The organism is Methylophilus sp. Leaf408 (assembly GCF_916856905.1).
Lineage (GTDB): Bacteria > Pseudomonadota > Gammaproteobacteria > Burkholderiales > Methylophilaceae > Methylophilus.
The window spans coordinates 632,347-690,017 of the sequence record NZ_CAKASK010000001.1; the positions used below are offsets into that span (position 1 = coordinate 632,347).

The following is a 57,671-nucleotide window of genomic DNA, read 5'->3' on the forward strand; positions in this document are numbered from 1 at the left end:
GTGAAGCTGTATAAAGGCAATGTGATTGTGGTAGGCCGTGACAGTAAAACAGATTCGCTGTTTGACTCTACTATTGCTACCTTTGAGGATGACAAAGGCGCCTACGACCAGAAAGATGCCGGCGGCTTTATCAAGCTGAATGCTTTGCGTATGCGTATTGCAGCGAATTTGCATAACCGCAAAAAATGACCGCAAACAAATAATCCTTATGTCCAGGCAACGTGTGATTGCTTATGATTCAACCCTGCGCGATGGAGCACAAGCGCAGGGTGTTTCATTTTCAGTCGAGGATAAACTCAAAATCGTGCAACGCCTGGACAAGTTAGGCATAGGCTACATCGAAGCCGGCAACCCCGGTTCCAACCCAAAAGATTTAGAGTTTTTCGCACGCGTCGGCGAGCTGAATTTACAACACGCCAAGATCATTGCATTTGGCAGCACGCGCCGAATTGGGATTGCAGCTGCCGAAGATAAAAACCTGCAGTCCCTGTTATCCGCCAATACCCAAGCGGTCGCTATTTTTGGCAAGAGTTGGGATTACCAGGTGACCGATATCTTGCGTACCACGCTGGAGGAAAACCTGGCGATGATAGGCGACACGATTGCCTTTCTCAAAGCGCAAAATAAAGAGATTGTGTTCGATGCCGAGCACTTCTACGATGGCTACAAAGCAAATCCCGAGTATGCATTGAATACCTTGCAGGCAGCGGCTGATGCCGGTGCGAATGTGTTGGCATTGTGCGATACCAATGGCGGGACATTTCCCAACGAGATTTTTGAAATCACCCAAACAGTTGTTACGCGTTTCCCCACTTTAGAAATCGGTATTCATTGCCATAATGATTGCGAGATGGCAGTGGCAAATTCTGTCGCTGCGGTGCAAGCAGGTGCGGTGCAGGTACAAGGCACCATCAATGGCATCGGTGAGCGTTGTGGCAATGCCAATCTGGTGTCTATCATTCCAAACGTGCAGCTGAAACTAGGGCTGGAATGCATTTCTTCAGCCCAGTTGGCTGAACTCACGACCGCTGCGCGCTTTGTAAGCGAAGTCGCAAACGTCACTTTTAATGATAAAGCACCCTATGTCGGCCATGATGCTTTTTCTCACAAAGGCGGTATGCACATTGATGCTGTGAATAAAAACCCCAAGTCTTATGAGCATGTCAGCCCGAACATGGTCGGCAATGAACGCCATATTCTGGTATCCGAGGTGGCAGGGCGCGGGGCGATTCTGAATAAACTGCAACAGATAGATCCGACCCTGACCAAGGAGTCTGATGAGGCTATCCAGATACTTGAACACCTGAAAGCACTGGAGCATGAAGGCTACCAGTTTGAGAGTGCAGAAAGCTCATTTGATTTGCTGATGCAAAAGCTGCTGGGCAAGTTTCAACCATTTTTCAGGTTGAAACAATATAGTGTGTACATTCATGAACCATCGATAAATGGCATCAACTCTTCAGCTACCGTGCATATTTATGTAGATAACCAGGAAGCGGAAGTGACCGCTTATGGCGATGGCCCTGTGTATGCACTGGATAAGGCAATGCGAAAAGCACTGGAGCCTTTTTACCCCGTCATCAAAGACATCAAACTGATAGACTATAAAGTACGTGTGCTGGATTCGAACCTGGCCACGGCGGCTAAAGTGCGGGTCATGATCGAGTCTACTGACCAGCAGACCAACTGGACCACGATAGGCGTCTCATCAGACATTCTCGAAGCTTCGTGGCTGGCATTAAAAGATGCGATCGAATACAAGCTTTTCAAGACGAAAAAGGCGTAATTGCATTCATTGTCAGGTAGGTTGCAGTAACACCAGTTTAAGTTGCTCCTGTTCAACCAGTCTCAATGTCACTTGCTGAAACTGGATCAATCCTAAATCAGGATGCTGAAATTCACGTTTTCCGCCTTGTCTTTCAAGCACATCATGTTGTTTCCAGAAGCGGTCAAATTCAGCGCTACTGGTACTGAGTTCATCCACCAGCTGTTTCACTTCCGGTTCTTCCAACCGCGAACGGCAATCGGCCCTGAATTCGGCGACAAGGCGACGACTACGCATTTCCCAGTTAACGACAAATTGCCTGGCGGCAGGATTGGCGAACACAAACCGGAGCAGGTTAGGGTGCTGACCTTCGGGCCCTTGGATATCCAGCAATCCGCTAAACAGGTTGGTCGCGGCCTGATTCCAGGCCAGGATATCCCACGTGCGACCCATTATGTAAGCCGGGACCTGTATCTGGCTTAAGATACCCACTAATGTTTCAGGGGCGGTATCGACTTCACTCTGATGCGCCTGCGGATCGCGCCGGTCGGCCATATCAAATAAATAACTGCGCTCGGTTTTGCTGAGTTTTAAAGCAGTCGCTAGTCTATCCAAGGCTTCTGACGACACATTGATTTCGCGTGCCTGTTCAATCCAGGTATACCAGGTGGCACTGATGCCGGCCAATTGCGCGACTTCTTCACGGCGCAGGCCTTGTGTGCGGCGGCGAGATCCTGAGGGAAAACCGAATTCTTCAGGGCTACCGCGCTGGCGCATCGCTTGCAGAAATTCAGCCAGTTCCTGGCGTCTTGTATCCATTTGATTTTATTATCCTATTAGTGTCAATACTAGTATAAATCATCTTCTTGTAAGGGTATTAAAATTTAGGTATTCTGCGCGTGTTTTATCAATTTATTAAGATTTGATAGCTTGGATTTGAAAGGAACAGTCATGGCAGGCAAAACGCTATACGACAAATTATGGGATTCACATGTGGTGCGTGAGGAACCAGACGGCACCTGTCTGATTTATATTGATCGCCATCTGGTGCATGAAGTCACCAGCCCGCAAGCCTATGAAGGGTTACGCATCGCTGGCCGTAAGCCATGGCGCAATTCATCCATCGTGGCTAACCCTGATCACAACACGCCGACCAAAGATTGGGATAAAGGGATTGAAGACCCAATCTCGCGCCTGCAGGTGGAAACACTGGATAGCAATATCAAGGAATTTGGTGCCTTGGTGTATTTTCCTTTCAAAAACAAGGATCAAGGCATTATCCATGTGATCGGGCCCGAGAACGGTACGACCCTGCCTGGTATGACAGTGGTTTGTGGCGATAGCCATACTTCAACCCATGGTGCATTTGGTGCGCTGGCACATGGTATCGGCACTTCTGAAGTTGAGCATGTGATGGCAACGCAAACACTGGTGGCTAAAAAGTCCAAACGCATGCTGGTGAAAGTGGATGGTCAGCTTGGTAAAGGCGTGACTGCTAAAGATGTCGCGCTGGCGATTATCGGCAAGATAGGTACCGCTGGCGGCACTGGTTATGCGATTGAGTTTGGGGGCGAAGTCATCCGTGGTTTATCCATGGAAGGCCGTATGACGCTGTGTAATATGGCGATCGAAGCAGGTGCACGTGCCGGTATTGTGGCGCCTGATGAGAAAACCGCTGCTTATCTTGAAGGCCGTCTGCATGCGCCAAAAGGTGAAAACTGGACCACGGCGGTTGCCTACTGGAAAACCCTGCAATCAGACGCAGATGCACAATATGATGCGGTGGTTGAACTGAAAGGCGCCGAAATCGCGCCACAAGTGACCTGGGGTACTTCGCCCGAGCAAGTGTTGCCGATCGGATCGAATGTGCCTGATCCGCAGCAGGAAGGCGATGCCACCAAGCGTACCAGTATCGAAAATGCGCTGAAATACATGGGGCTGGATGCCAATACGCCACTTGATCAAATCAAGCTGGACAAGATATTTATTGGTTCCTGTACCAATTCACGTATTGAAGATCTGCGTGCAGCAGCAGGTGTTGCCAAAGGCAAAAAAGTCGCCGGCAATATCAAACTGGCAATGGTCGTGCCTGGTTCCGGCCAGGTGAAACGCCAGGCCGAGGCTGAAGGCCTGGATAAAGTATTTATTGATGCAGGTTTTGAATGGCGTGAGCCAGGCTGTTCCATGTGCCTGGCGATGAATGCCGATCGCCTGGAGCCGGGTGAGCGTTGTGCTTCAACCTCTAACCGTAACTTTGAAGGCCGTCAGGGCCCTGGTGGACGTACGCATCTGGTCAGCCCGGAAATGGCAGCGGCAGCTGCGATTGCCGGTCATTTCGTTGACGTGCGCAGCGTATAAAAGGAGAACACCGTATGAAAGCATTTACCACTATTAACGGTCTGGTTTGTCCTCTGGATCGCGCAAACGTCGATACCGATGCGATTATTCCCAAGCAATTCCTGAAATCCATCAAACGTTCAGGCTTTGGCCCGTACCTGTTCGATGAGTGGCGCTATACCAACTATGGCGAACCTGGCATGGATTGCAGCACACGTCCTTTGAATAAGGATTTCGTGCTGAACCAGCCACGCTATCAAGGCGCGCAGGTGTTGCTGGCGCGTGATAACTTCGGTTGTGGCTCCTCACGTGAGCATGCGCCATGGGCGATTGAAGACCAGGGTTTTCGCGTGATTATTGCGCCTAGTTTTGCTGATATCTTCTTTAATAACTGTTTCAAAAACGGTATCTTGCCGATTGTCGCTTCTGCTGAACAAGTGGATATCCTGTTCAAGGAGTGCCAGGCAAATGAAGGTTACTCGCTGAATGTCAATCTGGTTTCACAAACGGTGACTACGCCTTCAGGTCAGTCATTCAGCTTTGAGATCACCCCGACCCGCAAGCACAACCTGCTGAATGGCCTGGATGAAATCGGCCTGACCTTGCAGCATGCGGATGAGATCAAGGCATTTGAGATTAAACATAAAGCCGCCCAACCCTGGCTATTCGCTTAGAAACCATATAAACCTGCTGTGCAATTGATTGACTTCGTTACGCGGTGCTCGTAATCCTCATGTACTTTTGTACATTCCGGTTTCTGTGCTCCGGGTGCCTTGTCACTCAATTGCTCGCGACGGTTTCTGATGGCTTCTCACATCATAGAATAATTATTTAGGATAAACCTATGGCATTAAATATTGCAGTTTTACCCGGTGACGGCATCGGCCCTGAAATCGTTGCACAAGCCTTGCGCGTGCTGGAAGTATTGAAAAAAGATGGTCTGGATATGACCTTTACCGAAGCTCCGTTAGGCGGTCAGGCTTATGACCAGTACGGTCACCCATACCCTGAATTCACGCAGAAAATCTGTAGGGCCGCGGATGCCGTGTTGCTGGGCGCTGTAGGTGGCCCGCAGTATGACACTTTAGATCGCCCATTGCGTCCTGAGCGCGGATTACTGGCTATTCGTAAAGACTTGGGTTTGTTTGCCAATCTGCGTCCGGCAGTGCTATTCCCGGAACTGGCGAACGCGTCAACCTTGAAACCGGAAGTGGTTGCCGGCCTGGATATCATGATCGTGCGTGAATTGACCGGTGATGTCTATTTCGGCCAGCCACGTGGCATTCGCACTAATGAAGAAGGCGTGCGTGAAGGTTTCAACACCATGATCTACAGCGAGCCGGAAGTGCGTCGCATTGCGCATGTGGCGTTTGAAATCGCCATGAAGCGTGGCAAAAAACTGTGTTCAGTCGATAAAGCCAATGTATTGGAAACCACCGAATTCTGGAAAGAGATCGTGATTGATGTCGCTAAAGAATATCCGGAAGTGGAATTAAGCCATATGTATGTGGATAACGCAGCCATGCAGCTGATCCGTAACCCTAAACAGTTTGATGTGATGGTGACGGGCAATATCTTCGGCGATATCTTGTCAGATGAAGCTTCCATGCTGACTGGCTCGATTGGTATGCTGGCGTCTGCTTCGCTGAATGAGAGCAAGCAGGGCTTGTACGAGCCATCACACGGTTCTGCGCCGGATATCGCTTGTAAAAACCTGGCGAACCCGATTGCGACTATTTTGTCTGCGGCCATGATGTTGCGATACAGCTTTGATAACGAAGCTGCAGCGACCCGCATTGAAAATGCAGTGAAGAAAGTGTTGGCAGCAGGCTACCGTACCGGTGACATCTATGAAGAGGGCACCAAGCGTGTATTCTGTTCTGAAATGGGTGACCAGATCGTGGCTGCGATGTAAACGGGCAGCGCGCGCCTTGTATGGCATCGCGCTCGCTCAGTTTTCAGGTGTGATATAGTCGCGCTTTTATTGGCGACACATTGAAATTAATCAGGAATTTAAAATGGCACAATTTGATAATGTCAGCGTTAAAAAGAAAGCAAACGTTTATTTTGATGGCAAGTGTGTGAGTCATACTGTGCTGTTTCCGAACGGTACACGCTGTACCGTGGGTGTAATTTTCCCGAGTACCTTGACCTTCAATACCGGCTCGCCAGAATTGATGGAAATCAATGATGGTGTCTGTAAAGTGCGCTTGAAAGATGAAGAAAACTGGACCACTTATAAAGCAGGTGAGAAATTCACTGTGGCGGGTAATTCGTCTTTTGATATTGAAGTGTTAGAAACCGTAGACTACGTCTGCCATTTCGAATAATTGTGTGATTGCTCGGCAGAGCGGTGTTGTTAGCGCTTTTCGTACTTAATATTAATGTACTGCCTGCCCGCTAACGCCTTGCTCTGCCATCGCTTGAAAGGTTTTCAAAGATGCCCAGTTTTGATATTACTTCTGAAGTTGATATGGTCAACTTAAAAAACTCGATTGATGCTTCAATTAAACAGATCACCAATCGTTACGATTTCAAAGGTACATCTGCCAAAGTCGAATTTAACGAAAAAGACAAGGTCATTACCTTGTTTGGTGACAATGATTTTCAACTGGACCAGATAAAAGATATTTTGCTTCCAGCAATGGAAAAGAAAGAACCGGAGTCTTCCAAGCGACTTGAACACAAGGACGTACAAAAAGTCTCAGGTAACAAGGTGAAACAGGATCTGCGCGTGCAAGATGGTATTGATAGCGACTTAGCCAAGAAAATCACCAAGCTGATCAAAGACAGCGGAATGAAAGTGCAAGCCACTATTCAAGGCGATACAGTGCGGGTTAATGGTGCCAAGCGCGATTTATTGCAGGATGCCATTGCGTATGTTAAAAAGAGTGTGACGGATTTTCCGTTGAAGTTTGGTAATTTCAGAGATTGATTTTAAGGAGAAAATAAATGAAAAGGTTAATGATGCTATTGGTTGTGACGATGGTGTTGGCAGGTTGCAATACCATGAACGGTGTGGGCAAGGATATGGAAAAAGCTGGTGAAGCTGTGCAGAAAAAGGCCTCCGAATAATGTTTTGATGCCGGGATGACCGGCGAGAATAACGAGATCACATGTTAAAAGTAGGGTTTGTAGGTTGGCGCGGTATGGTAGGCTCTGTGCTCATGCAACGCATGATGCAAGAGAAGGATTTTGCAGATATTGATCCGCAGTTTTTCACTACATCACAAACGGGTGGAGCTGCACCCAAGGTTGGCAAGGATTCGCCTGCGCTAAAAGATGCCAAGGATATTGCTGAACTGAGCAAGATGGATGCGATTGTGTCTTGCCAGGGCGGTGATTACACCAGCGAGATTTTTCCGCAGTTGCGCAGCAGTGGCTGGAACGGTCACTGGATTGATGCCGCTTCAACTTTGCGTATGGAAAAAGATGCAGTAGTGATTCTTGACCCGGTCAATATGCGTGTGATCAAGGATGCATTGAGCCAGGGTGGCAAAAACTGGATTGGTGGTAACTGTACGGTTTCCCTGATGCTGATGGCTTTGAACGGTCTATTCAAGGCGGATCTGGTGGAATGGGCCACTTCGATGACTTACCAGGCAGCTTCAGGTGCTGGTGCGCAAAACATGCGTGAGTTGATTTCACAAATGGGCGTGATTCATGCATCAGCGGCGAATTTGTTGGGCGATCCTGCTTCTGCGATTCTTGAGATTGATAAAACTGTAGCCGATACTATTCGGAGCGCTGATTTACCTACTTCTAATTTTGGCGTGCCTTTGGCTGGTAGCCTGATCCCGTGGATTGATAAGGATCTGGGTAACGGCCAAAGCAAGGAGGAATGGAAGGGCGGTGTAGAAACCAACAAGATTCTGGGTCGTGAAGCCAACCCGATTGTGATTGATGGTCTGTGCGTGCGCATTGGTGCAATGCGTTGCCATTCACAAGCCTTAACCCTGAAGTTGCGCCAGGATGTGCCGCTGGATGAAATCAACCAGATGCTGGCAGAAGCCAACCAGTGGGCTAAAGTGATTCCTAATGAGCGCGAAGTCAGCATGCGTGAATTAACGCCTGCGGCCGTGACGGGTACGTTAACAACCCCGGTTGGCCGTTTGCGCAAGCTGGCCATGGGTGGCGAATACCTGTCAGCTTTTACCGTTGGCGACCAGTTACTCTGGGGTGCAGCAGAACCTCTGCGTCGTATGTTACGTATTCTGGTTGAAGCTTAAGTAATTAATTAAATTGCAGCCCGTAAAGCCATGATTTGTTAATAAAATCATGGTCTTTTCGGGCTTTTGTTTTGCATGCATTCAGGTTTAATGGATGATAGAGTCCAAGCAAGGTAAGTTTGTGGCAAGCAGGGTGGCAATTGGCGTGCTTGCGTGGCTTACTGATTGATGCTATGTTGACAATCGCCATGAATGACAAGGGTTAAACGGTGCCTAAATTTAAATTAAAAAAATTAGCCTTTACATTAAGTCTGGGGTTGAGCTTGAGCGCAGCAATTGTTGCGCACGCTGCAGGTCTGGGAACAATGACCTCCACTTCAAAACTGGGGGAGCCACTGAATGCAGAAATTGAATTGCTGGCGGTTGCGCCAGGCGAATTAAATAGTATCCAGGCCGCGCTAGCCGCTGATCAGGTGTACCAGGATCAGATGCTGGAAAAACCTGCTTCTTACCCATATATTCAGATTGAGGTTGGCAACAATAGCAAGGGTCAGCCCATCCTCAAGCTCACCAGTTCACAACCGATTACCGAAGCTTTCCTGGATATGCTGATCCAGGTAGATTGGCCGACCGGGCGACTGGTCAAAGAATACACCCTCTTACTGGACCCTCCTGGATTTAATTCTAACTACGTGTCTGAATCATCAGGGTTGCCCGTGACCGGACAACCGCAAGCCCCCGCTGAAACACCTAAAGTGGAAAGGGTGCCTGCAGCCGACATTGAGCAGCCTGTTACAAGCAAGCCTGCTTCGAAAAAGTCGCCAGCTAACCGCGCCGTGGCTCCCAAGCCAACGCCCAAACCTGAACCATCCGCTGCAAACGTTGATACGCCAGACCCACTCACCACTGACCGAGGTGATACGCTGTATGCCATCGCGCGGCAAATGAAACCGGATAACGTCAGTGTCGAGCAAATGCTTGCAGCGCTTTACCGCTCAAACCAGGATGCGTTTGATGGTAAAAATATGAACCGTTTAAAAGTGGGCAAGATCATCCGCATGCCGGATCAAGACACTTTAAATGCCATCAGTAACCAGCAGGCTAAAAATCTGGTGGCCGAACATAATACAAATTGGGTGGCGTATAAAAATGCCTTGTCCAATGTAGTGGAAAAGTCTGCTGCCAGTGAAACCGGCGGTAACACCCAGCAATCCGCTGGCAAAATTGGTAGTGCACAGGACAAACCGGTACCACAAGTACCAGCAGGCAAAGATACACTTAAGCTGTCTGCCGGCGATGAAAAGTCTGGCACCCAAACCGATAAAGCTGCTTCTAAAGCTTCGGAAAATGCTGCCAAAGAAGAAGCCATCGCTAAAGAAAACGCTATCAAGGAAGAGCAATCGCGTGCCGCAGCGCTTGAAAAACAAGTCGCCGACATGAAAAAACTGGTAGAGATGAAAAATAATGCCATGGCGCAGGCGGAGAAAAATGCTGCACAAGCTACGGCTCCTGGTACCAAAACACCTGAAGCCCAAGGCCCGGAATCCAAAACTGAAGTACCTGCCACTCAGGTTACTGAAACGCCTGCAGTACCCGCCGAAAGCAAACCGGCACCCGCTGTTCAGGATTCGCCTAAAGCGAGTACAGAACCTGTTCCTGCTGAGCCTGCTATTGAAGCAGAGCAGCCATCTTTCATGCGTGTGCTGCTGGCGCGCTTGAAAGGAATCAGTCCCATATTGCCATGGGCCTTGATTGCCTTACCTATATTGATTTGTGTCTGGGCACTGATCCGCATTCGCCGTAAAAAAGAAATTGATACCTTTGAAGATGCGATCCTGACTTCACCAGCGACTGAAATGCAGAATAACACTGTATTTGGTGATACCCAGGCTGCTTCTGGTGACACCTCTTTCTTGACCGACTTCTCGCAAAGTGGTGTAGGCGGGATGATCGACTCACACGATGTTGACCCGATTGCTGAAGCCGAAGTGTACATGGCTTACGGTCGTGATGCGCAGGCAGAAGAAATTCTCAAAGATGCGATTCAAAAAGATCCCGAACGTCAGGAGCTTAAGTTGAAGCTGCTTGAAATTTACCAAAGCACGGCTAACAAGGGAGCATTTGAATCATTGGCTGGGGAGATTTACGCCAATGTCGGCCCTAATGACCAGACCTGGTCTAAAGTAGTGGCGATGGGGCAGAAGCTGGATCCTGAAAATTCACTTTACCAGATGCCGGCGCTTGATAATACCGGCCTAGAAACACCCGTGGTTGAAGCAGATAGTGCAGATCAAGGCTACCACTTCAATTTTGAAGCGCCAGCGCTTGAATTCGAACCAGCTGATAATAGCAAAAAAAATAATACTGATAATGCGGGCAATGCAGGCGTAGAAGTTTCGACTGAAGATTCATCAAGCGTAAATACATTTACTGAACCCTCACTGACAGAAACTAAACCGGAAAAATTTGCAGAATTACAAACAGACTTTGATAATCCTGATAACAAACCTGCAGATAATTTGCCGGAATTGCTAGAAACGCCTTCAGACGATTTAATCATCGAGCCTGTTCAGCAAGAAAATATTCTGGCTAACGAAAAAGCACCTCAGTCCGAGGACTCAGAGAAACCAGACCTTAATACTGAACTTCGCTTTGAACAAAGCTCTGAAAAAGAAACAATTGAGCAGACATCGGCGCCAAATGCAGTGGTTGATGCAGAGCTAACACCAAAAGCGCTGGACTTACCCTCCCTGAATCTTGATGACGACTCTTCAAGTTCAGTCAGAGATAATCAGGCTGCTACACAGGTGACAGGTGAGCAGACGCTATCATCGGATGATGCTGTGTTTGAATCTCTACCTGAGCTTTCGCTGGAGCTGGGAGGGCCAAATGATACGACTATCAAGACTGCTGAAGAAGAGGATGCACTCGATATCGATGATATCCGCCTCGACAATGTGGATGACGAAGTGCTCAGTCGCGTACCTGCCGAAACCTTCAGTACCGAGACCGCTTTCCCTGAAATTTCACTGGATGTCACAGAAAAGCCTGAGGAAAGCCTGGTTGAGTTTGATGGTGAGCCAGAAGAGGTTAATACCAAGCTGGATTTGATCCAGGCCTACATCGATATGGAAGATATGATAGGCGCCAAGGAATTGATCGAAGAAGTGCTTACCGAGGGTGGTGAACGCCAGCGGCAACGAGCTAGTGAGTTGCTTGCAAAAGTTGCATAAAACAAGGCCGGGTTTTCCGGCCTTTTTATTTGAAGATGAAGTAGACGCATAGCAATGGTATGGATCAGCCAAAAGCCTGCACGAATAAGAAAATATTGATTCAAAGCTTTGCGCTATTAGGTGTTATACCTGACAGCCCTTATACTATGCGCCATGAAAATTGCGATTGGCATTGAATATCATGGTGCTTATTTTCAGGGATGGCAAAGCCAGCCTAATGGCCGAGGAGTACAGGATGCAATTGAGCATGCCATAGCAATGGTTGGTGGAGAGCCGGTAAGGCTGCATGCGGCTGGCCGGACTGATACCGGAGTCCATGCGTTAATGCAGGTTGCCCATTTTGAAACGACGGTAGTACGGCCGCAAAGTGCATGGGTTCGTGGTACCAATGCGCATTTGCCACCATGGATACGTATCTTGTGGGCGCGCGAAGTCGCTGATGATTTTCATGCCCGATTTAGCGCCAAGGCACGCAGTTACCAATATGTGCTCTATAACCACACGGTGGCACCAGCGACCCAGCACGGTCGTGTAGGCTGGTACCATAGACCGTTGGACATTGCACCGATGCAACTTGCCGCCGAATTCTTATTAGGCGAGCATGATTTCAGCGCGTTTCGCGCCAGTGAATGCCAGGCGAGTTCCCCGATACGGACCATGCACCGTGCCGAAGTAAGCCAGCAAGGCAAACATATAGTTTTCAGCTTTCAGGCAAATGCTTTTCTGCAACACCAGATACGTAATGTCCTCGGGGCATTAGTCTATGTTGGTCAAGGCAAACTGACGGTCGCCGAATTTGCTGAGTTGCTCCAGCGTAAAGATAGAACGCTTTCACCCCCCACGTTTATGCCGGATGGCTTGTACTTTACGGGCGTGACCTATGATACGCATTGGCAACTGCCACCCTGTGAAACAAAGTGGGACTAAATAAGGTCCATGAAGCATATGAAAAGAACCAGAGTTAAAATTTGTGGCATTACCAGGCAGGAAGATGCATGGGCGGCTATTGATGCCGGAGCTGATGCTCTCGGATTTGTGTTTTATGCGCCAAGTCCGCGTGCTGTAGGCGCAGCCCAAGTACAGGCTATCATTAAAAATTTACCACCTTATGTTGGTAAGGTTGGCCTTTTTGTGAATGCTTCTGCCAGCGAGGTGCAAGAGGTGATCGATACGACTTCTCTGGATTGCCTGCAGTTTCATGGCGACGAAGCGGCGGACTATTGCGAGAAATTTAATCTGCCATATTACAAAGCAATCCGCGTCAAACCGGATGTAAGTTTGGTACAATGCGAGCTTGATTTTGCGTCGGCTTCCGCCTTATTGCTGGATACTTTTTCAGAAAAAGCAGTTGGGGGGACAGGCCAGACATTTGATTGGGGATTGATCCCTTCCGGGTTAAAAAAACCACTGGTTTTGGCTGGTGGATTAAATCCTCTGAATGTCGCTGATGCATTGCAACAGGTTCAGCCTTATGCCGTGGATGTTAGCGGTGGTGTAGAGGCGCAAAAAGGGATTAAATCCCCAGAAAAAATAGCAGCATTTATGCAGCAGGTTACCCAATACGATGCAAGACGCAATGCAGGTTGAGAAGGTATGCACTGGGGCGGTTTGAATAACAGAACGATATACGGAGTAACGCATGCAAGTGTATGACATGCCAGATAAACATGGCCATTTTGGTCCATTTGGTGGAATTTTCGTCGCGGAAACTTTGGTAGAAGCACTGGAAGAGCTGCGGCTGATGTATGAAAAGTATCGCCATGATCCCGAGTTTTTAGCTGAATTTGCTTACGATCTCAAACATTTTGTTGGCCGTCCAAGCCCTATTTATCATGCCAAGCGCTTGTCCGATAAAATCGGCGGTGCCCAGATCTACCTTAAGCGCGAAGATTTAAACCATACTGGCGCGCACAAAATCAATAACACTATAGGCCAGGCTTTGTTGGCCAAGCGTATGGGTAAGCCGCGCGTGATTGCAGAAACAGGCGCAGGGCAGCATGGCGTGGCAACCGCAACCATCGCTGCTCGTTTGGGCCTAGAGTGCGTGGTTTACATGGGCGCCGAGGATGTGAAGCGTCAGGCGCCTAATGTGTTTCGCATGAAACTGCTGGGTGCGACAGTTATCCCGGTAGAAAGCGGCTCTAAAACCCTGAAAGACGCACTGAATGAAGCAATGCGTGACTGGGTTACAAATATCTCCAATACGTTTTACATTATCGGCACAGTTGCCGGTCCGCATCCTTATCCGATGATGGTGCGCGATTTCCAGGCGGTGATCGGTATTGAAGCCAAACAGCAAATGCAGGAAATGATGGGTCGCCAGCCTGATGCTGTGGTGGCCTGTGTGGGCGGTGGTTCCAATGCGATGGGGATTTTTTATCCCTACATTGATGTTGAAGGCGTGCGCCTGATTGGCGTAGAAGCAGCAGGGCATGGGCTTGAAACCGGAAGCCATGCTGCTCCCCTAACTGCGAACAGCCCGATTGGTGTATTGCATGGCAACCGTACTTACCTGATGCAGGATGAAGACGGCAATATCGTTGAAACACACTCTATCTCAGCGGGCCTCGACTATCCGGGAGTAGGCCCGGAGCATGCATGGTTAAAAGATATCAAACGCGCTGAATATGTGGCGATCACAGATGACGAAGCCATGCATGCATTTCACCAGCTCTGTCGTACAGAAGGCATTATTCCGGCAATGGAATCAAGTCATGCCTTAGCTTATGGAGAAAAACTGGCTAGAACAATGTCACCGGACCAAGTGGTGCTTGTGAATCTGTCAGGACGCGGTGATAAAGATATTAATACCGTTGCTAAGCTATCTAACATCACACTCTGATGCAGCCAATTAGCTAGTCCAGACTATAAATAGCCCATCCATTAGAAAAAAGAATTTTTTGCTATGTCACGCATTCAATCCGTTTTTGCTGAATTAAAAGCGCAAGGTAAAAAAGCGCTGATCCCTTACTTCACGGCTGGAGATCCACACCCAGACCAGACCGTACCTTTACTGCATGCTTTGGTTGACTCCGGTGCCGATGTAATTGAGTTGGGCGTGCCTTTTTCTGACCCGATGGCGGATGGCCCGGTGATTCAGCGTGCAAGTGAGCGTGCGTTAATGCATAAAATGGGCTTGCGCAAAGTGCTAGCGATGGTGAAAGATTTCCGCGAAACCAATCAGAGAACCCCCATTGTTCTGATGGGCTATGCTAACCCTATCGAGGCAATGGGTGTATTACAGTTTGTGAATCTAGCCAAAGAGGCCGGTGTCGATGGCGTATTGACTGTTGATTACCCGCCTGAAGAGTGTGAAGACTTTAATAAACAACTGGCGACAGCCGGCATTGATAGTATTTTTCTGCTGTCCCCGACTACCGAGCCATCGCGTACCGAATTAATTGTCAAGCAGGCAACAGGTTTCCTGTATTACGTATCGCTTAAAGGCGTTACCGGCGCAGGTAACCTTGACATCGTTGAAGTAAAAAAACGTGTGGCTGAAATCCGTGGTAGTACTGATTTGCCTATTGGCGTGGGATTTGGCGTGAAAGATGCAGAGACTGCACGTGAGGTATCTGCGATTGCTGATGCGGTGGTGGTAGGTAGCCGTATGGTGCTGGCAATCGAGCAGTCAGATGAACACAACCTGATTCCGAATGTGCAGGCTTTGATGAAAGAATTACGTACTGCGATTGACTCCGTTTAGGGGCATCACATCATTTGAGCAGGAGAGACTATGAGCTGGTTAGACAAAATTCCTCAAAAAATCAAACGTGCGGTAAGCGGCGAGCGCCGCAATATGCCGGAAGGACTTTGGCATAAATGTGATGCCTGCCAGACCGTGCTGTATCGTACTGATCTGGATGCAAACCTGGAGGTATGTCCCCAGTGTGGCCATCATCACAGATTGGGCGCCCGCGCGCGTCTGAATGTGTTTCTGGATCCGGAAAGCCGCGTTGAAATTGGTGCCGATGTCACGCCAGTCGATGCCTTGAAATTCAAGGATAGCAAGACCTATACTGAACGTATGCGCAGCGCGCAACGCGACGTGAAAGAAAAAGATGCATTGATCGTCATGCGCGGTACGGTTGAGCGCGTACCGGTTGTCGTGGCTGCGTTCGAGTTTAAGTTTATGGGCGGCTCTATGGGTTCTGTAGTCGGCGAGCGCTTTGTTCGTGGCGTGCAGGCTGCTATTGAAAACAAATGCGCTTTTATCTGTGTTTCTGCCAGTGGCGGGGCGCGCATGCAGGAAGGTTTGCTGTCATTAATGCAAATGGCCAAGACCAGCGCAGCATTGACTAAACTTTCTGAAGCTGGCTTGCCTTATGTCTCAGTCCTGACTGACCCAACCATGGGTGGCGTTTCTGCGAGTTTTGCCATGCTGGGTGATGTGATTGTTGCCGAACCAAATGCGCTAATCGGATTTGCTGGGCCGCGCGTCATTGAGCAAACAGTACGCGAAACCCTTCCTGAAGGCTTCCAGCGTGCAGAGTTCCTGCTAACGCATGGCGCGATTGATATGATTATTGACCGCCGAGAAATGCGCGCAAAATTAAGTCAGTTGCTGGCCGGTTTTATGAATATTGCTAAAGTTGCCTGATGTCGTCACATGTGCCCGAGCTTCCTGTCACAGTCGAGGCTTGGCTTAGCTTCATAGAGTCATTACATCCCAAATCGATAGAAATGGGATTGTCACGGGTACAAGCGGTAGCCGCACGCTTACATCTGAAATTTCCTTTTACCGTGATCACCGTTGGTGGTACCAATGGTAAAGGCTCTACATGTGCCATGCTCGAAGGCATTTATGCTGCAGCTGGCTACCGTGTCGGCTGTTACACTTCACCGCATTTGGTGCAATATCAAGAGCGCGTCCGCTTAAATGGCGAGTTGATTGCCGATGACGTTTTATGCGCAGCATTCACCGCCGTAGAAAAAGCGCGCGAAGATATATCTTTGACTTATTTTGAGATGGGTACACTGGCGGCATTGTGGGCGTTTGAGCAGCAGCCTCTGGATGTCGTCATTCTCGAAGTAGGGCTCGGCGGCAGGCTGGATGCCGTCAATATTGTCGATGCCGATTGCGCTATTGTGACTAATGTTGACCTTGATCATATGGAGTTTTTGGGTGATACCCGCGAATTGATCGGCCATGAAAAAGCAGGTATTTACCGTAAACACCAGATTGCCATTTGTGGCGATGTACAACCTCCAATTTCTCTCCTGAATTATGCTGAATCACTTGGCGTACCATTAAAACGCTATGGTGTTGATTACCGCATGGACTTAGCGGATACGCAGTATAGTGACGCTCATGGCTCACTGGCCATTGGTTCGCTACCATTGTTTGGTGATTATCAGTGGCAAAATGCCGCCAACGTGATTTATGCAGTGCGCGCCCTGCAATCTAAATTACCAGTGACAGACGACGATTTACGACAAGGGTTGACCTCAACAAAAGTGGTCGGTCGTTTTCAATATTGGCATCGCTCGCCGGATGTGATTCTGGATGTTGCACATAACCCGCATGCTGCTCGTGCCTTGCGTAGTAATTTGCAACAACTGAGTGCCGATGGTTGTAAGATTGTTGCCGTATTTTCCATGTTGTCAGACAAGGATATCGCCGGCGTAGTAGATATTCTGCATGATGTCATCGATGAGTGGGAAATCGCGCCTATCCAGCATCCGCGTGCCGCCAGTGTTGATTATCTTAAGCAGTGCCTGAGCCACAAAGTTTCTGATCAGCAATTGAAAACACATCCTGACCTGCCAACGGCATTAAGAAGCTGTTATAAAAAAGCAGCAAAAAATGATAAAATTATTGTGTTCGGCTCATTTTTCACTGTGGCTGCCATCCTGGAAATAACACCTGACCAATGGATTTCATCAAGCTAGCTGTTGACTAGCAATATGTGAAATGATGTGAGTGAGAATTTAAGACAACATGGCAAGAGATAGTGTGACAGACAAAGAATTGACCCTTAAGAAAACAGCCCGCAGGCGGCTGGTGGGTGCCATCACCCTGGTTATTCTGATGTTGATCGTATTGCCTTTCGTCCTGAAAGACAGAGTCGTCGAACCTGCGCATGACGATGTTGAGATTACCGTCGTCAATCAACAAGCGAACCGCGAACCTATACTTGAATTACCGGATGAGGATGTTGAACTTGAGGTAGAGGCTGCTGCACCTGCTGCAAATGCCGCCACTCAGACAACGCCTGCGGTAGAAACACCTGCAGCACATATCGAAGAAGTGCCTGTTACACCCTCAGCACCAAGCAAACCCGCCAAAGCAGTGCCTGCGCAAGTGGCGGTTGCTGAAACACTTACTGCTAAGCCTGCTCCATTAGTTGAACCCAAAGTTGAACCCAAAGTTGAACCCAAAGTTGAACCCAAAGTTGAACCCAAAGTTGCGGCGGCGAAATCTAAAGAAGAGCCTAATTCTTCCGATAAATCATCAGGTAAATTCTATGTGCAGTTTGGCGTGTTCTCTGACCCGAATAACCTCGAAAACCTGCAAGGCAAATTGAAACAGGCCGGTTTTGAAGCAGCGACGGATAAAGTCGATGCCGCTGGCAATAAGTTACGGTTGCGGTCGCGCACGTATGCGACACGAAATGAAGCGGCAGCAGCATTGAAAAAGCTGGAAGCTGCCGGTTTTAGCGGAATAGTTGCGAAATCCTGAATCAGGCAATGACCATTTTTGATTATTTTGTACTTGGTATTATTGGCTTTTCCATTCTGGTTGGATTAATGCGCGGCGCTATCCGCGAGTTCTTTTCGGTTATCGGCTGGGCACTCGCATTTTATCTAGCCAACAAATTTAACAGTGAGGTTATTAGCTATATCCCGGAGCAAGTGCCTGGTGAAGCGGTGAAAGCGATTGCTGCATTCTTGCTAGTATTTTTATCTGTGCTGTTTTTATGCACCTTGTTAGCTTTATTACTGACCACCCTGATCAAGGCAGTAGGTTTGGGTGGCCTAAATCGCGTGCTGGGTGGTCTTGCCGGTGCAGTTAAAGGTGTATTGATCGTCTGCATACTGGCGATGCTTGCTGCGATGACCGATATTCCCAAAGACCCACGCTGGACCAACGCCATGTTGAGTGCCCCCGTTGAAGTGCTGGTCTTGAATTTGCTGCCATGGATACCATCTAGTATTGCCGAGCATGTGCATTTGGAACATGACCAGGCAGATGAATCCCTCATTTAATTTGTAATCTAGTCTTGGAATAGGATGTCGCTATGTGTGGAATTATCGGTATTGTAGGTAAAAACCCGGTGAACCAGTTGTTGTATGACGGGTTGCTGGTGCTACAGCATCGCGGGCAAGACGCTGCAGGGATTGTGACTTGCGATGGTAATACTTTCCATATGCATAAAAATAACGGACTGGTTAAAGACGTATTTCATACCCGTCATATGCGCAACCTGGCCGGTAATGTCGGCATAGCGCATGTGCGTTATCCGACGGCTGGCTCTTCCAGTGCGGCTGAAGCGCAACCGTTTTATGTCAACTCACCTTTCGGTATTGTGCTTGGCCACAATGGCAACCTGACCAATTCAGAACAGCTTAAATCTGAAATGTTCAGGCAAGATCTGCGTCATATCAACACCAGCTCCGATTCGGAAGTGTTGTTGAATGTGTTGGCGCATGAGATTGAAGATACCTCCAAAAATGCCTTGTTGAACAGCGACATGGTATTTGATGCGGTTTCTGGCGTACACAGGCGCTGTAAAGGCGCTTATGCAGTGGTTGCCATGATCGCTAACTTTGGTTTGCTGGCATTTCGCGATCCGCATGGCATTCGCCCGTTGGTGATAGGCAAGCAGGAAACCAGCAAAGGTACTGAATATATCGTGGCTTCTGAAAGCGTTGCTCTGGATGTGTTGGGCTTTACCCTGTTACGTGATGTTGAGCCGGGCGAGGCAGTATTTATCGATATGGATGGCAATTTGTTCAGCCGTCAATGTGCGCAAAATCCTAAACTGACCTCCTGTATTTTTGAATATGTTTACCTGGCACGCCCTGACTCAGTGATTGATGGTGTTTCTGTTTACCAAACCCGCCTGGACATGGGTACTTTGCTAGGCGAAAAAATCAAGCGCGAATGGGCTGACAAACAGATTGATGTCGTGATTCCTATTCCTGATACCAGCCGCCCGAGCGCCTTGCAATTAGGGATTTCACTGGGCCTGGATTACCGCGAAGGGTTTATCAAAAACCGGTATATTGGCCGTACGTTTATCATGCCAGGCCAGGCATTACGTAAAAAATCGGTACGCCAGAAACTGAACCCGATCGGCATTGAGTTCAAAGGTAAAAACGTTTTGCTGGTCGATGATTCGATTGTGCGTGGCACTACATCACAGCAGATTGTGCAGATGGCGCGTGATGCCGGTGCTAACAAAGTGTATTTCGCTTCTGCCGCGCCGCCGGTACGTTACCCTAACGTGTATGGTATTGATATGCCTAGTCGTGACGAGTTGTTAGCAACTGATCGTACCGATGAAGAAATTTGTGCCGAGATTGGTGCCGATGCATTGATTTACCAGGACTTGGATGCATTAAAAGAGAGCATTACCAAGTCCAACCCACATCTGACAGAATTCGATTGTAGCTGTTTTGATGGCAAGTACGTGACTGGTGATATTGATGCGGCTTACCTGAATCGTATTGAGGCGGCGCGTAGCGATTTCAACAAAAAACAACCGCCACCAAACTCAACTACGCAACTGGATCTGAATTTGTTATCAACCGATCTGGTTGGGGTAGATTAGCCCTTGACAGGCGCCATTAGAAGGCGTCTAATGAAATTGCGCTGATTTGAGTGGCGAACTTTAAACGAAGCCGAACTCAGCTTGCGAGCGCATTATAAATCCTGCTAAAGCGAGAGCCCAAAAACCCGTTTTAGCGCAATGCTGAAGCGGGTTTTTTATTGGCTGCATACCTTATAAAGTTAAATGTGTCGTTAAAGATTAAGATAGTTGGAAGATTAACAAAATGAGTGATCAATACCATTTGGAAACGCTGGCAGTACGTGCTGGCACGCTGACAACCGAGTTTGGTGAAAATTCTGAAGCCCTGTTCCTGAACTCCAGTTTCCGTTTTAAAAATGCAGCCCAGGCAGCAGCAAGATTTGGCGGCACAGAGCCTGGCAATATTTACTCGCGCTTCACTAACCCGACCGTGACTATGTTTCAGGATAAGTTGGCCGCTTTGGAAGGTGCCGAACAATGCGTGGCCACCGCCAGCGGCATGGCGGCAATTTTAGCCTGCATCATGGGTATTTGTAGTGCGGGCGACCATGTGGTGGCTTCGCGCAGTGTGTTTGGTACCACCGTGCAGTTATTTTCGAATATCCTCAAACGTTGGGGGTTGGAGGTGACATTGGTATCACTTACCGATACTGACGCATGGAAAGCCGCTGCAAAACCCAATACCAAATTGTTTTTTGCCGAAACGCCTTCTAATCCGCTGACCGAAGTAGGCGATATTGCCAAGCTGGCTGAAATAGCCCATGCTGCAGGCGCTTACCTGGCAATTGATAATTGTTTCTGCACCCCAGCTTTGCAACAGCCATTGAAATTGGGTGCAGATATTGTGATTCACTCTGCGACTAAATATATTGACGGTCAGGGCAGGGTGTTGGGCGGCGCTGTGCTTGGCAATAAGACCTTGATGGAGCCGGTCTATGGATTTTTGCGTACCGCAGGCGTGACCATGAGTGCATTCAATGCCTGGGTATTCGTCAAAGGCATGGAAACACTACAGATCCGTATGGAAGCGCATGCGCAACGTGCCCTGGCGATAGCGCAGTGGCTGGAACAACAGCCTCGAGTAGCCCGTGTGTATTACCCTGGTTTACCATCGCATCCGCATTATGTGTTAGCACAACAACAGCAAAGATTAGGTGGTGGCATCGTCACTTTTGAGGTTAAACCACGCGCCGGACAAAGCGCGCAGGAGGCCGCCTGGGAAGTAATTGACGCCACTAAGCTGATTTCAATTACTGCTAATCTGGGTGATGCGAAATCGACCATCACACATCCGGCAACCACTACGCATAGCCGTGTGACAGCCGAGGCCAGGGCAGAAGCTGGCATCAAAGATAACCTGGTGCGTATTGCAGTAGGGCTGGAGCACGTGGAAGATTTAAAAACTGACTTGCAGTTGCTTTCGCAAGCTTAACACCAGCTTTAAAACAAACGGTTTATCGCTACCTCACGACGGGTAATGCGATAAACCGTTTTTTATTATCCCGAGTTTTATTGCTTCTCTACATGGGCAGGTAAAACGATAGATTTAATTCTGTATTTTGCACTTGTTTTTTACTGCTACAAGGCTGATCCAGGCCATTTTAGCCGCGTTTTAAGCAGCCAGAGTCCGCTAAATATGCTAAAATCGCGAGATAATTTTTAACTATAAAATGGGTCAAGAATGAGTCAGTCTCCCGATCAGTTTGCTAAAGAAACCCTGCCTATCAGTCTCGAAGACGAGATGCGCCGCAGTTATCTTGATTACGCGATGAGCGTAATTGTTGGTCGTGCTTTACCAGATGTGCGTGATGGCCTCAAACCAGTACACAGACGTGTATTGTTTGCCATGCACGAACTATCCAATGACTATAACAAGCCATACAAAAAGTCTGCCCGTATTGTCGGTGACGTGATCGGTAAATACCATCCGCACGGCGATACCGCGGTGTATGACACCATCGTTCGTATGGCGCAGCATTTCTCCTTGCGTTACATGCTGGTTGATGGTCAGGGTAACTTTGGTTCAGTGGATGGTGATAACGCGGCGGCAATGCGTTATACGGAAATCCGCATGTCCAAAATCGCCCATGAACTGCTGGCAGATATTGAGAAAGAAACCGTCGATTTTGGCCCTAACTATGACGGCAGCGAACAAGAACCGCTGATTATGCCAACGCGAATCCCTAATCTGCTGATTAACGGCAGCTCGGGGATTGCAGTAGGGATGGCGACCAATATTCCTCCACACAACCTGAATGAAGTGTTGAACGGCTGTTTCGCGCTGCTGAAAAATCCGGAAATTTCGATTGATGAGCTGATTGAGTATATCCCTGCACCTGATTTCCCGACTGCCGGTATTATTTACGGCACGGTAGGCGTAAAAGAGGGGTATCGCACCGGTCGTGGCCGTGTTGTAATGCGTGGCCGCACGCATTTTGAAGATCTGGATAAAGGTGGTCGCCAGTCCATTATTATTGATGAACTGCCTTATCAGGTGAATAAGAAAACCCTGATCGAGAAAATTGCCGAGCTGGTTAACGAGAAAAAAATAGAAGGCATTTCTGATCTGCGCGACGAGTCGGATAAATCCGGCATGCGCGTGGTGATCGAGCTTAAGCGTGGTGAAGTGCCAGAGGTAATTCTTAACAACCTCTACAAGCAAACGCAACTGCAAGATACCTTCGGCATGAATATGGTTGCCCTGATGGATGGTCAGCCACGACTGCTCAACCTGAAGCAGATGCTGGAAGCCTTCCTGCGCCATCGCCGTGAAGTCGTTACACGCCGCACTGTATTTGAACTGCGCAAAGCGCGTGACCGAGGTCATGTGCTCGAAGGTCTGGCGGTAGCCCTGGCTAATGTGGATGAGATGATTGCCATCATAAAGGCCGCACCAACGCCACCGGAAGCGAAAAAAGAATTGATGGCACGCAACTGGCATTCCACTGTGGTGGAAGATATGCTCAAGCGCGCAGCTATGGAAGCATCACGTCCAGAAGGACTATCCGTAGACTTTGGCTTGACGCCAAATGGCTATCGCTTGTCAGATGTGCAGGCGCAGGAAATCCTGCAGATGCGCTTGCAACGCCTGACCGGCCTGGAACAAGACAAGATAGTGACCGAATATAAAGAGGTGATGGATATCATTGCCGATTTGCTTGATATCCTGGCGAAACCTGAACGCGTGACGGCCATTATTGTTGAAGAATTGAATGAAATTCAGAAACAGTTTGGCGACAAACGTCGTTCCGAGATTGAGCACAATACGCAAGACCTGTCGCTGGAAGATTTGATCACACCGCAAGACGTGGTAGTGACCTTGTCACATACCGGTTATATCAAATCCCAGCCTTTGGATGAGTACCGTGCACAGCGCCGTGGTGGTCGTGGCAAACAAGCCGCAGCGACTAAGGAAGACGATTTTATCGACAAGATGTTTGTGGCAAACACGCATGATTACATTCTGTGTTTCAGCAGTCGTGGCCGTGTTTACTGGCTCAAAGTCTATGAAGTGCCGCAAGGTAGCCGCGTTAGCCGTGGCAAGCCGATTGTGAACCTGTTCCCATTGGAAGAAGGTGAGAAAATCAATGCTATCCTGCCGGTGAAAGAGTTTGACGAAAACCATTATGTATTCATGGCGACCGCCATGGGTACAGTTAAGAAAACTGCGTTGACTGAATTCTCCAACCCGCGCAAATCCGGCATTATCGCGATTAACCTCGATGACAATGACTACCTGATTGGTGCAGAAGTCACCAATGGCAAGAATGACATTGTGCTGGTTTCCAACGGCGGTAAAGCGGTTTGGTTTACTGAAGATGACGTTCGCCCAATGGGTCGTGCGACGCGAGGTGTGCGCGGTATGAAACTGGCTGCCAAACAGCAAGTGCTTTCATTACTGATTGCAGAAAATGATCAGCAATCAGTATTGGTTGCCACCGAAAATGGTTATGGTAAACGTACTGTGTTGTCTGAATTCCGTCACTCCGGTCGCGGTACACAGGGCGTGAAGGCGATTGCAATCAGCGAGCGTAACGGCTTGGCGGTTGCAGCAAGATTGGTGACAGCAGATGACGAAATCATGCTGATTACGACCGGTGGTGTATTGATTCGTACCCGTGTTAAAGAAATTCGTGATATGGGCCGCGCTGCACAAGGCGTGACACTGATTAACCTGGGTGAAGGCGAGAAGCTTTCCGGTCTTGAAAAAATCGTTGAAACTGATGAAGACGAGAACGATAGCGAAGAATAGTTGAATTCATGACACAGATTTTTAATTTTTCAGCGGGTCCGGCAGTATTACCGAAACCGGTTCTGGAGCGCGCGCAAGCTGAAATGCTTGATTGGCATGGTAGTGGAATGAGTGTGATGGAAATGTCACACCGCGGAAAAGAGTTCACCAGCATTCTGGAGAAAACCGAAGCCGACTTGCGTCAGTTATTAGCCATACCGGCCAATTACAAAGTGCTTTTTTTGCAAGGCGGCGCTATTGGTGAAAATGCCATCATTCCGATGAATTTGCTGAATGGAAAATCGGCGGATTACGTCGTTACCGGTTCCTGGAGCAAGCGCAGTGTGCAAGATGCCAAAGTCTACGGGCAGATCAATATTGCAGCTTCCGCAGAAGCAGATAATTTCACGCATGTGCCGTCATTTTCCAAATGGCAGCTGAACCCTGATGCTGCCTACGTCCATTACTGCACCAATGAGACGATTAATGGTGTTGAGTTTGTGGATGTGCCTGACACAAAGGGCGTACCTATTGTCGCTGATATGTCTTCGCATATTCTTTCTCGCCCGATTGATGTATCGAAATATGGCGTGATTTATGGCGGTGCACAAAAGAATATCGGCCCGGCAGGTTTGTGCCTGGTGATTGTGCGCGAGGACTTGCTGGAACAAGCCTCACCATTAACACCAGCCGTATTCCACTGGAAAACGCAGGCCGAAAACCAGAGCATGATCAATACGCCGCCTACTTATAGTATTTATATTGCAGGCCTGGTGTTTGAATGGTTGTTGGCACAAGGTGGCGTTGAAGCGATAGAAAAAGTAAATATTGCCAAAGCCAACCTGCTCTACGACTATGTGGATCAAACCGAGTTTTACTACAACCCGATTGAACCGGCTTACCGTTCACGTATGAATATCCCGTTCCGTTTGCGCGATGAGAGCCTGAATGAGGCATTTCTGAAAGCCGCAGATGCGCGTGGTCTACTACAGTTAAAAGGCCATCGTTCCGTAGGTGGTATGCGCGCCAGTATTTACAATGCGATGCCGATTGAAGGTGTGCAAGCGCTAGTCGGTTTTATGCAGGAATTCGAAAAAGGTAATTCTTAATTCACATTAAGTATGAATCTTAAATGTCTGATTTATTAAAAAAATTTAGAGATAAAATTGATGCTATCGATGCGCAGGTGTTGGCATTGGTGAATGAGCGCGCAGCTTTGGCGCGTGAAATCGGACATTTGAAAGATGACGGTGTTATCTACCGTCCGGAGCGAGAAGCGCAGGTCATACGCCGTTTACAGGCTGACAATCAGGGACCTTTGTCTCCGGAAGCCGTCAGCCATATTTTCCGTGCCGTGATGTCGAATTGCCGTGCGCTGGAAAAAGAGTTGTCTATCGCTTTTTTAGGCCCTTTAGGCACATACAGTGAAGAGGCAGCCCTGAAACAATTTGGGGAAGGGCGCCAGGCAGTCGTTTGCGCCAGCATAGATGAAGTTTTCCGCACGGTGGAAGCGGGCCAGGCAGATTACGGGATTGTGCCGGTTGAGAATTCAACCGAAGGTGCGGTAGGTATTACACTGGACTTACTTTTAGCCAGTGCATTACAAGTCGTTGGCGAAGTGACACTGCCGGTGCATCATTGCCTGCTGTCAGCCCAACAGGATATTTCGCAAATCTCGCATGTGTTCTCGCACGCGCAATCCTTATCGCAATGCCATGAATGGCTCAATAAGGTACTGCCTGGTGTAGAGCGGGAGGCGGTGACCAGCAATGCCCGTGCAGCGCAGATGATTCATGAACTGGTTGCGACCCAAGGCACATTTGCTGCTGCGATTGCCAGCAAGCGTGCGTCCGAGCTGTTTGATTTGCATATTCTGGCTGAAAATATTGAAGATGACCCAAAAAACACCACGCGTTTTTTGGTGTTGGGTAATCATAGCGTAGCGCCGTCAGGGCAAGACAAGACTTCCCTGGTGATGAGTGCCCATAATAAGCCGGGTGCTGTGTTACAGCTGCTGGAGCCATTATCACGCCATGGCGTCAGTATGACCAAGCTGGAGTCCAGGCCTTCACGCCAGAATTTATGGAACTATGTATTTTTTGTCGATATTGAAGGGCATCAGCAGGCGCCTTCTGTGCAAGCGGCATTGAAAGAATTAGCTGAACGCGCCACATTCCTCAAAGTGTTGGGTTCATATCCAACCGCCATTATTTAACTGTTAAAGATATGTCTCATTCATCAAAGCTTTCTCATTTGTCGGCATTGGCGCCAGCCAATATACGTGCGATTGCCCCTTATCAGGGTGGCAAGCCTATCAGCGAGCTGGCTCGCGAAATGGGATTAAACGAAATAGATATCGTAAAGCTGGCCTCAAATGAAAACCCGCTAGGCATGAGTCCTAAAGCGCAGATGGCGCTTGAAGAAGCCATTTACGAAATCGCGCGATATCCGGATGGTAATAGTTTTGCGCTACGTGATGCAGTCAGCCAGAAATACCAGGTAAAGCCAGACCAGATTGTATTTGGTAACGGATCCAATGACATACTGGAATTGGCGGCACGTGCATTTCTAACAGCCAGTGATGAGGTAATTTATTCGCAGCATGCCTTCGCTGTGTATCCACTGGTGACGCAAGCGGCAGGTGCAACTGGAATAATAGTCCCTGCTGTGGATTTTGGTCACGATTTGGATGGCTTTTCAAAAGCCATTACACCAAAAACCAAACTGATTTTTGTCGCCAACCCGAACAATCCGACCGGCACATTGATTTCCAAAGCAGTGCTAAAAGACTTTCTGCAAAAAGTGCCGAAAAATATTGTGGTGGTACTGGATGAAGCTTATGACGAGTACCTGTCTGTAGCTCATAAATCTGAGGCCATTAAGTGGCTGGCTGAATTTGAAAACCTGATTATTTCGCGCACGTTTTCCAAGGCTTATGGACTGGCAGGTTTGCGGGTTGGGTTTGGCCTCATGCATACTGCCTTGGCCGATTTGATGAACCGCGTGCGCCAGCCATTTAACGTCAATAGTTTGGCACAAGTGGCGGCAACAGTATCATTACAGGATGAAGACTTTGTGGAACGCAGCTATGCAGTCAATCAGGCCGGTATGTCACAAATAACGCAAGGTTTAACAAAGCTAGGGTTAAGTTTTATTCCGTCTTTTGGCAACTTTGTCAGCTTTAAAGTGACCAATGCGAGCGCTGTTAATCAGGCTTTGTTAAAACAAGGCGTGATTGTGCGTCCGGTAGCCAATTACGAAATGCCGGATTATTTACGCGTGAGTATTGGCTTATTTAGTGAAAATGCACGTTTCCTGGAAGTGCTGGAACAGATTTTGAAGTCATGAATACCTATGAAAAATTAGCCACCGACGATGTTCGGGTGCTCGAAGTGAAACCCTTGGTGAAACCGGCGGAGCTGTTGTCACGCCTGCAGGAAAGTAATACCACCACCCAGAATATCCTGCAAACGCGCACAGCAATTCACCATATTCTGCACCAAGGGGATGACCGCCTGGTGGTCATTGTCGGGCCGTGTTCGATTCATGATACGGATGCTGGCATGGAGTACGCAAAACGCCTGCTTGAAGTACGTAACCGCCTTGGCAATGAGCTGGTTATTGTGATGCGTGTATATTTTGAAAAACCGCGTACCACGGTCGGCTGGAAAGGGTTGATCAACGACCCTCACCTGGATGGCACGTATGACATTAACTTAGGGCTGGAAAAAGCACGCCGCTTTTTGCTGGAAGTAAATGAAATCGGCATGCCTGCAGCCACTGAATTCCTGGATGTAGTATCGCCACAATACACGGCAGATCTAGTTAGCTGGGGCGCAATTGGTGCGCGCACCACCGAATCCCAGATTCACCGCGAACTTGCATCAGGTTTATCCTGCCCGGTCGGTTTCAAAAATGGCACTGACGGTGGGGCTAAAGTAGCGATAGACGCGATTAAGACCGCTGCAAGCCCGCATCACTTTTTATCTGTGACCAAAGAGGGTGAATCGGGTATTTTTGCGACCAAAGGCAATGAGGATTGCCATGTTATTTTACGTGGTGGCAAATTACCAAACTTCGATGCGAAAAGTATTGGTGAGGTTTGTGACCAATTAGCAGATGCTGGCCTGGCACCTGTGTTAATGGTGGATTGCAGTCATGGCAACAGTCAAAAGCAGTACAAAAATCAGATTGCAGTCGTTGACGATATTTCCGGCCAAATTGCAGGTGGAGATAGCCGTATTATCGGTGTGATGCTGGAGTCGCATCTTAACGAAGGCCGGCAGGATCATTATCCGGGCTGTACATTGAATTATGGACAATCCATTACCGATGCCTGCCTGGGTTGGGAGGATTCGGTAGCTGTGCTGGAAAAATTGGCGATTGCAGTAAAATTCAGACGCGAAAAACTGGCCGAAGAAGATTAGTCCATTTAAACAGACGTAAATTAAAAGCCGCATTATTCAATGCGGCTTTTTCATTTTGTAACGCCATATGATTGTGCTCATGAAAATCATGAGCAGGGAATCATTGTCAGTAGCAGGGTGAACTTGCAACGCATGCGTATGATGCGAGTCATACTTTACAGGCAAGAGTGATTGGTCATTGCCGCACGAAGAGTTATCAACGATGATGAGTGAATTATTGTATGATGGCCTTCGTTACCTCAATAATTATTAAAACAGAAGCGATTTATGTATATACACGTGTTGGGTGCTGGTGCTGGCGGGGGCTTCCCGCAATGGAACTGTAACTGTGAAAACTGTGATGGCTTGCGCAAAGGCACGATTAAAGCCACGCGTCGTACACAGTCCTCTATTTGTGTGTCCAGCAATGGCATTGATTGGGTGTTGTTTAATACTTCACCGGATATTTTGCAGCAAATCCAGGAATTCCCACCTTTACAGCCAGGACGTGCAATCCGTGACAGCGGTATCCAGGCCATTATTTTGATCGACGCCCAGATTGATCATACCACTGGCCTGTTTATGTTGCGCGAAGGGCAGGTCAAACGTGAGATTTACTGTACCAAAATGGTCTATGAAGACTTGACCAGTGGTAACCAGATTCTGAATATTCTCGGCCATTACTGCGGTGTGAATCACCACGAAATTGCGATTGATGCGAATGACATCAGCCAAGCTAACAGCTTTGAGATACCAAATGTGCCGAACTTGCGTTTTACTGCAGTGGCATTAAAAAGCGCTGCACCGCCTTATTCACCGCATCGTAATGATCCTCACCCTGGCGATACCATAGGCGTTTTGATCGAAGAAATCACAACCGGCAAAAAATGCTGGTACTCGCCTGGTTTGGGTGAGATTGAGCCACATTTGCCTGCCTTGATGAACCAGGCTGATTGCATCATGGTAGATGGTACTTTCTGGACAAATACTGAAATGCTGGACATGGGGTTGATGACTAAAACCGCACGTAGTATAGGCCACAATCCGCAATCGGGTCCGGGTGGCATGATTGAAGAACTGGATAAGTTCGGGTCAGACAAACCAGTACGTAAAGTGCTGATTCATATCAATAATACCAACCCGATTTTAAGGGAAGATTCCGCCGAGCGCGCCATTCTTGATGATCACAAGATCGAAGTGGCGTATGACGGTATGGATATCATTCTTTAGGAGAACAATATGAATGCAGTGACACAGGCAGCATTACCATGGACACGTGAAGAGTTTGAAGCCAGATTGCGGGAAAAAGGGCAGGGCTATCATATTTATCATCCGTTCCATGTGATGATGTATGAAGGAAAACTGACCAAAGAACAGTTGCAGTGCTGGGTCGCCAATCGCTTTTACTACCAGATCGCAATTCCGATGAAGGATGCAGCGATTTTATCCAATTGCCCGGACAAAGAAGTGCGCAAGCAATGGATAGTGCGGATTACCGACCACGATGGCGTAGATGACCAAATCGGCGGTATTGAAGCATGGATCAAATTGGGTGAGGCAGTTGGGTTAACACGTGAGCAAGTGACCAGCCTGGAACTGGTTTCTCCCGGTGTACGTTTCGCGGTGGATGCCTATATTAATTTTGCCAAGCAGCGCTCATGGCAAGAGAGCGTTTGCTCCAGCCTGACCGAGTTGTTCGCTCCTCACATTCATCAGCAACGTATCAGTTCCTGGCCGAGTATGTACCCATGGGTGAAAGAAGAAGGCCTGATGTACTTTAAAAAGCGCCTGACCGAAGCCCGCCGCGATGTGGAACAGGGTTTGGGCGTGACTTTAGACTATTTCAGTACCTCGCGTGAAATGCAGTTGAAAGCGCTGGATATCTTGCAATTCAAGCTCAATGTATTGTGGGTGATAGCCGATTCGATCATGCTGGCTTCGACTGACATTAAAGTCGAAGGCCGCGATTATCTGCGGCAGCCGGTCATCAAGATTGAAAACTGATGACTGATTAGACTGAAGATTTGAGAGAAGACAGATGGAAAACAATATTCAATATTCAGATATTTATGCGATTGCTTTACACCACCGCTTTCAGTGGGAAGAGGCGCAGCAAAGCTATGTCATCCTGTTTCCGGAGGGTATGGTGAAATTGCATGGGGGTGCCGGTGAGATTTTGAAGCGCCTGGATGGTAAAGCAAGCGTAGGCGATATCGTTACCGAGTTAAAAGCTGCTTTTCCGGATGCAGAAGGTATTGAAGCCGATATTCTCGGCATGTTTGACCTGGCTGTCAGCAAAGCCTGGTTACGCAAGGTGAATTGATCCGTAAGGAGAACAGCATGGCACAATTGAATAATGGGGTTGCAGCAAATGTTACGCAGAAACAGCCGCTTTGGCTGTTGGCAGAGGTGACCTACCGCTGCCCGCTGCATTGTGCTTTTTGCTATAACCCGACGGATTATGACAAGCACACCAAAAATGAATTAAGCACCGAGCAATGGATAAATGCGTTACGCGATGCCCGTAAAATGGGTGCCATCCAGCTCGGTATTTCCGGTGGTGAGCCTTTGTTACGTGATGACATTGAAGAAATCGTCGCTGAAGCACATAAGCTGGGTTACTACAGCAACCTGATCACTTCCGGTGTGGGATTGACTGAAAAACGCATACAGGCATTTAAAGAAGGCGGGTTGGACCATATCCAGCTTTCCATGCATGATGTGACAGAAGATATTAGTAACTTTATTACCAATACCCGTACTTTTGAGTTGAAGAAAAAAGTAGCGGCCATGATTAAAGCGCATGGTTATCCTATGGTGCTGAATGTGGTGATTCACCGCTTCAACATTGACCAGGTTGGCAAAATTCTGGAAATGGCTGAAGCGCTGGGTGCTGATTACGTTGAGCTGGCCAATACGCAATATTATGGCTGGAGCCTGGTGAATCGCGACCAACTGATGCCAACGCGTGAACAATTGAATAGGGCCGAAGCGGCCACCAATGCTTTCCGCGAGCGTGTTGGTAATAAAATGAAGGTATTTTTTGTGGTGCCTGATTACTTTTCTGACCGTCCGAAAAAATGCATGAATGGCTGGGGTGAGGTATTCATGATCGTCACTGCCAATGGTGATGTGCTGCCATGTCATTCTGCCCGCGTTTTACCAGGTATGGAGTTCCCGAATGTACGGGAAAATGGACTGGAATGGGCCTGGAAAGAATCGCCAGCATTTACCAAGTATCGTGGTAAGGATTGGATGAAAGAGCCTTGCCGCAGCTGCGACGAGCAGGATAATGACCTGGGTGGTTGCCGTTGCCAGTCTTATATACTAAGTGGCGATGCTGAAATGGCCGATCCGGTATGCACCAAATCACCAAACCGTCATTTGATTGATGAAGCATTACTAAGCTCACAAAATCCTTTAGTGCGCGAGCAACCGATTATTTTCCGCACCGACAAAAACTCCAAGAAATATGTGGAAGGCGACAAGGAAAGAGTAGAGCAATTTCATGCCTTGCCCTGATCATGGCAATTACATGCTTTATAATCAACAGGCGCTTTGGGCGCCTGTTATTTTTTTATGATCTTTTATTTTTTGTGAAAGTGTCTTCGTGCGGCATTCTTCTTTGTTGGTTTATGTATTGGCAGCTTTAGCTGCGTTGGCACCTTTCGCTATCGACACCTACCTGCCAGCTTTTCATGTGATGGCGGCATCGTTGCAGGCGGATCCTGTGGCTATCCAACAGAGTTTGACCTTTTACCTGATGCCCTACGCTTTGATGACCCTGTTTCATGGTGCCATTTCTGATGCGATTGGCCGTATCAGAACCATTAAATGGGGATTGGCGATTTTTGTATTGGCCAGTCTCGGCTGTGCTTTCGCACCCAATGTACAAACCCTATGGTTATTCCGTGCCTTGCAAGGTGCCAGTGGCGGGGCAGGTAATACTGTTGCACGCGCGATGGTTCGCGACCTGTTTTCTGGCGCTCAGGCGCAAAAAGTGATGGCAACAGTACAATTGTTATTTGGCATTGCACCGGCTGTCGCGCCCATATTGGGTGGCCTGTTGCTAGGCATACACTGGCAGGCAATTTTCATTTTCCTGGCGCTGTATGCAGCCATTTCCTTGTGGGCAGCTATGCGTTATTTACCTGAAACAATGACGGCAGATAAACGGGTGCCACTGTCGCTCCCAGGTATTAAAGACACTTATCTCACCATGCTGAAAAATGGCATCTTTTTGGTATTGATTGCCAGCCTGGGGCTTAATTTTTCAGCGTTTTTTATTTATGTATTAGCCAGTCCGGTCTTTCTGGTCGAACACCTGCATTTAAGCAGCCAGCAATTTGGTTTCCTGTTCATTCCTACAGTAACCGGTATGATGATAGGCTCCTGGATTTCGCGTCATTCTGCGGGAAAAATATCGCCCGCAAATTTGCTGCGCTGGTCATTTGCGTGGATGGTCGTGATCGCGGCTGTCAATGTTGCTGTGCAACTATGGGTCATGCATGCAATTCATCATGTATGGTGGCTGGCCATTATTCCTATTGCTTTATTTAATATAGGCATGGCAGCGGCTATGCCAGTGCTTTCTATTGCCGCTCTCGACTGCTTTCCCAAAGTGCGAGGTACCGCCGCCTCAGCTCAGGCCTTTATGCAAATGCTTTGTTCCACCATCAGTTCGGCAGTGATTGTGCCGCTTATATGGGATTCGCCGCTAAAATTAGCCGGCACCATGCTCTGCATGACGTTGCTTAGTGCCGGATTATTATGGATGGTCAGGCGCCAATTTGTCGCTGTGAAGCCCGTCTAAAACAAGGTCGTAAAATCATAATCTATGAGGGGTTTCTGGATTTAATCGTGTATTTGAATCGCATGCCTCTACTCTATGATGACACTATAAATAGCTATACACATTCAGTGTTAATCATAAAAGCAGATGGGAGTCACAAATGGAAATGTCCAGAGAAGAAGATGCACAACGTGCGTATGTCAAACTGCTTACTGGCCAAGGTGTGAGTCAGCGAGTACTCATACAACGTGAGTTCACCATTATCCGCTTAGGCGCATTCCTCAAAGATATTCCCTGTAGCGGTACTGCTTACCGTCATGCTGTAGACCGCTTCATCGCCAGTATTGATACTGCCGAGATTCCAATGGTGTTACCTGTGGTGCGTGAGTTTTTCTCGTTCTGGGTGCGTGATATCAAAGCGATAGCTGCAATGAGCCAGGCTAAGGTATTCAACGGCAATGTGCCGGTTGCCGCGGTGACGCAAGATGAATTATTCAAGCATTGGTATGATTTGGACAAGACCATCATGTCCACCGCAGAGAAGCAGATTTTGGAAGCTTTCCTGACCGATTCTCAAGCCAAGGGGTTTGACCCTGCCGCTTTTAAGGAACGTATGCGCATGGCAAAATGCCTGTTACTGTCGCTGCGTAATGTCGCTCACAAACAGTCACATAGTTATCGCCAGATGGTGGATAGAAATATGCCATTATTTAATGCGCTTGGTAACCAGCATAAATTCCTGAGTGTAGCGCGTGAATTTTATTATTTCTGGCGTGGCGATATGTTGAAACCTCAGCAGACGCCAGTACCAGCAAAATCTAAAGCCAAAACGTCAGAAATGGCCATGGCAGCTTAATCAATGCACAGGAAAAGATAATTCTGTGAATTACCTGATGATTTAACTGTGGGTTAGTTAAAGGGAATTAAACAAACTGCCAGCCTTAGCGCTGGCGAATTTTTTGCAGGATTAAGGCAGAAAGCTCTTCAATGGAACGGCTGGTTGAGTCAGCCCATGTGATGCCGTAACGGCGCATCATGTTTTCCGCCAATTCAATTTCCTTGCGACAGTTATCCAGTGAAGCATAAAAACTATCGGGACGGCGCTCGCTGCGCACGGAATGCAGGCGCTCTGGCTTGATAGTCAGCCCGAATATCTTGTCTATATTTTTCTCTACCGCCGCAGGAAAAGAGCCGCGCTCAAAATCTTCTGGAATCAATGGGTAATTGGCAGCTTTGATACCGAATTGCATGGCCAGATAAATACTGGTCGGCGTTTTTCCACAGCGGGATACACCAATCAGAATCACCTCAGCTTCATCCAGACCGGTGTTGGTCATGCCATCATCATGGTTCAGCGTAAAATTAATAGCTTCCATGCGCTCATGGTAGCTATTGCCCATAGAGCTGTAAGCAATGCTTGCACCTGTCAGAGGCTCCTGGTTGAGTTCTGAGCCTAGCGGATAGATAAAGCGGTGAAACAGGTCAATAAAGTAAGCATTGGCCTGTTTCAGGCGATTTCTATGCTCGCCGTTACCCACAGACATGATCACAATCGGGCGGATGCCGTCCTGATCTGCAACTTTCTGGATATGCTCGAAACCTGCCTGTACCTTTTCATCGTTATCGGTGAAGGGCAGGCGGGTAGTAGTGAATTTGGTATTTGGAAAATGCTCAAGCAGTTTGCTCAAGGCACCCGCCGTAATCCCCGTACCATCAGAAATAATAAACACAGAACGGTGATTCATGCGATTGCCTTGAGTGAAAGAGCTTTAAAGCTAAAAAATTATTTTTTAGTCAGACGCTGCCAGGTGGCAACCACAGTATCCGGGTTCAGCGAGACAGACTGTATGCCTTCGGCAACCAGCCATTCAGCAAAGTCTTCATGGTCAGAAGGGCCCTGGCCACAAATACCTACGTATTTACCTAAACGGTTACAAGTACTGATTGCCATTTTGAGTAATACTTTAACTGCGTCATTACGCTCATCGAAGCCATCAGCCAGGATGCCGGAATCGCGGTCCATACCCAGTGTCAACTGTGTCAGGTCGTTTGAACCGATAGAGAAACCATCAAAGTATTCCAGGAACTGCTCAGCCAGTAGGGCGTTTGCAGGAATCTCGCACATCATGATCAGACGCAGGCCGTTTTCACCACGTTTGAGGCCGTTTGCGGCCATGATTTCTGTCACAGCTCTGGCTTCATCAAGAGTACGAACGAATGGAATCATCAACTCAACGTTCTCTAAACCCATTTCATCACGGACTTTTTTCATGGCCTGGCATTCCATGGCAAAACATTCTTTAAAGTCTTCTGCCATGTAACGCGCTGCGCCACGGAAACCGATCATCGGGTTCTCTTCATCCGGCTCGTAAATGTCACCGCCGACCAGTTTCTTGTACTCGTTAGACTTGAAGTCTGAAGTACGCACAATCACTGGTTTCGGGTAGAACGCAGCCGCAATGGTTGCAACGCCTTCCGCGACTTTATCAATGTAGAACTGTTTCGGGCTGGCATAGCCACGGGCACGGTTATGAATGATTGTTTGAACTGACTTCGGCATGGCTTCGACATTCAAAATCGCTTTAGGGTGTATGCCAACCATGTTGTTGATGACAAACTCCAGACGCGCAAGGCCAACGCCATCGTTAGGCGTTTGCGCAAAGGTAAACGCCATATCAGGGTTGCCTACGTTCATCATGATTTTGCACGGCGGTTTAGACAATGCACTATTTGATTGCGTGGATACTTCAAAATCCAAAGCGCCGTGATAAACAAAGCCTGTTTCACCTTCAGCACAGGAAACAGTCACGATTTCGCCATCGCGCAGTAAATCCGTTGCATTGACTGAACCAACAATGGCCGGGATGCCTAATTCACGCGCAATAATTGCAGCGTGACAGGTACGGCCACCACGGTTCGTCACCAGGGCACTGGCGCGTTTCATCACCGGTTCCCAGTTAGGGTCTGTCATGTCAGCAACCAACACATCACCAGGTTGTACTTCGTGCATATCGGCTGGATCCAGCACGATACGTACAGGACCTACACCTACTTTTTGCGTCACGGCACGACCGGCAACCACTGGCACTGAGGAGTGCTTCTGTAATTTAAATGTCTCAGTAACGTTTTTCGCCGCTTCCTGGGATTTCACTGTTTCAGGGCGCGCTTGCAGGATATACAACTTATTATCCAGGCCGTTTTTACCCCATTCGATATCCATTGGGCAACCATAATGCTGTTCAATGGTGATCGCGTAACCCGCTAATTCCAGGATATCAGCATCATTCAGAGAGTAACGGTTAGATTCAGCCGCATCTACCGGCACTGTATTGGTAGATTTACCAGCCTGTGTCGCGTCAGAGAACACCATCTTGATCAGTTTTGAACCCATGGTGCGACGTACGATAGCCGGTTTGCCTTTATTGAGTAATGGCTTATGTACGTAGAACTCATCAGGGTTCACCGCACCTTGCACCACAGTTTCGCCCAGACCGTAAGAAGATGTGATAAATGCAACATCTTTATGACCGGATTCAGTGTCAATCGTAAACATGACGCCTGCACAGCCAATGTCTGAACGCACCATTTGCTGTACACCAGCAGACAGGGCAACATCGGCATGTACAAAGCCTTTATGAACACGATATGAAATTGCGCGGTCATTATATAAAGATGCGAACACTTCTTTAATGGCGTGGTTGATGTTATCCAGGCCATGAATATTCAAAAAGCTTTCTTGCTGACCAGCGAAAGATGCGTCTGGCAAATCTTCTGCGGTAGCAGATGAACGGACAGCGAAGGTAGTGCCCGGTGCCGATTTATCGATGAGCTTCGCGTAGTTCTGTGCAATGGCGCTTTGCAAGGCGTCCGGAAACTCGGCTTCCATAATCCACTGACGGATTTGCGAACCGCACTTCGCTAGCTCTTGCGTATCATCAGCATTTAGTTTATCGAGCAAGTCATTGATTTTTTTATCTAGACCGCCTTGAGATAAAAATTCACGGTATGCATCAGCTGTGGTTGCAAAGCCTGTCGGTACGCGTACACCCTTAGCGCTGAGCTGAGAAATCATTTCACCCAAAGAAGCATTCTTGCCACCGACTGACGGCACATCGCTGTTTCTGAGATTCTCGAATGGAATAACATGACTAACCATATAAAACCCTTAATTGTTTTAAATCAGATGATATCTATCGCCGATGAAATCTACCACCGAGTGCAATGGATCGAATTCGATAAAGTGAGGTTTACTCTTGAGTGCAACCTGTTTCAAGGAATTACTTTTATCCAAGCATTATGCCAAAATCATGTTTTAATGTCACGTCAGCTTCGCGCTGACAGCCCATATTTTTCAGCACCAGTATAATTTGCCGTTATGAATGCAGTAAACTCTTCAATACGCTCGGTCAGCGTGACTACCCATGGTCGGTTGCATCTCGGCTTTTTTGATTTAAGTGGCGAGAGCGAACGTCGTTTTGGTAGTGTAGGTGTGGCCACTGATGCTTACCAAACTGCACTGACTATTTCAACGCAAGCTCAGCAAGATGATGTAGATCCCTGGGCATTCAATATTCTGCAACAGCATTTAAAATCTATCGCTGCTAATAATCCAGCTCAACCACTTGATTTAAACATTCATCAGGCCGTTCCCCGGCATAGTGGCTTGGGGTCAGGCACGCAAATGGCGCTAGCAATTGGTGCAGCCGTAAATACACTACTGGGTAAGCCGTTGAACACCGCCCTTATCGCATCTGCCCATCAACGTGGTGCGCGCTCGGGGATCGGTATCGCTACTTTTGATCATGGTGGCTTAGTGGTCGATGGGGGTCGCGGCCCTGCCACTATCGTACCGCCATTACTGGCACGTCATGCATTCCCTGCAGAGTGGCATTTTTTACTAATTGTCGATCAAAGCCGTGATGGGCTGCATGGCAATGGTGAAAAAACCGCTTTCAAACAGTTACCGCCCCAAACAGTCGCAGCTTCAAAAGATATTCAGCATCAATTATTGATGCAAGGATTGCCCGCATTGGTTGAACGGGATTTCCAGGCTTTTAGTGCATTTGTCGGGGAACTGCAAAATTATAACGCAGATTATTTTGCGCCTGCACAAGGCGGTGCTTATGCGAGCCAGTCAGTGGCACACATTTTAAACGGCTTTAAACAGCAAGGTTTTCACGGAATAGGTCAAACGTCCTGGGGCCCTACCGGTTTTGTGCTACTGCCTTCGAAAGCTGATGCTCTACGAATGCAGGCAGATTTAGCACAGCGCCATGCCACAAACCAACATTTATCATTTATTGTGACCGCTGCCATCAATAATGCAGCGCGAATTGAAACAAATATATAGAATAAAGCTAAACTGATTATTAACCTTAAATAACATATTCGGGAAAAGTGTCTATTTTTAAGGTCTGATTCTGATTTTGAACATGTATATCATTGTGTATATTGCTACGAATACTATTTAGTAAACGGATTCCACAGGGGGAATAATGAAAAAAACCAGTATTATGCATTTATTCACAGCCGCGAAAAATGCCAGTCCATTCGATGTGAATATGGCATTTGATGCAGGCTATGAAAAAATTATTTCCTATACAGACGTAACGCTGAATGAGGTGATTGCTTTAACTCAAGATGCGATTTTTTCACGCAGCCCTAGCGGCCTTAAACAACAGGCTTTATTTTTTGGTGGCCGTGATATCCAGGTTGCGCTTGAAATGCAGAAACAGGCGCGCAGCGCCATGTTTAAACCTTTTGAGTGTCATACCTTTTCTGATCCTTCAGGCGCGTTTACAACAGCTGCTGCGATGCTGGCAAAAGTCGATTTTTACCTGCAAAAATCCGGCAGCGGTTTAGGCAAAGAGAAAATTGCTATTTTTGGTGCGAGCGGCACCGTGGGTTCTACTGCTGCGCTCATCGCCGCACGCCAGGGGTCTACAGTGTTGATGGTTGCGCATGCAGGTGTAGATAGTATGCAAGCCTATGTCGATAAATTATCCAGCAGTTACGATGTGAATCTAAAAGTGGTGGATGGTAGCTCTGAAGAGGCCAAAATTGCGATCCTGAATGAGGCAACAGTGGCTTTATGTGCCACGCCAGCAGGTATTCGTGTACTGGAAACCCGCCAGTTAGCCAATTCCAAATCATTGAAAGTGGTCGCGGATGTGAATGCGGTACCACCGTCAGGCATTGAAGGCGTAGATACATTCTCTAATGGTGGCCTGATTGAAGGTACACAAGTAGCCGGGTTTGGCGCACTGGCCATTGGCCAACTGAAATATGTGACGCAGAACAAGCTGCTGGAACAAATGCTGCAAAGTGAATCACCGATGCATATTGATTACCACCAGGCATATGAGTATGCCTGCGCCCACGTGGAGTAATTGCATCCTTGCGGTTGGCCATTGTGTCGCAAAGCGCACGCATTTATGCGGAAATGGCGAAGCGTGAAGGGTTTGAAGTATTAGCAATTGATGCTTTTGCAGATATTGATACGGTAGCAACTGCAGAGGAAGTTTGGAGATTGCCTGCATTGTGTGGGAGGCTAAGTGCTGCAGATGCAAAAACTTTAATAAATACACTGGATGCATGGCAACCGGATTTTGTGCTGATAGGCTCTGGATTTGAGGCAAACGTTGATTGTTATGCAAGCCTGTACAAACGGTATGCATTGCTAGGTAATGTGCCGGAAGTGATTGAACAGGTAAAAAATCCCTTTTGGTTGAAGGCGCACTGTGTTCGCCATCATGCGATGACACCAGAGCTAGTGTCACAAGCTCCCCAAAATGGACGCTGGTTATACAAGATTGCCGGGCAGAGCGGTGGAGCTCATGTACGTGATTGGAATAAAGCTTCGGCGCTAAATGTGGCGAATGGTTATTGGCAAGCATTTCAGTCTGGCCTGCCGGTAGGGGCGTTGTTTGTGGTAAGCAAGAATTCAATCACGTTGATTGGTGTGCATGCCCTGATACAACGGCCTGGAATGTATACATATGCAGGGGTTTCGCGTTTACATGATGAGAAATTAACGCAAGCCATGCAAGAATTGTTAGATTTGGTCGTACCAGATTCCGGCCTGGTTGGTATTAATAGCCTGGATGCAATCTGGCAAGATGGCCGTTTGCATGTATTGGAAATCAACCCCAGGTTAAGCGCTAGTATGCGTTTGTATGCAGAGTTGCCTTTGATACAGACTCAACTCGCCAGTTGCCAAGGGATGGAGATCCTTGAATTAAATGTATATAAAACTCATGCCAGTCATTGCATCGCGTATGCAAAACAAACGTTAGAAATAAATCAGGCGGAGCTCCCAACCTGGTTGGAAGACCGGCCTGAAAATCGCACAATCGAGAGAGGCGAACCTATATGCAGCCTGTATGCAGAAGGGCCTTCAAAAGATGCGGTGCAACAGATTTTGCAAGATAAAAAAACACAATTAGAGAAACTATGGGGCACTTATGTCTGTGAACACATCGAATTCAACATCCATTAGCGTGCAGCAATACAGTGCGCCACTGGTCGCACACCTGATCGCAAATGCACCGGCACTTGGCTGCCTGGTTACTAAACATGAGACTGGCGCGACTATTGTTGATGCTGGCATCCAAACTCCTGGTGGTTTAGAAGCCGGGCGCATCATTGCTGAAATATGCATGGGAGGCTTGGGTGGCGTGACACTGCAGCAAGTTCCGCAATTCGCTAATTGGCCATTGAGCGTGGTAGTCACAGCAAAGCAGCCTGTGATTGCCTGTTTAGGCAGCCAATACGCCGGCTGGGCATTGTCACACGAGAAGTTTTTCTCACTCGGTAGTGGCCCGGCACGCGCCATCGCACAGCGTGAGGAAGTTTTCAAAGATATTAATTACAGCGATAAAGGCGATCAGTCGGTATTGGTGCTGGAAACCGATAAAGTGCCGCCAGTGGAAGTGATTGAGAAAGTCGCCAGGGATACTGGTCTGCCAGCTAATAAACTGACTTTTATCCTGACCCCTACCCGCAGTATTGGCGGTTCGCTACAAGTGACTGCACGCGTACTGGAAGTCGCACTGCACAAATGCCACACCCTGCATTTTGATCTCAGCGCCATTGTTGATGGCTATGGCGTGGCACCAGTGCCAGCGCCTTCACCAGACTTTATCACCGGTATGGGCCGCACCAATGATGCAATTTTATTCGGTGGTTTTGTGCAATTGTTTGTAAATGTTGAAGATGCTGCTGCTGAACAACTGGCGCAACAATTACCTTCTTCCTCTTCTAAAGATTATGGACGTCCATTTGCTGAGGTATTTAAAGCAGTGAATATGGATTTCTACCAGATTGACCCTATGCTGTTTTCACCGGCCAAAGTCAGCGTCACTAACCTGAAGTCTGGTAAAACTTTCTTTGCCGGTCAATTCAATGAGGCCTTGCTAAACCAATCTTTTGGTGGATAAAAATTCATCTAAACTTGGTTAAGCATCCAATACATATTGCATCGAAGCTTACGTATATTTTGTACGTAAGCTTTCAATAATGTCTTATCCCAGCATTCAGCCCGGCCATCTTTCAGATTGCATGAAAATCGTTCCTATCTTCACCGATGAAGTCGCCCAGGCGGGCGGCTGGCATGGGCAAGCGCTGGCGCAAGCGTTTGACCGTCACGGCTGGCACGCGCATATGGTCTGCCTGGATAGCTGCCATGTCAGTATCGTTGACCAGCAAGTACAAGTGCATATTCCAGGTTTATCGCAACCTTCACCTATTGCATTTGTACGTGGCGTTGCCGCCGGATCTACCCAGCAAATCATCACCCGCATGAATATTTTGCATACCCTGCAACGTCAGGGCATGACTATTTATAACCAAGCCCGCGCCATTGAAATCACTGTCGACAAAGGCCTGACTACCCAGTTATTAGCCGAGCATGGTATCGCGACACCGAATACCTGGGTATGCGAGTATAGACAGGTTGCACACCCCCTGATGCAAGAAGCGCTGGATAACGGCAAAACATTAGTGATCAAACCCTTGTTTGGCTCTCAAGGCAAAGGTGTGCGTCTAATTGAGCATCCGCAGCAATTTGCCTTGCCGCAGGATATGTTTGTCGATGGCATTTATTATCTGCAAGAGAAAATCGATTGCGGCACCAATCAGCATGATTATCGAGTATTCGTCGTCAATGGTGAGCCTGTGGCTGTGATGCGCCGGCAGGGAGATGGCTGGCTACACAATGTTGCGCGTGGCGCACGATGCACGGCCAGTGACGAAGACGATGTGGCCGAAATAGGGGTGCAGGCAGCCGCTGCCATTGGCATCAATTATGCCGGGGTGGATATCATGCGCGACAAGCACGGTAAACTGTGGGTGATAGAAGTGAACAGTATTCCAGCCTGGCGAGGTTTGCAAACTATTACTGATTTGAATATTGCAGATATTCTGGTGGCAGATTTATTACGCTTTTCAGGCGAAAGCGATGTTGATTAATTTAGATCACTGTTGCCTATGAACGTACAAAGCGCATATTTAAAAGCTTGCCTGTCTGAACTGGAAGCACTCAAACCCGGCAATGTGCACATCTTTGCTGATGGTCACGGCATGCAGGTGCAACACTTTATCGATAGCGCCGAAGTCTCGGCACCTGTTCTGTGTGATGATGTACAGTATGGTGATCGCACGTTAGGGCAACGTATCCTGGCGGCATTAGAAGTTACTTATAACAAGGTAGCCTGTAATACCAACCTGGGTATTATTTTACTGGCGGCACCTATAGTGCAGGCTGTCTTACGTTATCCACATTTGCCTCTGTTGGATGGTCTAAAGCAAGTGTTGAATGAAACGACCGTGGAAGACGCAGCACTAGTCTATCAGGGCATTAGGATTGTAAGTCCCGCAGGAATGGGTGAGCGCAACGAACATGATGTATCACAATCCCCCCGGATTAACCTGCTTGAAGCCATGCGCCTGGCAAGTAAGCATGACACGGTGGCGCGCCAGTATAGCGAATGCTATGCACAACTATTTTCTCAAGCGCTGCCACTTTATAAAAACTATATTGATCGTTGGCAGCGTCCGGCCTGGGCACTGACCGCAGTATATCTAAACTGGCTATCCTCAGTGCCAGACAGCCACATCGCACGCAAGTATGGTAAGGAAAGGGCATTACAAGTACAGCAAACCGCGTTGGAACATGCCACAGCATTCATGGCACTCGAAAATCCTAAAAACTATATGACAGCACTACTCAACTGGGATCAATTGCTCAAGCAAGCGCGACTTAACCCTGGCACTAGTGCGGACCTCACCGTAATCACCGCCATGCTGGCAATGCTGATTTAATTCATGACGATCTCGATTCTCGCCAGTCAAGGGATGCTAGATGCATGTAACTCGCCTGTATGGCTAAGGTATACTGTCTGTAAAATTCAAAATCATTCACGAGGAGAGCGCCATGACTGATCAGGTTTTAAGCGAGCAGGAAATCCAACAACACTTTGCTGAATCTTTGCCTCACTGGTTTTATGAAGAAGGCTGGATCCGCCGCAAATATAAAACCAACAGCTGGAAGGGCACACTGATGGTGGTCAACACTGTCGGGCATTTGGCTGAAGCTGCCTGGCACCATCCTGATTTAACTGTTTCCTACGCCTTTGTGATTGTGAAGCTCTGCACCCACAGCGCCAAAGGCATCACCATGAAAGACATTGAACTGGCACGAAAAATAGAAGAGGTCATTCAATGGCAGCCAAATGCCAAAGGTGATTCTGCTCTGGAAGGTACCCCACAAGATGACCTGCGTTTCAGTTATGTAAAGTATGATAAATAAACTGCTCAACTAAGCAGTTGCTACATGTTATTGATTATCGCTTGATACTGTATGTCCTTACCAGTTAACACCAGTCTGCCCCCCGCGATTTTCCTGATGGGGCCGACTGCCAGCGGCAAGACTGCCGCCACGATAGCTTTATACCAACAATTGCCGGTAGAAATTATCAGTGTAGATTCGGCTCTGGTATATCGCGGTATGGATATCGGCACCGCCAAACCTGATGCCGAAACGCTACGCCAAGCCCCGCATCATCTGATTGATTTAATCACACCGCTGGAACAGTACTCAGCGGCGCACTTTGCCAAAGATGCACTCTCACTGATGAATGCAACCACAGAAAAGGGGCGCGTACCTTTGTTGGTCGGCGGCACTATGCTGTATTTTAATGCTTTGCAGCACGGCCTGAGCCAGCTTCCAGAGGCTGACCAAAATGTGCGTGACGAAATCGAAGCCGAGGCAGCTAAAGCGGGTTGGCCAGCGATGCATGCGCAGCTGGCAATCATTGATCCACAAGTAGCTGCAAAAATACAACCCACAGACTCTCAACGTATTGAGCGCGCGTTAGAAGTTTATCGCATAAGTGGTCAGTCGATGAGCACCTTGCGCGCACAATCCAGCAAACATGAACTTTCCTTTAATATCCTGAAAATTGCCCTAATGCCGAGTGAGCGCGCCGTATTGCATCAGCGCATCGCGGATCGTTTTAAATTGATGCTTGAACAAGGTTTTGTCGAGGAAGTGCAAAACTTGCTTGCCGAATATCCACAGCTTACCGCAGAAAGTCCAAGTATGCGTTGTGTGGGCTATCGACAAGTATTAGCCTACTTGAATGGTGAAATTGATCTTAAAACACTAGGAGAGCAGGGCGTTTTCGCCACGCGGCAACTTGCCAAGCGCCAACTGACTTGGTTACGCGGAATGACCGATAACCATGTGGTTGATTGCTTACATCCAGACTGGATCAATATTGCTTTTAAATCTATAAAACAGCATATCCAAAAATAATAAAAGCCGGAATTATCCGGCTTTTTTGATCTAAAAACTTAAGTAAGGATTTAATACGCGCTGTCCTGACCCACTACGGTTAACCAAACTGTTTTTGCTACAATTAACATATCCAGTCTCGGGCTCCAGTTACGCAAATATTCAAGGTCATAGTGCACACGCTGTTCCATCTTCTCAAGCGTATCAGTTTCACCTCGGAAACCGTTCACTTGTGCCCAACCGGTAATCCCTGGCTTAACCTTATGGCGTACCATATAGCCTTTGATTAACTTTCGATATTCTTCGTTATGCGCCACCGCATGAGGACGTGGGCCCACGACACTCATACGTCCTTGCAATACATTAATAAATTGCGGTAATTCATCTAATGAAGTTTTACGCAGGAATGCGCCCAGTGGCGTAATACGCTGATCATTCTTTGTCGCCTGCGTCACCTTGCCGCCATCTTCAGTCACCGTCATAGAACGGAATTTGTAGACCAGTATCTCTTGCCCATCTAACCCATAACGACGTTGCTTGAAAATGATCGCGCCAGGAGAGGTAAGTTTTATTCCAATGGCAATAATCAATAAAATCGGTGAAATCAGAATTAAAACAAAAAGTGAAAACAACACGTCAGCGGTGCGTTTAGTGAATCCATCCATACCTGTGAACGGAGTATCGCATACAGACACAACTGGAATACCGTTTACCTCGGATACGCGCCCCTGGATCAAATCCGTGACAAAAATATCCGGAACAAAATAGATTGAAGTTGTGGTGTCTTTTAAATCATCCAGCATTTTTAAAATACGTGGGTGACTGGACATTGGCAAAGCGATATACAATTTATGTACTGTGTGTAGGCGTAGATAAGTACTCAGCTCGTTCAAGCTCCCAAGTACAGGATAGTCTGCTTGTTCTTCTAAACGGGCTGGAGAGCGATCCTCAAAAAAACCAAGCACATTAATTCGCTGGTAATAATCTTCTTTAAGATTATCAGCCAACAAAATACCTTGCTCGTTCAATCCAACTATCAAGGTATTTTGCGGCGGCCCTTGCCATTCAATTAATTTTGGGCTGGCCCATTTTAACAACTGCAAGGCTGCAATTTGTGCCAATGGCGTGATAATCAACCAGGCAAGAATCATTTGTTCACTATAAAGTGTGATGTATCGCGTAACGTAAGCAAAAATTAAAACAAAAAAGGCGATTAATAACCATTGTGCGATGACATCCCTGCACATGGAAAAAAAAGACTTTCGAATTTTGGCGCCGCTAGGAAAAGTAATCGAAAACAAAACAATCGATACGATAAATATCGACATCGGAATTTGGTTTTCTGTGTATATGAAAAGACCCCATAGCACAAAAACCATTACTAATGGCTCGACAATGGATTCTAAAAGGTAAAGCGGACTATTAGCGCTTGCGGAAAGCCCCGATAGCGTTCTGATAGGAGGTTTTTTAGTGGCCATAAATTTCTTTTATAATTCTCATGTAGAGTTTAACGCATCCGTTGTAGTTACAGCAATTGTTTGTTTAGGCAATCGCCACCTTGAGTAGGTGCAAGAATGGCGCAGACATGATAGGCTTATTAGCAATATCATTTGTAAACGAGCACATATCAGTATCTAGATGATTTAAACTTTAAACTAATTTAGTTGGGAACTGTTCTTGTTTTGCAGCATGATTCAGTTTTTATATATAGTAGAATGCATACTAGTCTAAAAGGCCTTATCAATTCAGGGTGGCTCATGCCTTTAAAATATAACAATAGAGTAACAACATTGTTAGTACATCAAACAGTTTGGTGCTACTGCTTTTTTAATTTTGCATTTAATCCGGCGATAGCCGACGAATTTGATACGGTACAATTTAATGCTTCTGTTAACAAAGCCTGGGATAACAATCTTTTTCGTTTAAGTAATAACGAAATTTCTGATCAAATCACAACCTATTCAGCCGGCGTTCATATTGATAAACAGTATTCCTTGCAGAGATTTATGTTGAACGTCAATTATGTCGATAATAAATATCAACGCAATGATTTTTTAGACTTTGACACCATCAACTATGATGCAGAATGGCTATGGGCCCTTACTCCTTCATTAACTGGTAGCGTGTACTCCAGCAAAAGCAAAACTTTAAATGGTTTTAGTGATTTCCGGCTGTTGACTCAAAATATTAGAACGACTGAAATCAATAGATTCAGAGCGGAATACTCACCACATAAAGTTTGGGCTTTAATCGCTGGTTTAACTGAAACAGATAATGACAATAGTCAAACATTTAATGCTGTCGCACAATACAGTGCCACAGCATTTGATTATGGGGCCCGTTACAATTTCCCTTCAGGTAGCAACCTAACGCTCTTGGGGCATAAACGTGATGGTCAATTTCAACGTCCGATTAGTCAAGCTTCACTCTTTGATAATGGATTTACGGAAAATGAGTTTGAGCTGGACTTGGTTTTAAAGCCTACAGGTAAAAGTAGATTAAGTAGCAAGTTGGGCTATCTTTCCCGTGAATATGATAATTTCTCCGTCAGAGATTATGATTCATGGCTGGGTTATGTAAAGTATGATCTATTGCTGACTGGCAAGCTTAAAACAAACTTTGATTTATCCCGAGTTATTGGTCCATTTGAAACCAATTACAGTACTTATACTGTTTCTGATGCATTGCTGGTGGGGTTAAGCTATGACTATTCTGAAAAAGTGATTTTCAGTTTAAACACCCGGATTGCACAAAGAGATTTTCGACAAAGCGTTATTCCAGGGATAGATAAGCGAGTCGACGACGAAAAGAGTTTTTCAGGCTCAATTACCTGGCAGCCAATCAAGAATATCGGCTTTACACTTAACTCCATCAAGTCTTCAAGAAATGCTAGCTCAACATACAATAACTTTGATTACGATGATGTCACCACTAGCGTGATAGTTGACCTTAAAATTTAGGTAAATACTAAAGTCGCTTACTGCATAATCATGTTAGGTTAATGAAGTTAATGTATGCTTAAATGCCTGGGTACTTTCATGCATGTCGACATTGAATACAGAGCAGGGGAAAACAGGAGTTTGTTACTTAACGAATGTGTGTTTAAAGAAACTGTCAAAATTAAAGTGTTTAATGATTGCTCACTAATCTAAATATAGTACTTAAAGAAGTTTAATTGAATTTTTTTAAAGAACAGGCACCTAAAGTTCTTGCATTTTATGAGTTAGTTTTCATTGTGAAAAGAGTTAATTATTTATGACCAAATTTTTAAAATACATCGTAGCCGGATTTGTTTTAGTCTTCAGTACTTTCGCCCACGCAGACTACACACTCGGTGCCGGAGATTATGTAAGAGTCATTGTTTATGGCGATGCCGACCTTACCCGGGAGACCAGAGTCTCTGAAGATGGTGTTTTGACCATGCCACTTATTGGTGAGGTGAAAGTTGGCGGACTTACGACTATCGAAAGTGAAAAGCGCATTTCAGAGCAACTGAAACGTGGTGGATTTATTGCCAATCCGCAGGTTTCAGTGCTTATTCTTGAATTTATGAGTAAAAGTGTTTCTGTCTTAGGTGGCGTTTTAAAGCCAGGCCGATATCCAGTTGTGCGCCCAACAGATATAAAGGATATTCTTGCAGAAGCAGGTGGATTGACTTCGGAAGCATCGGAAATAATTACGGTAGTTCGTGGTGAAAAACGTAGCGAGTTCGATTTAAACGAAATTATTGAGCATCGTAATTTAAATGCTCATGATATCAGTCTAATTGGTGGCGAAACTGTTTATGTCAGTATCCGGGATGTAACTGTTGCAGGATTAGTGCTGCGCCCTGGGAAATACGGTATTCAGGGAGGCACTCGAAAAATTACAGACTTTATTGCATTGGCGGGTGGAGCGAATGAAATTGCAGGCGAAACTTTATTTTTTACCACATCACGTTCCGGTACACCAACAACGCAAGAATTAAACATTAATGATTTATTTAAAGCCCCTGCAAGCGAGTTGAATAAAGAGCTGACTCCAGGGGATGTGATTTATGTGCCCCAAGCGCCTCAGTTTTACATCTATGGTGAAGTGCAACGCCCTGGCATGTATAAAATTGATAAAAATATGACTGTGATGCAAGCAATTGCGAAAGCAGGTGGCCTTACATTGCGCGGTACTCAGCGGTCAGTTAAATTGCATAGAAAAAATGCAGAAGGAAAGGTAGAGAAAAAATCACCAGATTTGACTGGCACATTGATGGATGAAGATGTGCTATATATTGAAGAAAGTTTGCTCTAATTAATCAGGTGTTAATATGAATTTTTACCAATTTACAAATATTCTAAAAGCACGGTTCAAGATTATCATCCTTGTAATGATAATCACCATGCTTACAGCGGTTATCATTAGCTTGCTGTTTCCCAAAAATTATTTTGCCGCCAGCAGAGTCATTCTTAACTATAAAGGCGTAGATCCAGTCACGGGCATGGCAATGCCAGCGCAACTTATGCCAGGGTACATGGCAACTCAGGCAGATATCATCCTTAGTAAAAGTGTTGCGCTTGATGTGGTTAAAAAGTTTAATTTAACTGAAATCCCATCAATTAAACAAGACTTCGCTAATGAAGAAAATGGTGAAGGGGCCGATATTAACCAGTGGATGGCTGACAGGCTCGCAAAAAAACTTGAGATCATTCCTTCAAAAGAAAGTAGTGTGATTACCATTGGTTACAAAGCAGTTGATCCCACTTTTGCGGCAACAATGGCTAATGCATTTGCGGAATCTTATATTGCCACAAGTCTGAAATTGAAGATTGACCCTGCGATCAAAGCTTCGCAATATCTTTCAGAGCAAACAAAAATGCTGCGTGATAACTTGCAGCAAGCGCAAGATAAACTCTCGAAATACCAGCAAGAACATGGCTTGACCAGTATTCAAGATGCGTTTGATGTTGAAAGTTCCAAGCTTAGAGATTTGTCTACGCAATATAGCCTGACTCAATCGCAATCTATCGATGCCAACTCCCGAAGAAGTGATGCATCCAGAAATACCAGCGAGTCTCCTGATGTGTCACAGAATCCTGTTGTACAGAATTTACGCATGAATCTGGCCACCGCAGAATCAAAACTGGCCGAGATGGAGCAGCGGTATAGTAAAAATCACCCCTTGTATCAGTCAGGTGAAGCCGAAGTAGCCAAATTAAAAAGTCAATTGAACTCAGAAATCAATCGCACCGTCGCCAGTATAGGTAACAACGCGACCATTAACTCGCAACGGCTTGGCGACCTTAAAGTCCAGTTGGAGAAGCAAAAGCAAAAAGTGCTTGAACTGAATAGTTACCGTTCAAATTTTGCTATTCTCGAAAAAGAAGTGCAAATTGCGCAGAATTCACTTGAATCAGTCAACAATCGTTTCAGCCAAACTGCTTTAGAGGGACAGTCTAACCAGGGTGATATCTCTGTGTTGGAAAGAGCCACACCACCATTAAATCCCAGCAATCCAAGTGTAATGTTGATTGCTCCATTCTCAGCAATTGTTGGTTTTTTCCTGGGCTGCTTGTTTGCATTGTTATTGGAGTTTATTGATCGCAGAGTTCGTGGTCTGGATGATCTTGCTTTAATAGGTGACATCCCTGTATATCAATACAGTATCAAGTCTTCAATTTAGCCATTTACTGAACAAAAAATTATTGCATGAGTGCCGTTATGAATATCATTGAATCTGAATCCAATACTCCCATGAAAACCGTTTCAGCCAGTATTGGGCATTTACTGCTTGATATGGGTAAAATTACTGATAAGGATGCAGAGCGGATCTTAAAATTCCAAAAAGAAAAATCCATGCGATTCGGTGAAGCAGCCATAGCGCTTGGTTTTGTCACGATGGAAGATATTAACCACGCATTGTCTTATCAATTTGAGTATCCTTACTTATCTCCTGATAAAACTTCTTTTAGTCATGACCTGATTGCCGCTTTTGACCCGTTCTCTAAGCAAGTAGAAACTTTACGCTCTTTACGTACGCAATTGATGTTGCGCTGGTTTGAACGAGGCTATAAAGCAATAGCCATTTCTTCTGCACGTGAAGCTGATGGCTCCAGCCAATTGGCAAGTAATCTGGCGGTTGTATTTTCTCAACTGGGTGAGCGTACATTATTGATTGACGCTAATCTCAGGAATCCTACCCAGCATAAATTATTTAAACTTTCCAATAATCTAGGTCTTTCAGATATTCTGGCCGGTCGAGCATCTACAGATGTAGTAGTTAGAATTGCATCATTACTGAATTTAAGTATTTTAACTTCGGGTACTGTGCCACCCAATCCACAAGAGTTACTTAACAAAGAACCTTTTGACAAACTGATAGAACATTTTTCAAGCCAGTTTGATGTAATCATTATTGATACGTCCCCTATCTTAAGTTCATCAGATGCGCAAATCGTATCCAGAAAAGTAGGCGGGGTGTTGATTACTACACAGCTCAATAAAACAGTACTGAAGGATACCGAAGAGGCTGTAACAGCTTGCCGTAGTTTAGGTATTGAGGTTCAACTTGCTGTAAATGAATCTTAATATGTCTCCGCAAAAACCACTAAGGCTATCATTAATCCCGCAAAACAAACTGTTGAGTTATGTAGTTATATTACTTTCAATTCTGTATTTATTTGTACCTGTATTCTATGACTTGTCCACGACGGTCTGGAATGCCGATAGCCAGTCTCATGGCCCGGTGGTACTCGCTATTGCAATCTGGTTTTTCTATTTTAAAACCAAGCAAATTCTTGCTACGCCACAGCAATTAAATCCTGCCCCCTTTACCGGCTGGCTACTCATCGTAGCTGGCTTGTTAATTTATACGATTGGCTACTCGCAAAGCGTTTATTTACTATCGATTTTTTCGCTAGTCTTTATATTGGCAGGTGTCATTTGTAATATATTCGGAACAAAGATTGCTATCAAATATTGGTTTGCACTTTTTTTCTTTATTTTTCTGATGCCGTGGCCAGCTTCAGTCATAGATGCTGTCACACAACCAATGAAAATAGCTGTTTCCTATGCATCAGAATATTTGCTATATACATTCAATTACCCTGTGGCAAGGTCTGGCGTAATTATTCAAATAGGGCCATACAAACTTTTGGTTGCAGACGCTTGTGCGGGGTTAAACTCCCTGTTTACATTAGAAGCAATCGGCTTACTTTATATAAATGTAATCAACCATCAGGCATTCTGGCGTAATGTTTTATTGGCTGTATTAATCGTTCCTGTCTCTTTTACATCGAATGTACTGCGTGTTTGTACACTTGCACTCATTACATACTACATGGGCGATGAAGCAGGACAGGGATTTCTGCATAACTTTTCCGGAATGGTATTATTCCTGACAGCATTGATATTAATTATTTTGATTGATACAGTCATTCAAAAGATCGCTGAAAAATTTAAAATAAAATCATTACTTAGTTCAGAATAGTGACGTGTGTTTAATGAAAGACCTATTTAGCAAGTTGCCTGATGTAAAAATTAAAACAGCATTAATTTTATTTGTTACTAGCCTTATTTTTTTGGCAATTGCAACTTCTCTTAAGCCTCAGAAACATTATTCAAGTGGCTTTGATAATTTCGAGAACAGTATTCCCAAAGAGTTTGGTGACTGGAAAGAGGCTCCGCAACTGACACCACAAGTGAGCTTGGTAAGTGATACTAAAAGCTTACAAAATCAAATTTACGATGACGTCATCATGCGCACGTATGTAAACAAAGACGGCGCAAAAATAATGCTTGCGCTGGCTTATGTCAAAGAACAGCGTCAGGATGTTAAGGTTCATCAGCCGGAGATTTGTTACCCGGCACAAGGTTTCCAAATGCTGTCCTCGAAAGTCTCAGTATTCAATATGCCTGTTAGCTCAAGTCCTGTAGTTGGAAAACGGCAGGTCTACTCGGGTTCATCTCACCAAGAGGCCGTGAGCTACTGGATTAGGGTGGCAGATGAAACCCTTTTAACGGGCATCCAAATGCGTTTAAAAATTATTGAAGACGGTTTGTTCAAAGGGCGCTTGGACGATGGTGTTTTGGTGCGGGTGTCTTCAATCACCAATAATGAAAGTGATGTAAGCAAGTTTTATCAGCTACATGATCAATTCCTTAGCGAGTTGACTGCAACTGTAGAGGGAAAATTCCCTGGTTTACTAGTACCATCTGCCTCAAAGACATAATTTATGTCTGTTATGAGAAATACAAAATGGGTTGCAGTGTCTCAAGCTGCTAAGGTGCTTTCGCAACTCGCAAATATATTTATATTAGCGAGAATTTTGCCTCCCAGTGATTACGGTTTGATGGCTATAGCCGCAGTCGCCATTAATCTCGCTTTGCTGATTCGGGATATGGGGACCGCATCAAATATCATTCAACGTCCAACCCTGGACCATGGCATCATCAATGCAGTTTTTTGGTTAAACATTGCATTAGGAACTGTCATCTTTTTGATTGTCTTGTTGCTGGCACCAGTTATCGCAACCAGTTTTAACAATGACCAGCTAATTGGCGTATTAAGTTTAATCGCTTTGACCTTCCCAATGGCGAGCAGCTCTGCCATACATCAGGCCTTACTTGAGCGAGAGTCTAAATTTAAACTATTAGCTAAGATTGAGGCTTTTTCTGCGCTTTTAGCGATCACAATCTCACTGGTTGCAGCTTGGTCAGGTTGGGGCGTGTATAGTCTGGTCATACAGGTTCTGGTGCAAGCAATCAGTGTCACAGTCCTTTTGTGGATCAATGCACCATGGAAACCATCGTTAGATCCACAGTTATACAGACTAAAAGAGCTATTTCATTTTTCTGGAAACATGGCAGGATATCAACTTGTCAGTTTTGCTTTCAGAAATGCTGACGCTGTCATCATTGGTAAACTACTTAGCAGCTCTGCACTCGGCGTGTACTCGATGGCTTACAAGATCATGTTATTTCCGATACAGAATATTTCATGGATCACGACACGCGCAATTTTTCCATTACTCAGCCGCTGTCAGCATGACTTGTTTGAGGTGAGAAAACTTTATCTTAGTGCACTTAAGGGGGTTTCTTTCTTTACTGCACCTCTTATGACTGTGCTTTATGTCACAAGGCATGATTTTATTTTAGTGAGTTTGGGTGATAAGTGGGGCATGATTACTGACCTCCTGATTTTTATGACACCCATAGGTTATTTGCAGGCCGTAAGCGGGACCACTGGCCCGGTTTTTATGGCACTGGGCAAGACAGGTTTTCTATTCAAATTTGGCATCTTTGGCGCATTGATTCATATTATTCTTTTTATTATCGGCGCGCAGTCAGGTATTTTAGAAGTGACTCAGTGCTATTTAATTGCATCGGTAGTGGTGACATTTTTGACATTTGTATTTGCTAACAAAGCCATGATGCTATCAACCCGGGATATGCTGGTTACTGCTTTACCGAGTGTTACTTTATCGTTATATGCTGGCTCCATCTGCCTGCTTTTTGATCAGATCTTTCCGATAGTGAATTCAGTCGCCCGTTTTTTTACGGATTGCTTGGTGTTTTCATTAAGCTACCTGGTTCTTATTTATATTTTAAGTCCAGAGCATTTACACTTTCTTAGAAGGCATAAGGTCAGATGACAACAAAAGCACTCTATTATGTATTTTCAGATATCTTTGTTCCTTTCTTTTTGAATCTCTCTGAAATTCATCGAAAGCTCTATCATTACGAGCCATACTTGGTTTCATTCACACCAAGAGAGCGACGTATCCTGCAAAAAAATGGATATGCCGTTTATCCAGCTGACTTATCTGAAATCGATGCACAAGAAAACACAAGCGCTTTAAACTTATCAGAGTCAGACATTAATGATTTATTTGCCTTTATGCACGCAAAGCATAAAGGGAGTAAAACGGAATGGATAAGACGAACTTCGACACTATTGGGTTTTCTGGAAAGCTTCATTCAAAAAAACCAAATAAACCTGATAGTGGTTTGGAATGGTCAGGATCACGTGGCACGTGCACTTACTGAAATTGCAAAAAAGCATCACATTCGGACTGTCTATATGGAAAATGGTTACTTTTCCAACACGCTACAGGCGGACACTCAGGGTGTGAATATGAGTGCTTCAAACCGCACATTTGCATTTAGTAAAATAAATGAATTATCACAGTTACCCGCAGCGCAAGTTCCATCTGAATTAATAGCACCTACGCTTGTTCAGGTAAACCAATTATCTTCATTGAATAATGGGTTTAACTTCTTAAAAAGGATTCTTGATTTTAAGTTCTATGCAAAGTTTCCAGAACTCCGTGGATCAAGCTGGTTTATGAAGCGGAAGCTAGATAAGGCAAGGCTGGCTATCCCATTAGACACTATTCTTTTACCAAACAACTATGCATTCCTGCCGCTTCAGGTGCATGATGATACTCAAATTTTAATAAATTCCCCTCACTTCAAGGATCCCAAACAATTTATTCGGCACTGCTACCAGCAAATTCGTGAGGCATTGGGGGCAGAATATCCGATCATTGTTAAAGAGCATCCAGAAGACTTTTTGAGATATGACTATGATGACATCCGGGCAGAGTTTCCTGATATTATTTGGTTAAGAAAGTTTGACATTGAAAAGCTGCTTGATAACGCGACTTTCGTTGCTGTCATAAACTCTTCAGTGGGATTGCAAGCCATCGCTAGGGAAAAGCCAGTGATTGTGTATGGGGACTCTATTTACTCACGTGATCAGATTTGTAGCTTTATCACTGATTTGAGCCAGTCTAAAAATGCAATCCTGGATGCGAATAAGCCAATCAGTGAAGAGCGCCGTCAAAATATAAAAACATATCTTAAATATATTAATAGCCACTTCTTTTTTAAAGGAAGCTGGAAAAAATTTAGTCCCGAAAGCATCTCAGAATGTGCTTATAGAATTCATAAATTAGTTAATTAAATTATTAATATTATAAAAATTCCAATGTCTCAATTTCATCAGATCAACTTTTTTCATCATAAACCGATTTCTTCGATGGCAGCAGGCTTAGTTATAAGAATGAAAGAATTGCAGAAGGTAACAATATGAGACTTCCTTTTCTGGATTTTCTAAGATTTTTTGCTGCATTTTCGGTTATGGTTATGCACATAATGGTTAGGGGGTTTCCCAAAGATACGTACTATGCGCATAGCTTTGGAGTTTGGGGAGATTGGTTAAAGTATAATTATTTGGCAGTTAATTTATTTTTTATAATCTCTGGATTTGTTATTTTCTTAACTGCACAAAATAGGTCCGTAAAACAATTCTGTATTTCGCGTTTTCTTAGACTTTACCCAGCGTATTGGCTGGCCTGCACCATTTCATTTGTAGTTTCTTATTTTTATTTGCAGCATATATTTCATCCAACGATAATCAGATACATTGCCAATATGACAATGCTAAATGGTTTTTTTAAAATACAGTTTATTGATAATGTTTACTGGACACTATTTGTAGAATTAAAGTTTTATCTACTTACATTGTTGGTTATTTACTTTAAACAATTACAAAATGCAGAAAAAATCTTGTGGATTTGGCTGCTATTGAGTCTAGCAAACTACTTCATTCACAATCAAATAATCCAGAACATATTTATAACCGATTATTCAAGTTTCTTTTCGAGCGGTGCAATGCTCTTTATTATAAGTAATGATAATTTCAAACTGAATTTGAAAAGAGTTGCGTTTTTAATTCTAAGTTTTTTCTTGGGTTTCTTAAATGAAAGTACTACTTTGTCATTTAAAACAATTCAATATGGTTTCGAATTCAGCTCTTTAAAACTATTATTAGTTTTATTTGCAATTTATGTTTGTTTCATTATTGCTATAAATTATAAAATTTCAAAACACGATTCATCAAAAATATTTAAAGTATGTCAAATACTTGGGGCCGTCTCTTATCCGCTCTATCTTATTCACTTTAATGTTTCATTAGCTGCTTTGAATTTATTTGCGAGCGATGGAAGTAATCGATATTTTGTTGCATGGTGCTTAATAATTTTCTTACCTTGTGTAGCTTATTTAATTGCAAAATATTTTGAAGAGCCTCTTAGGAATAAACTTAATAAATTTTTTTTTATTAAGCACTTATCTTGAAACATTCACTAACTTTCCCTCATTAAGTTTAATTAAAGGCAATAGATGAAAATTAACGATTCAATTACTTTAGACAA

The 57,671-nt window shown here is 46.0% G+C and carries 53 protein-coding genes (2 of these 53 only partly in view); 49 read left to right on the forward strand and 4 right to left on the reverse strand.

The window, feature by feature from the left end; genetic code table 11:
• Both LPA26_RS02775 and cimA read left to right on the forward strand, forming a co-directional pair.
• Positions 1-189, forward strand: partial view of an argininosuccinate synthase gene (locus LPA26_RS02775; protein ID WP_229007245.1) — the final stretch only. It extends 1,035 nt beyond the left edge of the window; the window shows 189 of its 1,224 coding nt (coding positions 1,036-1,224); its start codon lies off the left edge, out of view; it ends in the stop codon at positions 187-189.
• A gap of 19 nt (positions 190-208) precedes the next feature.
• Positions 209-1,786 carry a citramalate synthase gene (cimA, locus tag LPA26_RS02780; RefSeq protein WP_229007246.1) on the forward strand — a complete coding sequence of 526 codons (1,578 nt, stop codon included), beginning with the start codon at positions 209-211 and terminating at the stop codon, positions 1,784-1,786.
• 12 nt (positions 1,787-1,798) lie between these two features.
• Here cimA and LPA26_RS02785 read toward each other — a convergent pair whose 3' ends face one another.
• Positions 1,799-2,584, reverse strand: coding sequence for a helix-turn-helix transcriptional regulator (locus LPA26_RS02785; protein WP_229007247.1), 786 nt, complete (start codon positions 2,582-2,584; stop codon positions 1,799-1,801).
• A 132-nt stretch (positions 2,585-2,716) separates the two neighbouring features.
• On the opposite strand from LPA26_RS02785, the gene leuC reads away from it, so the two are divergent.
• From leuC to LPA26_RS02930, 29 genes are all read left to right on the forward strand, one after another.
• Positions 2,717-4,123, forward strand: a complete 1,407-nt coding sequence (gene leuC / locus LPA26_RS02790) for a 3-isopropylmalate dehydratase large subunit (RefSeq protein ID WP_229007248.1) — start codon at positions 2,717-2,719, stop codon at positions 4,121-4,123.
• 14 nt (positions 4,124-4,137) lie between these two features.
• Entirely contained in the window at positions 4,138-4,776 is a 639-nt protein-coding gene (gene leuD / locus LPA26_RS02795; RefSeq protein WP_229007249.1) for a 3-isopropylmalate dehydratase small subunit, read from the forward strand.
• A 170-nt stretch (positions 4,777-4,946) separates the two neighbouring features.
• A complete protein-coding gene (leuB, locus tag LPA26_RS02800; protein WP_229007250.1) occupies positions 4,947-6,017 on the forward strand; it encodes a 3-isopropylmalate dehydrogenase in 1,071 nt (356 codons plus the stop codon).
• A 103-nt stretch (positions 6,018-6,120) separates the two neighbouring features.
• Positions 6,121-6,432 (forward strand): pyrimidine/purine nucleoside phosphorylase, encoded by a 312-nt coding sequence (locus LPA26_RS02805; RefSeq protein ID WP_055831241.1) that lies wholly within the window; start codon positions 6,121-6,123, stop codon positions 6,430-6,432.
• A 110-nt stretch (positions 6,433-6,542) separates the two neighbouring features.
• A complete protein-coding gene (locus LPA26_RS02810; RefSeq protein ID WP_055831243.1) occupies positions 6,543-7,037 on the forward strand; it encodes a YajQ family cyclic di-GMP-binding protein in 495 nt (164 codons plus the stop codon).
• 17 nt (positions 7,038-7,054) lie between these two features.
• Positions 7,055-7,177 carry an entericidin A/B family lipoprotein gene (locus tag LPA26_RS02815; protein WP_156376561.1) on the forward strand — a complete coding sequence of 41 codons (123 nt, stop codon included), beginning with the start codon at positions 7,055-7,057 and terminating at the stop codon, positions 7,175-7,177.
• A gap of 41 nt (positions 7,178-7,218) precedes the next feature.
• Complete coding sequence (gene asd, locus LPA26_RS02820) at positions 7,219-8,331, forward strand: aspartate-semialdehyde dehydrogenase (RefSeq protein WP_229007251.1); 1,113 nt, start codon at positions 7,219-7,221, stop codon at positions 8,329-8,331.
• A gap of 263 nt (positions 8,332-8,594) precedes the next feature.
• On the forward strand, positions 8,595-11,504 hold the full coding sequence (locus LPA26_RS02825; protein WP_229007252.1) for a FimV/HubP family polar landmark protein: 2,910 nt from the start codon (positions 8,595-8,597) through the stop codon (positions 11,502-11,504).
• A 153-nt stretch (positions 11,505-11,657) separates the two neighbouring features.
• Positions 11,658-12,431 carry a tRNA pseudouridine(38-40) synthase TruA gene (gene truA, locus LPA26_RS02830; protein ID WP_229007253.1) on the forward strand — a complete coding sequence of 258 codons (774 nt, stop codon included), beginning with the start codon at positions 11,658-11,660 and terminating at the stop codon, positions 12,429-12,431.
• Between the two features lie 18 nt (positions 12,432-12,449).
• On the forward strand, positions 12,450-13,091 hold the full coding sequence (locus LPA26_RS02835; protein WP_229007254.1) for a phosphoribosylanthranilate isomerase: 642 nt from the start codon (positions 12,450-12,452) through the stop codon (positions 13,089-13,091).
• Between the two features lie 52 nt (positions 13,092-13,143).
• Entirely contained in the window at positions 13,144-14,346 is a 1,203-nt protein-coding gene (gene trpB / locus LPA26_RS02840) for a tryptophan synthase subunit beta (protein WP_055831253.1), read from the forward strand.
• Between the two features lie 63 nt (positions 14,347-14,409).
• A complete protein-coding gene (gene trpA / locus LPA26_RS02845) occupies positions 14,410-15,210 on the forward strand; it encodes a tryptophan synthase subunit alpha (protein WP_229007255.1) in 801 nt (266 codons plus the stop codon).
• Positions 15,211-15,240: 30 nt separating this feature from the next.
• Entirely contained in the window at positions 15,241-16,104 is an 864-nt protein-coding gene (gene accD / locus LPA26_RS02850; protein ID WP_229007256.1) for an acetyl-CoA carboxylase, carboxyltransferase subunit beta, read from the forward strand.
• On the forward strand, positions 16,104-17,396 hold the full coding sequence (folC, locus tag LPA26_RS02855) for a bifunctional tetrahydrofolate synthase/dihydrofolate synthase (RefSeq protein ID WP_229007257.1): 1,293 nt from the start codon (positions 16,104-16,106) through the stop codon (positions 17,394-17,396). The genes accD and folC overlap by 1 nt, the downstream gene beginning before the upstream one ends.
• A 49-nt stretch (positions 17,397-17,445) precedes the next feature.
• On the forward strand, positions 17,446-18,186 hold the full coding sequence (locus LPA26_RS02860; RefSeq protein WP_229007258.1) for an SPOR domain-containing protein: 741 nt from the start codon (positions 17,446-17,448) through the stop codon (positions 18,184-18,186).
• An 8-nt stretch (positions 18,187-18,194) separates the two neighbouring features.
• Positions 18,195-18,713 (forward strand): CvpA family protein, encoded by a 519-nt coding sequence (locus tag LPA26_RS02865; RefSeq protein WP_229007259.1) that lies wholly within the window; start codon positions 18,195-18,197, stop codon positions 18,711-18,713.
• Positions 18,714-18,745: 32 nt separating this feature from the next.
• On the forward strand, positions 18,746-20,281 hold the full coding sequence (purF, locus tag LPA26_RS02870; protein WP_055831265.1) for an amidophosphoribosyltransferase: 1,536 nt from the start codon (positions 18,746-18,748) through the stop codon (positions 20,279-20,281).
• Between the two features lie 223 nt (positions 20,282-20,504).
• Positions 20,505-21,692, forward strand: a complete 1,188-nt coding sequence (locus LPA26_RS02875) for an O-succinylhomoserine sulfhydrylase (protein WP_229007260.1) — start codon at positions 20,505-20,507, stop codon at positions 21,690-21,692.
• Positions 21,693-21,941: 249 nt separating this feature from the next.
• Positions 21,942-24,512: a DNA gyrase subunit A gene (gene gyrA, locus LPA26_RS02880; protein WP_229007261.1), complete on the forward strand. Its 2,571-nt coding sequence runs from the start codon at positions 21,942-21,944 to the stop codon at positions 24,510-24,512.
• An 8-nt stretch (positions 24,513-24,520) separates the two neighbouring features.
• Complete coding sequence (gene serC / locus LPA26_RS02885; RefSeq protein ID WP_229007262.1) at positions 24,521-25,600, forward strand: 3-phosphoserine/phosphohydroxythreonine transaminase; 1,080 nt, start codon at positions 24,521-24,523, stop codon at positions 25,598-25,600.
• Between the two features lie 23 nt (positions 25,601-25,623).
• On the forward strand, positions 25,624-26,706 hold the full coding sequence (pheA, locus tag LPA26_RS02890; RefSeq protein WP_055831271.1) for a prephenate dehydratase: 1,083 nt from the start codon (positions 25,624-25,626) through the stop codon (positions 26,704-26,706).
• Positions 26,707-26,717: 11 nt separating this feature from the next.
• Entirely contained in the window at positions 26,718-27,839 is a 1,122-nt protein-coding gene (gene hisC / locus LPA26_RS02895) for a histidinol-phosphate transaminase (protein ID WP_229007263.1), read from the forward strand.
• On the forward strand, positions 27,836-28,918 hold the full coding sequence (locus LPA26_RS02900; protein ID WP_055871772.1) for a 3-deoxy-7-phosphoheptulonate synthase: 1,083 nt from the start codon (positions 27,836-27,838) through the stop codon (positions 28,916-28,918). The genes hisC and LPA26_RS02900 overlap by 4 nt, the downstream gene beginning before the upstream one ends.
• A gap of 267 nt (positions 28,919-29,185) precedes the next feature.
• On the forward strand, positions 29,186-30,127 hold the full coding sequence (pqqB, locus tag LPA26_RS02905; protein WP_229007264.1) for a pyrroloquinoline quinone biosynthesis protein PqqB: 942 nt from the start codon (positions 29,186-29,188) through the stop codon (positions 30,125-30,127).
• 9 nt (positions 30,128-30,136) lie between these two features.
• A complete protein-coding gene (gene pqqC / locus LPA26_RS02910) occupies positions 30,137-30,901 on the forward strand; it encodes a pyrroloquinoline-quinone synthase PqqC (protein ID WP_229007265.1) in 765 nt (254 codons plus the stop codon).
• Between the two features lie 34 nt (positions 30,902-30,935).
• Complete coding sequence (gene pqqD, locus LPA26_RS02915) at positions 30,936-31,220, forward strand: pyrroloquinoline quinone biosynthesis peptide chaperone PqqD (RefSeq protein WP_055871778.1); 285 nt, start codon at positions 30,936-30,938, stop codon at positions 31,218-31,220.
• Between the two features lie 17 nt (positions 31,221-31,237).
• Positions 31,238-32,419 (forward strand): pyrroloquinoline quinone biosynthesis protein PqqE, encoded by a 1,182-nt coding sequence (gene pqqE, locus LPA26_RS02920; protein WP_055871780.1) that lies wholly within the window; start codon positions 31,238-31,240, stop codon positions 32,417-32,419.
• An 88-nt stretch (positions 32,420-32,507) separates the two neighbouring features.
• Complete coding sequence (locus tag LPA26_RS02925) at positions 32,508-33,710, forward strand: multidrug effflux MFS transporter (protein WP_229007266.1); 1,203 nt, start codon at positions 32,508-32,510, stop codon at positions 33,708-33,710.
• A 139-nt stretch (positions 33,711-33,849) separates the two neighbouring features.
• On the forward strand, positions 33,850-34,545 hold the full coding sequence (locus tag LPA26_RS02930; protein WP_229007267.1) for a hypothetical protein: 696 nt from the start codon (positions 33,850-33,852) through the stop codon (positions 34,543-34,545).
• 85 nt (positions 34,546-34,630) lie between these two features.
• Here LPA26_RS02930 and LPA26_RS02935 read toward each other — a convergent pair whose 3' ends face one another.
• Together LPA26_RS02935 and ppsA are read right to left on the reverse strand one after the other, a co-directional pair.
• Positions 34,631-35,434, reverse strand: a complete 804-nt coding sequence (locus LPA26_RS02935) for a pyruvate, water dikinase regulatory protein (protein ID WP_055831292.1) — start codon at positions 35,432-35,434, stop codon at positions 34,631-34,633.
• 38 nt (positions 35,435-35,472) lie between these two features.
• A complete protein-coding gene (ppsA, locus tag LPA26_RS02940) occupies positions 35,473-37,845 on the reverse strand; it encodes a phosphoenolpyruvate synthase (protein ID WP_229007268.1) in 2,373 nt (790 codons plus the stop codon).
• A 219-nt stretch (positions 37,846-38,064) separates the two neighbouring features.
• Between ppsA and LPA26_RS02945 the strand changes: the two genes are divergently transcribed.
• The 8 genes from LPA26_RS02945 (at position 38,065) to miaA (ending at position 45,504) form a co-directional block, all read left to right on the forward strand.
• Entirely contained in the window at positions 38,065-39,039 is a 975-nt protein-coding gene (locus LPA26_RS02945; RefSeq protein ID WP_229007269.1) for a beta-ribofuranosylaminobenzene 5'-phosphate synthase family protein, read from the forward strand.
• A 145-nt stretch (positions 39,040-39,184) separates the two neighbouring features.
• Positions 39,185-40,078, forward strand: a complete 894-nt coding sequence (locus tag LPA26_RS02950) for an NAD(P)-dependent methylenetetrahydromethanopterin dehydrogenase (RefSeq protein WP_055871793.1) — start codon at positions 39,185-39,187, stop codon at positions 40,076-40,078.
• Between the two features lie 8 nt (positions 40,079-40,086).
• The gene (locus LPA26_RS02955; RefSeq protein ID WP_229007270.1) at positions 40,087-41,187 is read left to right on the forward strand and encodes an ATP-grasp domain-containing protein; all 1,101 of its coding nucleotides are present in this window, start codon (positions 40,087-40,089) and stop codon (positions 41,185-41,187) included.
• Positions 41,153-42,127, forward strand: coding sequence for a methenyltetrahydromethanopterin cyclohydrolase (gene mch, locus LPA26_RS02960; RefSeq protein ID WP_229007271.1), 975 nt, complete (start codon positions 41,153-41,155; stop codon positions 42,125-42,127). Before LPA26_RS02955 ends, mch begins: the two co-directional genes overlap by 35 nt.
• A gap of 121 nt (positions 42,128-42,248) precedes the next feature.
• Complete coding sequence (locus tag LPA26_RS02965) at positions 42,249-43,157, forward strand: RimK family alpha-L-glutamate ligase (protein WP_229007272.1); 909 nt, start codon at positions 42,249-42,251, stop codon at positions 43,155-43,157.
• A gap of 18 nt (positions 43,158-43,175) precedes the next feature.
• Positions 43,176-44,009 (forward strand): triphosphoribosyl-dephospho-CoA synthase, encoded by an 834-nt coding sequence (locus tag LPA26_RS02970; RefSeq protein ID WP_229007273.1) that lies wholly within the window; start codon positions 43,176-43,178, stop codon positions 44,007-44,009.
• A gap of 112 nt (positions 44,010-44,121) precedes the next feature.
• Positions 44,122-44,496: a 4a-hydroxytetrahydrobiopterin dehydratase gene (locus LPA26_RS02975; RefSeq protein WP_229007274.1), complete on the forward strand. Its 375-nt coding sequence runs from the start codon at positions 44,122-44,124 to the stop codon at positions 44,494-44,496.
• 51 nt (positions 44,497-44,547) lie between these two features.
• Complete coding sequence (gene miaA / locus LPA26_RS02980; protein ID WP_229007275.1) at positions 44,548-45,504, forward strand: tRNA (adenosine(37)-N6)-dimethylallyltransferase MiaA; 957 nt, start codon at positions 44,548-44,550, stop codon at positions 45,502-45,504.
• A gap of 50 nt (positions 45,505-45,554) precedes the next feature.
• Here miaA and LPA26_RS02985 read toward each other — a convergent pair whose 3' ends face one another.
• Complete coding sequence (locus LPA26_RS02985; protein WP_200934478.1) at positions 45,555-46,961, reverse strand: undecaprenyl-phosphate glucose phosphotransferase; 1,407 nt, start codon at positions 46,959-46,961, stop codon at positions 45,555-45,557.
• Positions 46,962-47,240: 279 nt separating this feature from the next.
• On the opposite strand from LPA26_RS02985, the gene epsL reads away from it, so the two are divergent.
• The 10 genes from epsL to kdsA form a co-directional block, all read left to right on the forward strand.
• Positions 47,241-48,443, forward strand: coding sequence for an XrtB/PEP-CTERM-associated polysaccharide biosynthesis outer membrane protein EpsL (epsL, locus tag LPA26_RS02990; RefSeq protein ID WP_229007276.1), 1,203 nt, complete (start codon positions 47,241-47,243; stop codon positions 48,441-48,443).
• 295 nt (positions 48,444-48,738) lie between these two features.
• Positions 48,739-49,767, forward strand: a complete 1,029-nt coding sequence (locus tag LPA26_RS02995; RefSeq protein WP_229007278.1) for an SLBB domain-containing protein — start codon at positions 48,739-48,741, stop codon at positions 49,765-49,767.
• A 16-nt stretch (positions 49,768-49,783) separates the two neighbouring features.
• On the forward strand, positions 49,784-51,136 hold the full coding sequence (gene epsF, locus LPA26_RS03000) for a chain length determinant protein EpsF (RefSeq protein ID WP_055871816.1): 1,353 nt from the start codon (positions 49,784-49,786) through the stop codon (positions 51,134-51,136).
• A 38-nt stretch (positions 51,137-51,174) separates the two neighbouring features.
• Positions 51,175-52,041 (forward strand): chain length determinant protein tyrosine kinase EpsG, encoded by an 867-nt coding sequence (epsG, locus tag LPA26_RS03005; protein WP_229007279.1) that lies wholly within the window; start codon positions 51,175-51,177, stop codon positions 52,039-52,041.
• Position 52,042: 1 nt separating this feature from the next.
• Positions 52,043-52,942 carry an exosortase B gene (gene xrtB / locus LPA26_RS03010; RefSeq protein WP_229007280.1) on the forward strand — a complete coding sequence of 300 codons (900 nt, stop codon included), beginning with the start codon at positions 52,043-52,045 and terminating at the stop codon, positions 52,940-52,942.
• 13 nt (positions 52,943-52,955) lie between these two features.
• Positions 52,956-53,684, forward strand: a complete 729-nt coding sequence (locus LPA26_RS03015; protein WP_229007281.1) for an exosortase C-terminal domain/associated protein EpsI — start codon at positions 52,956-52,958, stop codon at positions 53,682-53,684.
• A gap of 3 nt (positions 53,685-53,687) precedes the next feature.
• Entirely contained in the window at positions 53,688-55,106 is a 1,419-nt protein-coding gene (locus LPA26_RS03020; protein ID WP_229007282.1) for a lipopolysaccharide biosynthesis protein, read from the forward strand.
• Complete coding sequence (locus LPA26_RS03025) at positions 55,103-56,419, forward strand: hypothetical protein (protein ID WP_229007283.1); 1,317 nt, start codon at positions 55,103-55,105, stop codon at positions 56,417-56,419. Before LPA26_RS03020 ends, LPA26_RS03025 begins: the two co-directional genes overlap by 4 nt.
• A 125-nt stretch (positions 56,420-56,544) precedes the next feature.
• Positions 56,545-57,594 (forward strand): acyltransferase, encoded by a 1,050-nt coding sequence (locus LPA26_RS03030; protein WP_229007284.1) that lies wholly within the window; start codon positions 56,545-56,547, stop codon positions 57,592-57,594.
• Positions 57,595-57,639: 45 nt separating this feature from the next.
• Positions 57,640-57,671, forward strand: the 5' portion of a protein-coding gene (gene kdsA, locus LPA26_RS03035; protein ID WP_229007286.1) for a 3-deoxy-8-phosphooctulonate synthase. 808 nt of this gene lie beyond the right edge of the window; only the first 32 of its 840 coding nucleotides appear in the window; it begins with the start codon at positions 57,640-57,642; its stop codon lies beyond the right edge, outside the window.

Excerpts from the sequence above, each read along its gene's own strand:
- pqqE (WP_055871780.1), top strand. The coding sequence starts at position 31,238 with ATGGCACAATTGAATAATGGGGTTGCAGCAAATGTTACGCAGAAACAG.
- LPA26_RS02805 (WP_055831241.1), top strand. The coding sequence starts at position 6,121 with ATGGCACAATTTGATAATGTCAGCGTTAAAAAGAAAGCAAACGTTTAT.
- folC (WP_229007257.1), top strand. The coding sequence starts at position 16,104 with ATGTCGTCACATGTGCCCGAGCTTCCTGTCACAGTCGAGGCTTGGCTT.
- LPA26_RS02835 (WP_229007254.1), top strand. The coding sequence starts at position 12,450 with ATGAAAAGAACCAGAGTTAAAATTTGTGGCATTACCAGGCAGGAAGAT.
- LPA26_RS02975 (WP_229007274.1), top strand. The coding sequence starts at position 44,122 with ATGACTGATCAGGTTTTAAGCGAGCAGGAAATCCAACAACACTTTGCT.
- LPA26_RS02815 (WP_156376561.1), top strand. The coding sequence starts at position 7,055 with ATGAAAAGGTTAATGATGCTATTGGTTGTGACGATGGTGTTGGCAGGT.
- LPA26_RS03015 (WP_229007281.1), top strand. The coding sequence starts at position 52,956 with ATGAAAGACCTATTTAGCAAGTTGCCTGATGTAAAAATTAAAACAGCA.
- LPA26_RS02950 (WP_055871793.1), top strand. The coding sequence starts at position 39,185 with ATGAAAAAAACCAGTATTATGCATTTATTCACAGCCGCGAAAAATGCC.
- leuD (WP_229007249.1), top strand. The coding sequence starts at position 4,138 with ATGAAAGCATTTACCACTATTAACGGTCTGGTTTGTCCTCTGGATCGC.
- LPA26_RS02935 (WP_055831292.1), bottom strand. The coding sequence starts at position 35,434 with ATGAATCACCGTTCTGTGTTTATTATTTCTGATGGTACGGGGATTACG.
- accD (WP_229007256.1), top strand. The coding sequence starts at position 15,241 with ATGAGCTGGTTAGACAAAATTCCTCAAAAAATCAAACGTGCGGTAAGC.
- serC (WP_229007262.1), top strand. The coding sequence starts at position 24,521 with ATGACACAGATTTTTAATTTTTCAGCGGGTCCGGCAGTATTACCGAAA.
- purF (WP_055831265.1), top strand. The coding sequence starts at position 18,746 with ATGTGTGGAATTATCGGTATTGTAGGTAAAAACCCGGTGAACCAGTTG.
- pqqB (WP_229007264.1), top strand. The coding sequence starts at position 29,186 with ATGTATATACACGTGTTGGGTGCTGGTGCTGGCGGGGGCTTCCCGCAA.
- pqqC (WP_229007265.1), top strand. The coding sequence starts at position 30,137 with ATGAATGCAGTGACACAGGCAGCATTACCATGGACACGTGAAGAGTTT.
- leuB (WP_229007250.1), top strand. The coding sequence starts at position 4,947 with ATGGCATTAAATATTGCAGTTTTACCCGGTGACGGCATCGGCCCTGAA.
- pqqD (WP_055871778.1), top strand. The coding sequence starts at position 30,936 with ATGGAAAACAATATTCAATATTCAGATATTTATGCGATTGCTTTACAC.
- pheA (WP_055831271.1), top strand. The coding sequence starts at position 25,624 with ATGTCTGATTTATTAAAAAAATTTAGAGATAAAATTGATGCTATCGAT.
- LPA26_RS02785 (WP_229007247.1), bottom strand. The coding sequence starts at position 2,584 with ATGGATACAAGACGCCAGGAACTGGCTGAATTTCTGCAAGCGATGCGC.
- ppsA (WP_229007268.1), bottom strand. The coding sequence starts at position 37,845 with ATGGTTAGTCATGTTATTCCATTCGAGAATCTCAGAAACAGCGATGTG.
- LPA26_RS02900 (WP_055871772.1), top strand. The coding sequence starts at position 27,836 with ATGAATACCTATGAAAAATTAGCCACCGACGATGTTCGGGTGCTCGAA.
- asd (WP_229007251.1), top strand. The coding sequence starts at position 7,219 with ATGTTAAAAGTAGGGTTTGTAGGTTGGCGCGGTATGGTAGGCTCTGTG.
- LPA26_RS02945 (WP_229007269.1), top strand. The coding sequence starts at position 38,065 with ATGAATGCAGTAAACTCTTCAATACGCTCGGTCAGCGTGACTACCCAT.
- epsL (WP_229007276.1), top strand. The coding sequence starts at position 47,241 with ATGCCTTTAAAATATAACAATAGAGTAACAACATTGTTAGTACATCAA.
- LPA26_RS03025 (WP_229007283.1), top strand. The coding sequence starts at position 55,103 with ATGACAACAAAAGCACTCTATTATGTATTTTCAGATATCTTTGTTCCT.
- xrtB (WP_229007280.1), top strand. The coding sequence starts at position 52,043 with ATGTCTCCGCAAAAACCACTAAGGCTATCATTAATCCCGCAAAACAAA.
- LPA26_RS02875 (WP_229007260.1), top strand. The coding sequence starts at position 20,505 with ATGAGTGATCAATACCATTTGGAAACGCTGGCAGTACGTGCTGGCACG.
- mch (WP_229007271.1), top strand. The coding sequence starts at position 41,153 with ATGTCTGTGAACACATCGAATTCAACATCCATTAGCGTGCAGCAATAC.
- LPA26_RS02985 (WP_200934478.1), bottom strand. The coding sequence starts at position 46,961 with ATGGCCACTAAAAAACCTCCTATCAGAACGCTATCGGGGCTTTCCGCA.
- gyrA (WP_229007261.1), top strand. The coding sequence starts at position 21,942 with ATGAGTCAGTCTCCCGATCAGTTTGCTAAAGAAACCCTGCCTATCAGT.
- LPA26_RS03030 (WP_229007284.1), top strand. The coding sequence starts at position 56,545 with ATGAGACTTCCTTTTCTGGATTTTCTAAGATTTTTTGCTGCATTTTCG.
- LPA26_RS02865 (WP_229007259.1), top strand. The coding sequence starts at position 18,195 with ATGACCATTTTTGATTATTTTGTACTTGGTATTATTGGCTTTTCCATT.
- trpB (WP_055831253.1), top strand. The coding sequence starts at position 13,144 with ATGCAAGTGTATGACATGCCAGATAAACATGGCCATTTTGGTCCATTT.
- hisC (WP_229007263.1), top strand. The coding sequence starts at position 26,718 with ATGTCTCATTCATCAAAGCTTTCTCATTTGTCGGCATTGGCGCCAGCC.
- epsF (WP_055871816.1), top strand. The coding sequence starts at position 49,784 with ATGAATTTTTACCAATTTACAAATATTCTAAAAGCACGGTTCAAGATT.
- trpA (WP_229007255.1), top strand. The coding sequence starts at position 14,410 with ATGTCACGCATTCAATCCGTTTTTGCTGAATTAAAAGCGCAAGGTAAA.
- miaA (WP_229007275.1), top strand. The coding sequence starts at position 44,548 with ATGTCCTTACCAGTTAACACCAGTCTGCCCCCCGCGATTTTCCTGATG.
- LPA26_RS02995 (WP_229007278.1), top strand. The coding sequence starts at position 48,739 with ATGACCAAATTTTTAAAATACATCGTAGCCGGATTTGTTTTAGTCTTC.
- LPA26_RS02970 (WP_229007273.1), top strand. The coding sequence starts at position 43,176 with ATGAACGTACAAAGCGCATATTTAAAAGCTTGCCTGTCTGAACTGGAA.
- LPA26_RS02965 (WP_229007272.1), top strand. The coding sequence starts at position 42,249 with ATGAAAATCGTTCCTATCTTCACCGATGAAGTCGCCCAGGCGGGCGGC.
- LPA26_RS03020 (WP_229007282.1), top strand. The coding sequence starts at position 53,688 with ATGTCTGTTATGAGAAATACAAAATGGGTTGCAGTGTCTCAAGCTGCT.
- epsG (WP_229007279.1), top strand. The coding sequence starts at position 51,175 with ATGAATATCATTGAATCTGAATCCAATACTCCCATGAAAACCGTTTCA.
- LPA26_RS02930 (WP_229007267.1), top strand. The coding sequence starts at position 33,850 with ATGGAAATGTCCAGAGAAGAAGATGCACAACGTGCGTATGTCAAACTG.
- LPA26_RS02810 (WP_055831243.1), top strand. The coding sequence starts at position 6,543 with ATGCCCAGTTTTGATATTACTTCTGAAGTTGATATGGTCAACTTAAAA.
- leuC (WP_229007248.1), top strand. The coding sequence starts at position 2,717 with ATGGCAGGCAAAACGCTATACGACAAATTATGGGATTCACATGTGGTG.
- LPA26_RS02860 (WP_229007258.1), top strand. The coding sequence starts at position 17,446 with ATGGCAAGAGATAGTGTGACAGACAAAGAATTGACCCTTAAGAAAACA.
- truA (WP_229007253.1), top strand. The coding sequence starts at position 11,658 with ATGAAAATTGCGATTGGCATTGAATATCATGGTGCTTATTTTCAGGGA.
- cimA (WP_229007246.1), top strand. The coding sequence starts at position 209 with ATGTCCAGGCAACGTGTGATTGCTTATGATTCAACCCTGCGCGATGGA.